At 33.7% G+C, this 57,671-nt stretch carries 51 protein-coding genes (1 of these 51 only partly in view); 28 read left to right on the forward strand and 23 right to left on the reverse strand.

The genetic code is table 11. The annotated features are described in order from the left end of the window. Positions 1 to 321 precede the first annotated feature (321 nt). The 5 genes from DMB68_RS06845 to DMB68_RS06865 all read left to right on the forward strand — a co-directional run bounded on the left by DMB68_RS06845 (position 322) and on the right by DMB68_RS06865 (position 4,112). Positions 322 to 903, forward strand: a complete 582-nt coding sequence (locus tag DMB68_RS06845) for a Crp/Fnr family transcriptional regulator (protein ID WP_110346383.1) — start codon at positions 322 to 324, stop codon at positions 901 to 903. A 139-nt stretch (positions 904 to 1,042) separates the two neighbouring features. Next, positions 1,043 to 1,882, forward strand: coding sequence for an MBL fold metallo-hydrolase (locus DMB68_RS06850; RefSeq protein ID WP_196783688.1), 840 nt, complete (start codon positions 1,043 to 1,045; stop codon positions 1,880 to 1,882). Positions 1,883 to 1,947: 65 nt separating this feature from the next. Next, a complete protein-coding gene (locus DMB68_RS06855) occupies positions 1,948 to 2,337 on the forward strand; it encodes a nuclear transport factor 2 family protein (protein ID WP_110346384.1) in 390 nt (129 codons plus the stop codon). 45 nt (positions 2,338 to 2,382) lie between these two features. Then, complete coding sequence (locus tag DMB68_RS06860; RefSeq protein ID WP_110345868.1) at positions 2,383 to 2,964, forward strand: Crp/Fnr family transcriptional regulator; 582 nt, start codon at positions 2,383 to 2,385, stop codon at positions 2,962 to 2,964. A gap of 140 nt (positions 2,965 to 3,104) precedes the next feature. Further along, the gene (locus tag DMB68_RS06865) at positions 3,105 to 4,112 is read left to right on the forward strand and encodes a zinc-dependent alcohol dehydrogenase family protein (RefSeq protein ID WP_110345869.1); all 1,008 of its coding nucleotides are present in this window, start codon (positions 3,105 to 3,107) and stop codon (positions 4,110 to 4,112) included. A 401-nt stretch (positions 4,113 to 4,513) separates the two neighbouring features. Here DMB68_RS06865 and DMB68_RS06870 read toward each other — a convergent pair whose 3' ends face one another. From DMB68_RS06870 to DMB68_RS06905, 8 genes are all read right to left on the reverse strand, one after another. Beyond that, complete coding sequence (locus tag DMB68_RS06870) at positions 4,514 to 5,425, reverse strand: helix-turn-helix domain-containing protein (RefSeq protein WP_110345870.1); 912 nt, start codon at positions 5,423 to 5,425, stop codon at positions 4,514 to 4,516. Positions 5,426 to 5,520: 95 nt separating this feature from the next. Then, on the reverse strand, positions 5,521 to 5,958 hold the full coding sequence (locus DMB68_RS06875) for an ester cyclase (RefSeq protein ID WP_110345871.1): 438 nt from the start codon (positions 5,956 to 5,958) through the stop codon (positions 5,521 to 5,523). 67 nt (positions 5,959 to 6,025) lie between these two features. Beyond that, complete coding sequence (locus DMB68_RS06880) at positions 6,026 to 6,790, reverse strand: SDR family NAD(P)-dependent oxidoreductase (protein ID WP_110345872.1); 765 nt, start codon at positions 6,788 to 6,790, stop codon at positions 6,026 to 6,028. 384 nt (positions 6,791 to 7,174) lie between these two features. After that, a complete protein-coding gene (locus DMB68_RS06885; protein WP_110345873.1) occupies positions 7,175 to 10,225 on the reverse strand; it encodes an efflux RND transporter permease subunit in 3,051 nt (1,016 codons plus the stop codon). An 8-nt stretch (positions 10,226 to 10,233) separates the two neighbouring features. After that, a complete protein-coding gene (locus DMB68_RS06890) occupies positions 10,234 to 11,319 on the reverse strand; it encodes an efflux RND transporter periplasmic adaptor subunit (RefSeq protein ID WP_110345874.1) in 1,086 nt (361 codons plus the stop codon). Between the two features lie 11 nt (positions 11,320 to 11,330). After that, positions 11,331 to 12,662, reverse strand: a complete 1,332-nt coding sequence (locus tag DMB68_RS06895) for a TolC family protein (RefSeq protein ID WP_110345875.1) — start codon at positions 12,660 to 12,662, stop codon at positions 11,331 to 11,333. Positions 12,663 to 12,718: 56 nt separating this feature from the next. Continuing rightward, positions 12,719 to 13,336, reverse strand: a complete 618-nt coding sequence (locus DMB68_RS06900) for a TetR/AcrR family transcriptional regulator (RefSeq protein WP_110345876.1) — start codon at positions 13,334 to 13,336, stop codon at positions 12,719 to 12,721. Positions 13,337 to 13,427: 91 nt separating this feature from the next. Then, a complete protein-coding gene (locus DMB68_RS06905) occupies positions 13,428 to 14,195 on the reverse strand; it encodes an SDR family oxidoreductase (protein WP_110346385.1) in 768 nt (255 codons plus the stop codon). Positions 14,196 to 14,297: 102 nt separating this feature from the next. On the opposite strand from DMB68_RS06905, the gene DMB68_RS06910 reads away from it, so the two are divergent. Both DMB68_RS06910 and DMB68_RS06920 read left to right on the forward strand, forming a co-directional pair. After that, a complete protein-coding gene (locus DMB68_RS06910; RefSeq protein WP_110345877.1) occupies positions 14,298 to 14,711 on the forward strand; it encodes a winged helix-turn-helix transcriptional regulator in 414 nt (137 codons plus the stop codon). Between the two features lie 1,291 nt (positions 14,712 to 16,002). Further along, positions 16,003 to 17,313, forward strand: a complete 1,311-nt coding sequence (locus DMB68_RS06920) for a S41 family peptidase (protein ID WP_231131594.1) — start codon at positions 16,003 to 16,005, stop codon at positions 17,311 to 17,313. 152 nt (positions 17,314 to 17,465) lie between these two features. On the opposite strand, the gene DMB68_RS06925 is transcribed toward DMB68_RS06920, so the two are convergent. From DMB68_RS06925 to DMB68_RS06955, 7 genes are all read right to left on the reverse strand, one after another. Beyond that, positions 17,466 to 17,759, reverse strand: a complete 294-nt coding sequence (locus DMB68_RS06925; RefSeq protein WP_110345880.1) for a hypothetical protein — start codon at positions 17,757 to 17,759, stop codon at positions 17,466 to 17,468. A 35-nt stretch (positions 17,760 to 17,794) separates the two neighbouring features. After that, positions 17,795 to 19,108, reverse strand: a complete 1,314-nt coding sequence (locus tag DMB68_RS06930) for a S41 family peptidase (RefSeq protein WP_231131596.1) — start codon at positions 19,106 to 19,108, stop codon at positions 17,795 to 17,797. Positions 19,109 to 19,278: 170 nt separating this feature from the next. Next, a complete protein-coding gene (locus DMB68_RS06935; protein WP_110345882.1) occupies positions 19,279 to 20,022 on the reverse strand; it encodes a hypothetical protein in 744 nt (247 codons plus the stop codon). Positions 20,023 to 20,279: 257 nt separating this feature from the next. Beyond that, positions 20,280 to 21,299, reverse strand: coding sequence for a T9SS type A sorting domain-containing protein (locus DMB68_RS06940; RefSeq protein WP_110345883.1), 1,020 nt, complete (start codon positions 21,297 to 21,299; stop codon positions 20,280 to 20,282). 73 nt (positions 21,300 to 21,372) lie between these two features. Next, the gene (locus DMB68_RS06945) at positions 21,373 to 22,716 is read right to left on the reverse strand and encodes a hypothetical protein (protein WP_110345884.1); all 1,344 of its coding nucleotides are present in this window, start codon (positions 22,714 to 22,716) and stop codon (positions 21,373 to 21,375) included. Positions 22,717 to 23,128: 412 nt separating this feature from the next. Next, complete coding sequence (locus DMB68_RS06950) at positions 23,129 to 26,410, reverse strand: TonB-dependent receptor domain-containing protein (protein WP_124019400.1); 3,282 nt, start codon at positions 26,408 to 26,410, stop codon at positions 23,129 to 23,131. Positions 26,411 to 26,460: 50 nt separating this feature from the next. Further along, the gene (locus tag DMB68_RS06955; RefSeq protein WP_110345885.1) at positions 26,461 to 27,492 is read right to left on the reverse strand and encodes a FecR family protein; all 1,032 of its coding nucleotides are present in this window, start codon (positions 27,490 to 27,492) and stop codon (positions 26,461 to 26,463) included. Between the two features lie 262 nt (positions 27,493 to 27,754). Between DMB68_RS06955 and DMB68_RS06960 the strand changes: the two genes are divergently transcribed. After that, positions 27,755 to 28,387 carry an RNA polymerase sigma factor gene (locus tag DMB68_RS06960; protein WP_110345886.1) on the forward strand — a complete coding sequence of 211 codons (633 nt, stop codon included), beginning with the start codon at positions 27,755 to 27,757 and terminating at the stop codon, positions 28,385 to 28,387. Positions 28,388 to 28,946: 559 nt separating this feature from the next. Here the strand turns inward: DMB68_RS06960 and DMB68_RS06965 are convergent. Beyond that, complete coding sequence (locus DMB68_RS06965) at positions 28,947 to 29,225, reverse strand: winged helix-turn-helix transcriptional regulator (protein ID WP_231131597.1); 279 nt, start codon at positions 29,223 to 29,225, stop codon at positions 28,947 to 28,949. Positions 29,226 to 29,321: 96 nt separating this feature from the next. Between DMB68_RS06965 and DMB68_RS23620 the strand changes: the two genes are divergently transcribed. The 9 genes from DMB68_RS23620 (at position 29,322) to DMB68_RS07010 (ending at position 36,155) form a co-directional block, all read left to right on the forward strand. Continuing rightward, complete coding sequence (locus DMB68_RS23620) at positions 29,322 to 29,453, forward strand: nuclear transport factor 2 family protein (protein WP_231131599.1); 132 nt, start codon at positions 29,322 to 29,324, stop codon at positions 29,451 to 29,453. Position 29,454: 1 nt separating this feature from the next. Then, positions 29,455 to 29,763, forward strand: a complete 309-nt coding sequence (locus DMB68_RS06970) for a nuclear transport factor 2 family protein (RefSeq protein WP_196783689.1) — start codon at positions 29,455 to 29,457, stop codon at positions 29,761 to 29,763. A gap of 16 nt (positions 29,764 to 29,779) precedes the next feature. After that, complete coding sequence (locus DMB68_RS06975; protein ID WP_110345887.1) at positions 29,780 to 30,157, forward strand: DoxX family protein; 378 nt, start codon at positions 29,780 to 29,782, stop codon at positions 30,155 to 30,157. 495 nt (positions 30,158 to 30,652) lie between these two features. Next, positions 30,653 to 31,087, forward strand: a complete 435-nt coding sequence (locus DMB68_RS06980) for a thioredoxin family protein (protein ID WP_110345888.1) — start codon at positions 30,653 to 30,655, stop codon at positions 31,085 to 31,087. Positions 31,088 to 31,127: 40 nt separating this feature from the next. Further along, the gene (locus DMB68_RS06985; RefSeq protein ID WP_110345889.1) at positions 31,128 to 32,021 is read left to right on the forward strand and encodes an FAD:protein FMN transferase; all 894 of its coding nucleotides are present in this window, start codon (positions 31,128 to 31,130) and stop codon (positions 32,019 to 32,021) included. Beyond that, entirely contained in the window at positions 32,018 to 32,251 is a 234-nt protein-coding gene (locus tag DMB68_RS06990; protein WP_110345890.1) for a DUF4266 domain-containing protein, read from the forward strand. The genes DMB68_RS06985 and DMB68_RS06990 overlap by 4 nt, the downstream gene beginning before the upstream one ends. Positions 32,252 to 32,269: 18 nt before the next feature. Beyond that, positions 32,270 to 33,454, forward strand: coding sequence for a DUF3570 domain-containing protein (locus DMB68_RS06995; RefSeq protein ID WP_110345891.1), 1,185 nt, complete (start codon positions 32,270 to 32,272; stop codon positions 33,452 to 33,454). Positions 33,455 to 34,436: 982 nt separating this feature from the next. Continuing rightward, entirely contained in the window at positions 34,437 to 34,814 is a 378-nt protein-coding gene (locus DMB68_RS07005) for a hypothetical protein (RefSeq protein WP_110345893.1), read from the forward strand. 75 nt (positions 34,815 to 34,889) lie between these two features. After that, positions 34,890 to 36,155, forward strand: coding sequence for a hypothetical protein (locus DMB68_RS07010; RefSeq protein ID WP_110345894.1), 1,266 nt, complete (start codon positions 34,890 to 34,892; stop codon positions 36,153 to 36,155). A 207-nt stretch (positions 36,156 to 36,362) separates the two neighbouring features. On the opposite strand, the gene DMB68_RS07015 is transcribed toward DMB68_RS07010, so the two are convergent. From DMB68_RS07015 to DMB68_RS07030, 4 genes are all read right to left on the reverse strand, one after another. Then, entirely contained in the window at positions 36,363 to 37,439 is a 1,077-nt protein-coding gene (locus DMB68_RS07015; RefSeq protein WP_110345895.1) for a Ppx/GppA phosphatase family protein, read from the reverse strand. Positions 37,440 to 37,524: 85 nt separating this feature from the next. Further along, entirely contained in the window at positions 37,525 to 38,799 is a 1,275-nt protein-coding gene (locus DMB68_RS07020) for an MFS transporter (protein ID WP_110345896.1), read from the reverse strand. An 88-nt stretch (positions 38,800 to 38,887) separates the two neighbouring features. Further along, positions 38,888 to 39,871 (reverse strand): BstXI family restriction endonuclease, encoded by a 984-nt coding sequence (locus DMB68_RS07025; protein ID WP_110345897.1) that lies wholly within the window; start codon positions 39,869 to 39,871, stop codon positions 38,888 to 38,890. A 538-nt stretch (positions 39,872 to 40,409) separates the two neighbouring features. Continuing rightward, complete coding sequence (locus tag DMB68_RS07030; protein ID WP_110345898.1) at positions 40,410 to 41,156, reverse strand: hypothetical protein; 747 nt, start codon at positions 41,154 to 41,156, stop codon at positions 40,410 to 40,412. Positions 41,157 to 41,714: 558 nt separating this feature from the next. On the opposite strand from DMB68_RS07030, the gene DMB68_RS07035 reads away from it, so the two are divergent. The 8 genes from DMB68_RS07035 to hmpA all read left to right on the forward strand — a co-directional run bounded on the left by DMB68_RS07035 (position 41,715) and on the right by hmpA (position 48,113). Beyond that, positions 41,715 to 42,305: a Crp/Fnr family transcriptional regulator gene (locus DMB68_RS07035; protein WP_110345899.1), complete on the forward strand. Its 591-nt coding sequence runs from the start codon at positions 41,715 to 41,717 to the stop codon at positions 42,303 to 42,305. 76 nt (positions 42,306 to 42,381) lie between these two features. Further along, a complete protein-coding gene (locus tag DMB68_RS07040) occupies positions 42,382 to 42,969 on the forward strand; it encodes an NAD(P)H-dependent oxidoreductase (RefSeq protein ID WP_110345900.1) in 588 nt (195 codons plus the stop codon). A 24-nt stretch (positions 42,970 to 42,993) separates the two neighbouring features. Then, complete coding sequence (locus DMB68_RS07045) at positions 42,994 to 43,215, forward strand: 2TM domain-containing protein (RefSeq protein ID WP_110345901.1); 222 nt, start codon at positions 42,994 to 42,996, stop codon at positions 43,213 to 43,215. Between the two features lie 5 nt (positions 43,216 to 43,220). Next, on the forward strand, positions 43,221 to 43,943 hold the full coding sequence (locus tag DMB68_RS07050; protein WP_110345902.1) for a putative quinol monooxygenase: 723 nt from the start codon (positions 43,221 to 43,223) through the stop codon (positions 43,941 to 43,943). Between the two features lie 43 nt (positions 43,944 to 43,986). After that, positions 43,987 to 44,808, forward strand: a complete 822-nt coding sequence (locus tag DMB68_RS07055; RefSeq protein ID WP_110345903.1) for a DJ-1/PfpI/YhbO family deglycase/protease — start codon at positions 43,987 to 43,989, stop codon at positions 44,806 to 44,808. 137 nt (positions 44,809 to 44,945) lie between these two features. Beyond that, positions 44,946 to 45,989 (forward strand): adenylate/guanylate cyclase domain-containing protein, encoded by a 1,044-nt coding sequence (locus tag DMB68_RS07060; protein WP_110345904.1) that lies wholly within the window; start codon positions 44,946 to 44,948, stop codon positions 45,987 to 45,989. A 20-nt stretch (positions 45,990 to 46,009) separates the two neighbouring features. Next, positions 46,010 to 46,642 (forward strand): NAD(P)H-binding protein, encoded by a 633-nt coding sequence (locus tag DMB68_RS07065; RefSeq protein WP_110345905.1) that lies wholly within the window; start codon positions 46,010 to 46,012, stop codon positions 46,640 to 46,642. Between the two features lie 259 nt (positions 46,643 to 46,901). After that, positions 46,902 to 48,113 carry an NO-inducible flavohemoprotein gene (gene hmpA, locus DMB68_RS07070; RefSeq protein WP_110345906.1) on the forward strand — a complete coding sequence of 404 codons (1,212 nt, stop codon included), beginning with the start codon at positions 46,902 to 46,904 and terminating at the stop codon, positions 48,111 to 48,113. 330 nt (positions 48,114 to 48,443) lie between these two features. On the opposite strand, the gene DMB68_RS07080 is transcribed toward hmpA, so the two are convergent. Beyond that, a complete protein-coding gene (locus DMB68_RS07080) occupies positions 48,444 to 49,061 on the reverse strand; it encodes a hypothetical protein (protein ID WP_110345908.1) in 618 nt (205 codons plus the stop codon). 285 nt (positions 49,062 to 49,346) lie between these two features. Between DMB68_RS07080 and DMB68_RS07085 the strand changes: the two genes are divergently transcribed. Next, positions 49,347 to 50,330, forward strand: a complete 984-nt coding sequence (locus DMB68_RS07085; RefSeq protein ID WP_110345909.1) for an SDR family NAD(P)-dependent oxidoreductase — start codon at positions 49,347 to 49,349, stop codon at positions 50,328 to 50,330. A gap of 176 nt (positions 50,331 to 50,506) precedes the next feature. Here the strand turns inward: DMB68_RS07085 and DMB68_RS07090 are convergent, their stop codons facing one another. Then, positions 50,507 to 51,019, reverse strand: a complete 513-nt coding sequence (locus tag DMB68_RS07090) for a PRC-barrel domain-containing protein (protein WP_110345910.1) — start codon at positions 51,017 to 51,019, stop codon at positions 50,507 to 50,509. A 24-nt stretch (positions 51,020 to 51,043) separates the two neighbouring features. Beyond that, positions 51,044 to 51,208, reverse strand: a complete 165-nt coding sequence (locus DMB68_RS23350) for a hypothetical protein (RefSeq protein ID WP_165830106.1) — start codon at positions 51,206 to 51,208, stop codon at positions 51,044 to 51,046. Between the two features lie 499 nt (positions 51,209 to 51,707). Here DMB68_RS23350 and DMB68_RS07095 point away from each other — a divergent pair, with 499 nt between their 5' ends. Then, on the forward strand, positions 51,708 to 55,373 hold the full coding sequence (locus tag DMB68_RS07095) for a hybrid sensor histidine kinase/response regulator transcription factor (protein ID WP_110345911.1): 3,666 nt from the start codon (positions 51,708 to 51,710) through the stop codon (positions 55,371 to 55,373). A gap of 254 nt (positions 55,374 to 55,627) precedes the next feature. After that, on the forward strand, positions 55,628 to 57,671 hold the 5' portion of the coding sequence (locus tag DMB68_RS07100) for a glycoside hydrolase family 2 protein (protein WP_110345912.1). The gene runs 947 nt beyond the window's last position; the window shows 2,044 of its 2,991 coding nt (coding positions 1–2,044); the start codon lies at positions 55,628 to 55,630; its stop codon lies beyond the right edge, outside the window.

Consider the following 57,671-nt stretch of genomic DNA (forward strand, 5'->3'; position numbering starts at 1 on the left):
GCGCATAGCGGGAAAAGCTCCTAAAAAACAATATGATATACAATTGACAATAACGGGCACTCCAATTGGATTCCGGCAATTCCTGATACTTTCTTAATCTGATCAATTAAAAAAACCTCCACAGCTGCTTGATTTTAAAAGTTATAAATTAAATTGAGATAAGCAGCTCGATTTTAAACCATTACAATGTTCTAAATTTTATTCTAATTCTGCCAAAAACCCAATATTTGCAGGCAGGTAAATCTGCATAAAAGCATGATGCTGTTTTTTGAAAATATTTAATTAATTTTAATTCTTTAATTAATGACCTGCATATTGCAAATGACAGTACTTTTAAAACAAAATATCGCTAAACATATTTCTCTTTCAGCAAATGAAACCCAACAGTTTTGCGCTTTGTTTGAACAAAAGTTAATTCCAAAAAAGAGCTTTTTACTCAGAGAAGGCGAGATTTGTAAATTTGAAGGCTTTGTCACCAAAGGGCTGTTTCGTGTCTATCATATTGACAAAAATGGTTTTGAGCAGATACTCTATTTTGCAATTGAAAATTGGTGGATTACCGATATTGACAGTTTTACGGCCGAGACCCCTTCACAACTTTTCATAGAAGCGCTTGAAGACAGCGAAGTGCTTCTAATTTCTAAAAAGGATAAAGAGTTTGCTTATGCTAATTTACCTCAAATTGAAAAACTATTTCGGGTTATGACCCAAAAAACGCACGTTGCCCTTCAACGAAGAATGATTGATAATTTGAGTAAAACGGCTGAATCCCGTTATATAGAATTTACAGAAAAATACCCACAGCTTCTCCAGCGCCTTTCTAACATCCAAATAGGTGCCTATTTGGGAATTACCAATGTTTTTCTAAGTAATATTCGAAAGAAAATTGCTGTAAAAAAATAAGATTTCCCTTTATTTATTAAACTAGTTTAATGTTTTGATATCGCATATCGTTTCATCTTTGCAGTGTTAATCTAAAACAGCACAAGAAATGAAACACACTATCTCGACAGTATTTATAACAATTTTAATTTTATTTAATATGGAATCACAAGCACAGAGTTTCAAAACAATTGAAACTAAAGATTTTAAATTTCAAATTTACAACGCATCAGAAAACAGCTTTGGCGTAGCATCTGTAATCGTATTGGGAAAAACAGATGCGGTTTTGATTGACGCCCAATTTACTTTGGGGGATGCCGAAAAAGTTGCGCAGGAAATTAAAGCAGGCGGAAAAAAATTAACCACAATTTATATTTCCCACGCAGATCCTGATTACTATTTTGGATTGGAGATTTTTAAAAAATATTTCCCGGATGTAGTGGCGTATGCCTCACCTGCTTCTGTAGAAGCAATTAAGGCTACGGCTCAAAAAAAATTAGACGTCTGGGGTGAACGATTGGGTAAAGCCATTACTTCAAATGTTGTTTTGCCGCAGGTTTTAAAAGGAAACAGTATTGAACTGGAAGATCAGAAATTAGAAATCATTGGTTTGGAAGAATTTCCGAACAAGACTTTTGTATGGATTCCTTCTATCAAAGCAGTTGTGGGCGGAATCAATGTTTTTGGAACTAGTTTCCATCTTTGGATGGCGGATGCACAAACTCCGGAAGCCCGTAAAAACTGGATTGACGTTTTAGATAAAATCTCGGCATTGAAACCTGAAATTGTAATTCCGGCTCATGCTAATTCCAATTCTCCATTTGATATTGCTGCTGTAAATCATACCAAAAGTTACATTCAATTCTACGAAGAAGCTTTGAAAACCAATAAAACATCAGAAGCCTTAATTAAAGCTTTGAAAACAAAATATCCAACACTTACTTTTGAAACTGCCTTGCAGATCGGTGCAAAAGTAAATACTGGAGAAATGAAATGGTAAAATATACTCTTTACAGTCTGACAGCACTTTTTATATTGTCAGGCTGTTCTTTAAATGAAAAGACAATGACAAATCTTGAAATAATTAAAAGCACCTACGAAGGAAAAACTTCGGAGGAAAATGGTAAAAATCTCGCTAAATATGCTGCCGAAGATATTTCGTGGACAGAAGCTAAAGGCTTTCCGTATGCAGGAACCTACATTGGATTAGAAAATATAACCAAAAACGTTTTCAGCCGATTAGCAAGCGAATGGATAGATTATAAATTTACTCCTGAAGATTACCTTGCCAGCAATGATAAAGTCGTCGCTTACGGAACTTACACAGGAACTTATAAAATTACAGGCAGACCATTCACCGCGAGAGTAGCACATGTTTGGAAATTGAAGGATAGTAAAATTATCAGTTTTGAACAATTTGTAGATAGTCAGACTGTAAATGATGCTTTGAAATAAAGTGTTTTTTTATACCTTGCATTGTTTTAATGAATCATAAGACCAATGCACGCAAAATTAATAGCCTATATCAGCCAATATGCAAACTTACCGCTTACAAGTGAAGAGCAAGCCTTAATTGTTGCGACTTTTCAACCCAAAAAGCTAAGAAAAAAGCAATATTTTTTGCAGGAAGGGGATGTATGTAAATATGCTGGTTTTATTGTAAAAGGGGCTATGCGCCAATACAGTGTTGATGATAAAGGTGCAGAACATATCGTACATCTTTTTATTGAAAATTATTGGGCAAACGATCGCGAGAGTTCAACAATGCTTACACCTTCTTTTTATAATATTGATGCTTGGGAAGACACCGAACTTCTTATTATTACAAGAGCTGAAATGCTGGATTTGATGAACAAAATACCTGCAATGGCACAGATGATACGTTTAATGGATGAAAGAAATGCTATTGCCAGCCAACGCAGATTAAGTTCTACCATCAGCAACACGGCTGAAAAACGCTATGAAGAATTTGCAGCTCATCATCAACAGTTTATTCAGCGGTTTCCACAACATCTTATCGCTTCTTATTTGGGGATTACTAAAGAAACATTGAGCCGAATTAGAAACCAAGGAACGAAATAAACTCTATTTTAAGTTTTAAATTATAGAAACCGTTGACAAATGTCAACGGTTTTTTTTATCATATCTCATTGTTGTAAGGCTTGTCTTTGATGCAACTTTGCCTTATCAAAATCAATTAAAAAATTATAAAAAATAAAACAATGAGTGATTTATCAAAAATGTCTAAAACAGTAGTTTTTCACCAAGCTGGAACTCCAGAAGTATTGAAAGTTGAACAGGTAGAAGTGTCTTATCCTGAAGCTCACGAAGTAAGAATTCAGGTTAAATCAATTGGAATTAACAGAGCAGATGCGATGTACCGTCAGGGAATGTATATCGAAAATCCTATATTTCCAGCTCAATTGGGCTATGAAGCCGCAGGAATTATTGAAGCAGTTGGTGCCGAAGTTTCGCATTTGGCAGTTGGTGATTTAGTGAATGTTGTTCCGGGTTTTTCTTTACACAACTATGCTTCTTATGGCGAATATATTAATATGCCAGCCTATGCAGTACATAAATATCAGTCGAATTTATCTTTTGATGAAGCAGCATCTGTTTGGACAAGTTATTTAACAGTGTATGGTATGGTGGTACATTCGGGACAATTAAAAGCGGGACAATTTGTCGTAATTAATGCTGCTTCGAGCAGTGCAGGATTGGCAGCCATTCAAATGACTAATTATGCTGGAGGAATTGCAATTGCTTTAACTACTTCGTCAAAGAAAAAGGAAGCTTTATTAAAAGCGGGTGCAGCTCACGTAATCGTAACAGCTGAACAAGATATAGCAGCTGAAGTTTTAAAAATCACAGAAAATGTAGGTGCGCATTTAATTTTAGATCCTGTTGTCGGTGCTAAATTCAGTAACCTTTTAAGTTCTGTTGCAGAAAATGGAAAAGTATTTGTTTATGGCGCATTGAGTCACGAATCTGCCAGTTTTCCAGCATTTGATGTTTTGATGAAAACCCCAACTATTAGAGGTTATTCAGCTATTGAAGTAATGGGTAATATGGAAATTTTAATACAAGCCATAACTTTTATTGACAAAGGGTTAGCCGAAGAAAAATTGAAACCTGTTATCGATAAAGTTTTTAATATTAATGACATCGTTGCTTCTCATAACTATTTGGAATCCAACCAGCAATTTGGAAAAATTGTAGTGAATATATAGAAAATTAAACATGGAGCGGATTTCTTTTCTGCCACAAAAAACTAAGACGGTTTTAATAAAAAAGAGTTACGATTTTGTTTTTTTGATGCGTCATTTTCATTCGATCGCCAAAGGGAAATCAAATTCAAATTCACAAAACCAATGAAGACAGATACTAGATATAGATACCAATCTCTTTAAATCTCCCATAAAATGGATCGGTATTTGTCCATTTGAGATCACCACAGCCAAAAGGCCCAATTGAAGACAATTGGCGCCATTTATTGTTTTACTCTATAAATACGCTAACTTTGAATCATTTTTCTTTTATTTTCATTTTTAGCTTCCGATTCTTCTTTAATACTGCTTTGTTTTTTTTAATTTAAATAGAGAATTTTAAAAACACTTAAAATATAAAAGGATTAATTAAACTTAGCTCTGAACTGTAAAGGTGTTTCATTTGTTTTGTTTTTGAACAATTTACTAAAGCTCTGAAGGTGTTCGAATCCCAGCTCATAGGCAATTTCACTAATTGACAAACTAGTAGTAGAAAGTTTTTCTTTCGCTTTTTCTATGAGTTTATTGTGAATATGCTGCTGCGTATTCTGACCAGTATGAAGCTTCAGTAAATTGCTTAAATAATCTGAAGAAACATTCATATTATCAGCAACAGTCTGGACAGAAAGAAGATTTATTTCGTCACGGTTTTTATCATGAAAATAATTATTCAAAAATTCTTCAACTTTTGATAGTATTTGATGACTGCTGATTTTTCTGGTAAGAAATTGGCGATTGTAATATCTGTCGCAATATTTGAGCAGCAATTCTATCTGCGCAATTATTAAATCCTGCGTAAATCTATCAATATTGATGTGGTATTCTTCTCTTATATTTTCAAAAATATTTAAAATGATATTTTCCTCTTTTTCAGAAAGAAATAGTGCTTCATTAATTGAATAATCAAAAAACGTGTAGCTTTTTATGTTTTTCGCTAATGCTGAATTCCATAAAAAGTCCGGGTGAATTTGCAATAAATACCCTGCGCCTTTATGTAATGAATCAGGATCCTGCTCCAGCCGCAAAACCTGCCCAGGTGCTATAAATGACATTATACCTTCGTCAAAATCGTAAACCTGCTGGCCATAATAAAGCTTGGCTCCAATATCCCGTTTTAAAGCAATAGAATAAAAATCCATCACAATGTTGACCGTATTTTGATCATCTGGAAATTTTACCTGTGCATAATCGACCAGGCTTATTAAGGGATGTTCGGGCTTTGGAAGACCTCTAAACCTATGATAATCTGTGATGCTTTTTATTCTAATTACTTCCATAGATACAAATTTACATTTTTTTGACACTCTCAATTCAGATGAATTTTTTTAAAAGTATATTCAAAAATTATTATACGAATATGCTATTTGATTTTTTATTCTTCTTTGCTCTGCATCAAAAGACCAAACCAGTCTTCTAAATGCCAGGTATGGGTAAGTTTGCCATTTTTCAAATAATGAAATTCATGCAGTGCTATTGTTACTTTCTTATTCGTTGGAGGAATTCCCATGATTTCCTTTACATGCGTAAATTGCATTGAGGCTCTTACAGCTGCACGCTCGTGGCTTCCAAATATCTCATGAATTACAATTTCTATATCAGGACATAATTCGAACAAAAATTTCATAATTGCCTGCAGTCCTCTTGGGTTATCTTCTTGTTGTGGTGCGAGTGGAATATCTTTCCAGTCGGGAATGCAAATTTCATCCAGTACTTCTGGCTTTTTAAGTTTCCATGCTGCATAAAACCTTTCAATGGTATCTATTTCCTGTTTCGTCAGAGCTTTTACAACTCCATTATCTTCTTTTTCCATTTTATATTCTTCTAATTGTATGTAAAATTCAGCTTATCAACTATACGTTAACTATTTTTAAGCTTGATTATAAATTTGAACCTCCTGAAATTTCTATACGCTGCGCATTGATCCACCCGCCGGCATCGCTGCATAAAAAGGCTACCACTCCCCCAATATCCTCGGGTAGTCCAACTCTTCCAAGAGCCGTTTGCGAGGCCAGGTATTGGTTCATTTCTAAATTGTCACGTACCGCACCGCCCATAATATCTGTTTCGATAGCACCGGGAGCAATAACATTTACTCTTATGTTTCTTGCACCAAGTTCTTTTGCCTGATATTTTGTCAATGTCTCCATTGCTCCTTTTAGTGCTGCATAAGCTGCAAATCCCGGCGTGGCAAAACGGGTTAATCCTGAAGAAACATTTACAATTCCTCCGTAAGATCTTAATAATGGCAATAATTTTTGAGTAAGGAAAAATGGACCTTTAAGATGTACATTTTCCATTTCTGTAAATTGAGTTTCAGTGATAGCATCAAAATTTGCATAGTGAATAAAACCTGCATTATTGATCAGATAATCAATACCATCTAAGTTGAAATAATTAGTTAATTGGTCTTTAAGATTTTTTTCAAACAAATTAAAACTGGAAAAATCTGAGACGTCTAATTTTATAGCGACAGCCTTTTGTCCGAGATCATGAATTTGTTTTACAACATTTTCTGCTGTTTCCTTTTGAGTGTTATAGGTTAAAACTATATCCAATCCGTTTTTAGCAAGATTGATCGCCATATCTTTTCCAAGACCGCGGCTTCCTCCTGTTACTAATGCAATTTTACTTTGCGATGACATAATGATTATTTTAGTGTTATTATGTTGCAAATTTGCGCAGATACAGGAAAGAAAATTTAGCCAAAACCATAATTTAAGTAGCCAAAACTGGTAAAATGGAATTACCGACAACTTTAGTGGCAAGAACGACATTCAAATATGGTAAGCCAATTTCCTCAAATCATCCATAAAAAATGTTGAAATTTGTCCCATCCGGCGCCAATTGAAGACAATTGGCACCATTTTTTTTATATTCTTCACTATAACCAATAAATTTGACTCGTTTTTCTTTTATTTTTTGGTAATCCCACTCTGAAAAAATGTCTGGTTACACCTATTTAATTTGTAAAAAAGCCAGCAGTCAAAAACAAACTGCCGGCTTTAAAAATAATCTTTTCTCTCTTCTTACATCTTTTCGATACTAGGAGGAATCAATTTATACATCACCGGCGTTACAATTCGTGATAATATTGTAGAGCTGATTAAACCGCCAATTAAGACAATGGCCAATGGTGCGATCAAAGGATTTGAGTTTAATGCAATCGGAATTAAACCACAAATTGCAGTAATTGAAGTCAGCACTACAGGCAGAAAACGCGTTTCCCCTGCAATTGTAATAGCTTCATCGATCGAATGTCCTTCCTGTCTCAGCTGATTGGTAAAATCTACCAGCAGCAAAGAGTTCTTTACCTGAATTCCCGAGAGACCAATAAAACCAATTATAGCAACCAAAGACATCGGACTTCCATTGAGAAGCAATAATAGCACGCCGCCTAAAATCCCCAGCGGAATAATAGATAATACAATAATAATTCCTTTGAAAGTCTTAAACTGCAGCAGTAAAACCGCCACAAACAAAAAAGTGCTTAAAATGATTACGGCCAGAAAGTTACCGCCCAGCGCATCACCTTCGGATTCTTTTTCACCTGATAATTTATAGTAATATCCTTTTGGCATTTTCAATTGATCCAGTTTTGGAACTATGTGTGTCAATAAATCATTGGCATAATACCCTTTTGCCGATAAAGCGGTTACTTTTGAAAAGCGTGATTTATTAAAATGATTAATTGCAGTTGGAGAAGTTTCAAACGAAATTTCAGCAATCTGGTTTAGTGCAATCGGGGTTCCCTGAAGGTTATTTACGTACAGGTTTTTCAAAGCATCTAGGTTCGAAAATTTATCTCGGGGCAATGTCAGTGTAACATTTCTGGCATCTCCTCTGTCATCTATATAATCGCCGACCGTTAATCCAGCTACCGAAAGACGGATTACCTTATCCACATCGCTTGTCAGTACTCCCAGTGTTCTGGCTTTTTCTTTATTGATTTTAACTTTAAGATCTGTTTTATAAGTATTCAGCTCATTGTTGATATACACGGTTCCTTCCTGATTTCTAAGAATAGTCTCTACCTGCGAAGAAAGCTTACGTAACACTTCCTGATCTTCACCAAATAATCTTACGACAATATTAGCTTCTAATGGTGTTCCCTGTTCAAAATCTTTTACCTCCACTTTTGCGTAAGGCATCATTTTAAATTTATTTCGAAGTTCTTCAATCAAAGCTGTTTTCTCTGATGGTTTAGCTTCATCTTCGAGCTGGACAAAAATCTGCGCAAAATCGGGTTTTCTGTCCTGGGGATGCACATTGTAATAAATCTGCGGATTTCCCTTACCAACGTTCGAAGTGTAATACACAATTTCCTTATGATTTTTAAGCTCTGCTTCTACAATTTTGGTCACACGGTCACTTTCTGAAATATTGGCCTGAAGGGGCATTTTTATATTGATCAGAAACATCGGTTTTTCTGAAGTTGGAAATAATTTAAAACCCGTTACTTTAAACAATCCAAAAGCAGTGATACTTAAAACTATAGAAATAGCAATAGTTGTTCTAGGATATTTTAATGCTTTGGGCATAATATCACGATACGCTCTGGTCAGGAATTTTTGCAGATACTGAAGAAAAATATTTCCTCCCGCATGATCGTGCGTTTTTAAAAATCGGCTTCCCAAAAACGGCACCAAAGTCAAAGCGACAATCATCGATGCCAGTACACTGGTAATAACTGCCATTGGAAGACTTCTGATAAATTCTCCCGAAACATCCGGCAGGAAAGCCAGCGGTAAAAATGCAATTATAAGTGTTGCAGTACAGCCTACAACGGCAATTCCGATTTGTTTGGTGCCTTTAAGGACTGCATCCATTTTAGAATGTCCTTCCCGCAGCCATCGCTCTATGTTTTCGACTACCACAATACTGTCATCCACCAACAATCCTAAAGCTACCACAAGACCAACAATACTTAACTGATTTAAAGAAAAGCCAAAAGCATTCATTGCAATTAATCCCAATGCGAGGGATAACGGAATGGAAATCATCACAATTCCCGAAGCTCTTAAACCTAATGGAAGTAATGTCACAATTACCAAAACAATTGCCAGCGTAAAATCAAAACCTAAATGTCCCAGACGCTGCGATACCATATTCGCCTGATCGAAGTTTTTTACTAATTTGATGTTTGAGGGTAATTCTTTAGAAAATTCATCTACAATTGGCAGGAATTCTTTCTGCACATCTGTAATGTTTACATTGTCTTTCATACCAGCTGTAACCAGTACACATCGGTGTCCGTTGATACGGGTAATATGATCGACAACCTGCGACTTGTAGCCTACTTCGGCTACATCTTTCATATAGATTATTTTACCGTTAGCATTGTAAATTACTGTATTGGATACATCATCCGCATTTTTAAATTTACCGCTGGTTTTTACATTAAATACTTTACTGCCTAAATCAATGCTTCCTCCCGGAATATCGGCCGCTTCACTCTGCAGGCTTGCCATGACTACATTTAACGGAATTTTTAATTGGGCCAACTTTTCAAGCTGTAAATCAATACGAATTTCCTGCTCGGGAATTCCAGCATATTTTACATCTTTCAGATTGGTAATTTTCTCAATCTTAGATTTAAGCTTATCCGCTTCATCACGCAGTTTTTTGTCTGATGCATTTTCTGAAACCAATGCTACCTGAAGGATTTTCACATCAGAAGATGCAATTTTTTCGGTTTTTATCTGATAAATATCTTTTGGAAGTTCGCTGTTTTTAAGCGCATTCATTTCCGTGGAAATCTCCTGATATTTATTGTCAACATCTACTCCGTATTTAAATTTTACCTGAAAAGCAGCAACACCGTCTTCTACCGTGGTTAGTATTTTTTCGATGTTTTCGAGTCCGTAAATTTTATTCTCGATTGGTTTTACAACCTGCTCCTCCATATCCTTCGGACTTGTCCCGGGATAAATGACTGTAATTAAATATTGCGGCGGATGCGTTGAAGGATCTTCTGCTCTCGGCATGGTAAACAGCGTAAGATACCCTACCACAGCAACCAGCAGAAATATAATCAGCGTAAACTGATAATTTTTAACAGCAAAGTTTGTTATTTTCATAATACTGATTATTTAATGATCTTGATAGTTGATTGTTCGTTGAGATAAGCACTGTTGGAGATCACAATCTGATCTGTTTTCTGAAGACCTTCTTTTATGAATACTTTATTGTTCTCAAATTTATTAATGGTCACGGGCTGGCGTTTTACTTTGTTGTTTTCCACGATAAAAACAAACGCTTTGTTTCCGTCAGCTTCAATGAGTGAATTGTACGGAATGATGATGAAATCTTCTGATTGTTCTGCCTTTATTTCGGCTTTTCCAAACATTCCCACCGCTGGTTTGCTTTTTTTAAGGCTCAGTTTTAATTCGACTTGAAAGGAGCCCAATGCCGCATCTGCCGCCTGAGATTTTCTAAAAATAAAGGCATCGAATTTTTCATCAGGATAACCGTCAAGCGTCACAGTGGCTTTCTGCCCTACTTTTACCGCGGCCCATTCTTTGTCTGTCAATCCTACTTTTAGCAGATAATTATTGTTTTGGCTGGTTTCATTTATAGCCAGAATTGGCGATCCTGCGCCAACTACTTCTCCTTCGTTTGCTATTTTTTTCGAAACAAAACCATCTGCAGCAGCATAAATTTTAGAATAACGTGCATTAAAAGCCACTGCATCTTTCTGCTTTTTAGCAATGTCAAGACCCGTTTTGGTATTCTGAAGCTGTTCTAATGTATACACACTGTCTTTGTACAAATTGCTTGCTCGTTTATAATCACGCTCGTATTTTTTTAGATTTAAATCTGTTTGGTTCAATCCGGCATTTATCTCTGTTTCGTCTAATGATGCCAAAAGCTGCCCTTTCTTAAAAAACCGACCTTCTTCCACATAAATACGATTGATGATCCCTCCTATTTTAAATCCGTAATTTGCCTGATTTTCTGTTGTTACTAAACCTGATGCGCTTATGGTATTGTTAAGAGCAAAAGATTCGACCGGAGCTGTTTTAATCGGGATGACATCTGCGCTTTCAAAGGGCGAATTTTCCTTTTTTTCTTCTTTACAAGCGTAAAAAAGTGTTAAAGCAAGCAATATAATCAACCCTTTTTTGGAGGCTGCGATATGTTTTTTTAGATATTTGTGAATCGTTAATTTCATGTTTTTTGTTTTTAGTTAAAAGTAAAAGTGGCGTTGGCTCTTTCTAATTCTGCAAAAGCAATCCAGGAGTTATAAAGCGAAATATTAGTGTTAAGCTGCGCATTTACCCATTGGTTCTGTGCATCCAGCAGTTCTATATATATTGCCTGACCTTCCTTGTATAATTTGGTAATGTCGTCATTGTATTTTTTGGCCGACTGTTTTTGATTTTTATCAGCATTGAATTGCTCTAAAGCCGATTTTAGATTGTTCTGTGAAACCTGAAACTGAAGCAGTAACTGGTGTTTTACATTATCAGTTTGTGAAATGATTTTTTTACTGTCTTCTTCAACTTGTTTCAGCTTCCATTTGTTTTTGTTGCCCGAAAAGATATTCCACTCCAGCCCCACTCCGGCAAAATAGTAGCGTGAGTTTTTATCTGCTTCAAAATCAAAATCCTGAGCTCCGAAATCGGCAAAACCACTTACTTTTGGCAGCCAATACGAGTTGGTTAGTTTGCTTACATTTTCGTTTATTTCTTTTGCCTGAGTGAGCTTTTGCAACTCTTCCCTATTTTGAGTATTTTCTGCCATAGCTCCGATAGGCGGAACTTCATTTTCCTCTATTTCTATAGTAGTATCAAGTTTTTGATTCAATAAAAAATTAAAATATGATCTGGCATTATTACTGGTTTGCCGGGCGGTTTCTAAATTGGCCTGAATGCGAATTACCTCATTATCACTTCGTAAAACGGCAGTGCGGTTTATTTTTTCATTTTTAAATAAAGCCTGATTTACCCTTTGGTTTTCTTTTACCAAAGCCAGGGCATCTTCATAAATCTTAATACCTTCAACCGACTGCAGGTATTTGTAATAGGCAATTTTAATTTCCTTTACTAACTCTCTTTGGTAGATTTCGAGTTCTATTTTTTGAAGCGTCGTCTGCTGGTTTTTTATTCTTTTATTATAAATAATTTCAAAATTCAGCAATGGCATCGTGGTATGAATTTTAGCATCATAAAAATTATCCGGATTTATCAAGACCGACTGATTTTCTAACATTGGAAAAGCGTTAGAATTGGTAATCTGATTTAAAGTTCTGTACACCGGATTCAGCATATCTCCAATCGGAATATCGATTGTCCTTCCGCCATCTGCTTTGGTGTAACTTCCGTTTAAGGAAACTGTTGGATAAAATAAAGCTCGTGCTTCTTTTAAGGCATACATACTTTTATTGATGTCAAAATTATGCTGCCTGATTACTTCGTTATTTTTTAAGCCAGTCTGTATATAACTTTCCAGCTTGTTCTGTGCATACCCTAAATATCCTAGACAGAGTATTGCAAAAGTTAGTTTAATTTTCATTTATTGTACGTTGTTTATTATTTGAACGTTGTTCATTTTTTTGGGCAAAAAAATTTTTAAAGCTTTTCTATCATTTTTAAATATTCATTGTATCCGTCATACAAAATGGTATCGGGATTCGTAAAATTTACATTTTTAATTCTCTGGTGAATTTCCAGACAGCACATACCATGTACCAAACTCCAAACCATAAATGCCAACGGCTCTACACTATGGCCTTTAAAATAACCTTTGTTAATACATTCTTCAATAGTTTTTTTAACTAATCCAAATGCTGTACATCCTTCGTCCCAATCTTCATTCTCGGAGTCTTTCAGGAATTCTATTGGAGCTTTTAGATTAAACATCAAATCGTACATTTCAGAATTTTCGATGGCAAACTTGATATAGGTAAATCCCATTTTCTTTAATCTTTCCTTCGGATCTTCTATAGTATATAACTCCATAAAATAGCTATCTAATTCCTGAAAACCTATTGTATGGAGATCATGGAGAATATCATTTTTATCTTTAAAATAAACATAAACAGTGCCTACACTGTAGTTAATTTCTTCAGCAATGTTTCTTATGGTAGTCTGTTCAATTCCTTTTTCAACAAAAAGCTTTTTAGCACCTTTTAATATCAGGGCTTTTAAAGCTTCTTTTTCTTTTGCTTTTCTATCAATTGTACTCATACTTATTTTTATTCAAGGCTCGCTGCAGACAAAGATATAAAATAAAATGAACGTCGTTCATTTTTTATTCAATTAAATATTTTTATACCAATTAAGATTGCAATCTGGCCGTAATGCCTTTATGATTCAATAACTTGTAAGCTAACTTTGGTAAAAATCTATTTAACAGATAAATCGCTTTTGTATCGCCAACACGAATAGTGTAAGTATTGTTTTTTAATCCTTTTATCAAAGCATCAATTAGCACATCTGGTGTTATCGATTTACCTTCCATTCCCTCAGACATATTTGTTTTTACCAACGGAGGCAATAATTCAAATATTTTTATTCTGCTTCCAATTATCTGTAAATGATCTCGTAATGCTTCTGTATAAAAACGTACCGCAGCTTTTGATGCTGAATAAGTCGGTACAAGATTAGACGGCGTGTAACTCAATATCGATGATGTATTGATAATAGCTGCTTCTTGTCTGTTTTTAAGCATATCCAGAAAAAGATCATTTAAGAGAATAACTCCTAAGTAGTTAGTATTAATTTCCATGGCAGCTTTTTCAAAATGTTTTGAATTACTGAAACCTAAATTATCCTGGCCATTCATAATTCCGGCATTGTTATAAAGTATATCGATACCACCCATTTCATTAATTTGATTGTACAAAGCAACCGCAGCTTCCCGGCTGGACGCATCACTTTTAATGGTGGTAATGGATGGATGCATTTTTTTTGCAAGATCTAATTTTTTCTGATCTCTTCCTGTAATAATTACTTTAGCGCCTTCTGTAATGAATTGTTTTGCAGCCTCTAATCCGATTCCGGCAGATCCACCTGTAATCAAAATTGTCTTACCTTTTAATTCCATAATTTTTCTTTTTAGTTTATTATCTCTATATTTGCTTGCGAAATGCAAGTGCAAATATAAATATATTTACTTGCAAAAAGCAAGTTATTTTAAATTTATTTTATGAAAACTCAAAAAAAGAGATCAGACTGCCCGGTAAGTTTTTCACTTGAAGCCTTTGGTGACAAGTGGTCGCTGTTGATTGTAAGAGATTTAATGCTTAAAAAAAAATGCACCTATGGCGAATTGGCAAAATCCGATGAGAAGATCGCAACTAACATTTTGGCTGCCCGGCTGCTTTCATTAGAAGAGAACGGAATTATTAAGAAACTGGAGCATCCCGACAGTAAAGCCAAAGTATTATATCAATTGACACAGAAAGGAATGGATTTAATTCCAATAATTGTTGAAATTAATCTTTGGGCAGAAAAGTATACCGACATTCCTGAAAAAAGAAAAGAATTGCTGGCACAAATGAATGCTGATAAAGAAGGATTTATTAAAAATGCTTTTAAAGAACTTGAATCAAATCTATAGTATAGATTACATAGCTACTACTTTTTTTGCCACGATAAATTTGGGCTGGAATGTGCATGACAAAACACGCCCCTGCAGGTGTAGAACTGCCTCCAATTTTGTCACACAAGCTAAGGCGGTTTTAATAAAAGAGGTTAGCGATTTGTTTTTTGAAGATACATTTCCTTCAATCCCCAATAGAACATCCAAACCAAATTTATAAAACCAATGAAAGACATACACTACATATAGTAAGCCAATCTCTTCAAATCATCCAAAAAAGATGTTGTAATTTGTCCAGTCGAGGTCACTTTACGTGACAAAAGATAAAAATCATCTTTTGTTCCGTTTTTTTTTACACTTAATTAATTGTTAAACAAGCAAATAGACTCAATAATTTTGTTCATTTAGCAGTTTGTATTTTATTTTCTTGGATAATGAAATTTTAGGGATAAATTAAACCAATTAGACTTCTTTTATCCGATGAATCTCTGTCAGCATACCTACTCGGCAGCACTAAAAACCAACACATAAAGTTAAGATGACCAGAGAACTTCTGATATCAAACTTCTGGATCCATTGATCATAACCCCTGAATTCTACTATTCTTTCGCAGACGATAGCGCTTTTTAAGTGCCTTGTCTTTTATTCTAAAATTTGTTTTAAATACATTAAGGCCAGACCAGATGAAAAATGATACTATTTTATTTTGAAATACACAAAAAACGAAATAAGGACTTAAGATCGAAAATAATAAAAAAAATGATTCGTAACATACAAAAAAAATAAAAATGGCTTAAACTTAAATTATGAAGGTTAAATTAAATAGCATTTATTTATTAAAAAAAATAATTTAATAGTATTTACTAATACATATATTTAAATTCAAGTAGAAGAATTGTAGTAATTAAATAACTTATTTTAATATATAAGCAAAGAAATTAAACTAAGTGCAACTATTTTTTAAATCAGATATTTTTTGTTTTCTCCAACTCCAAATTTAAATTGTGATTTGCAATTAAAAGAACTTGTAATCTATAAAAATCTTAGATATTTTTTCACTATATTTGAGATGCATTGTTTTTTCACAAATTCAATATTCTGAAATTCAATACATTAAATAACACCTAATCTTAAAAAGCAGAATACAAACGTTTTCTTCAGATGTTGAAGAACAATCAATTTTCCTGACTTTTTTTCCCTATTAAAGTATAAACTTGAATTAAAATAAATAGTGCTGTCGGTTGTATAATTTTTTAGTTTGATGTGAATGAAAAAATGTTTATTTCTATCCAGAATACTTTTATGTAGTATGGTTCTTCTCTTTAACTCCTGTCAAAATGATGATAGCCCTGTATCATATGATAAAGAAAATAATCAGTACACAAATATGTGGATTAATGAACAAATGAGAAAATACTATTATTGGAATGAAGACTTGCCTGTTTTTACAAATTTATCGACAGATCCGAAAGATTATTTAGGAAAATTATTAAACACAGATGATCATTTTTCTTACAGCATAAATCCTGCTGACTCTGAAAGATCTCCCAAAAGTATCAGAAGTGCATACGGATTTGATATTTCGTTTTTGGAGTACAACGGACAGGCTTTTGGCGTTGTTTTATTTGTACTAACCGATTCACCAGCCGAAAAAAGCGGACTGAAAAGAGGGCAGTTTATAAAAAGTATTAACGGCACTACAATACATTATCAGAATTTCGAAAATTTATATCTCGATTTAGCTTCTTCAGGCAGCGTACAATTAGAATTAACAGAATATTCTTCAGCAACGGGTTTTTCAGAAGTAAAAAATATTGGACTAATACGTAGTTTTACTTTTTCTCACCCTGTAAAACATGAGGTTATCGTTTATAACAACCAAAAGGTGGGATACATAGAAATCTCTCATTTTGATGCTGGACTTGCAGCCACTTTTCTTCAGATTTTCAAAGAATTTCAGGAGCAGTCTGTCTCCAAAGTTATAGTTGATTTAAGGCATAACGGCGGTGGTGATGTCTCATCGGCTACAGCCTTAAGTGTAATTTTGGCACCAAATATCAAATCAGATGATGTATTTATTAAATTAAGAGGAAATAAAAACGGCGGTTTGGTAAATCAAACGTTTAAGGAAGCTTTAGAAATGAATGAATCGCAGGTAAGTTTTGAATCATTAAGAAATGCTCATCCTTCGATTCAGGAATTGTATGTTTTGTGCGGTAATCATACAGCATCAGCCTCCGAAATAATCCTGAATAATTTAAAGCCCTTTATGAATGTAATTTCGATTGGTGAAAAAACAACAGGAAAGGACGCTGCAGGATTTGCCATTGAAGATAACAGGCTGGCAGATAAAAAAGGCTGGGTTTTGTGTCCTGTAATTTACAAATTATTTAATGCCAACAATGAAGGTAATTATGCATTAGGCATAAGTCCTACTGTTGAATTAAATGAATTACAGGAAATCGAGATTTTTCCTTTGGGTGATGTACGTGAAACTTTACTGAATCAGGCTTTGAGTGGAGAAAAAAACTTCAGGCAAAAAAAGCATTCAACGGTTAAAAAGTTACTGTTGAATAAGAATTGTATTGATGCAGATCCCTTTTTGCAGATTCATTTATAATTTGTTATATCAAGTGAAATAATAATCCATTTTGTAATTAAGTATTATACAAGAGAAAAGCATACCACTTGAACTCAATTTAAAATAAAAAATATAAAGCCTTTAGTATTCTAAAGGCTTTATATTTTTTATTCGCTTTGCTAATGTCTTATTTATTTTGCTTCTTTAGCAGGATTTTTTTTTATTTCCGAATTCATCTTGCGAATACTTTTATACAGAACGCTCTGCACTGATTTTCTCTTCTTTTCATACCCTTTTATACACGTTTCAAGCTCGGAAAGCAGATACTTGAAGTGTTGGTAATTGTCTCTCAGCTCCTCCATCCCTTCACGGGTTTTGATTTCTTCATCAATGGTGATTTTATCTTTAATTACAGAGGATAATTCCTCAAACCTGCGAAAGGCCTCCAGCATATTCTTATGCTCTTTTGCATCAATTCCCTGCACTCTATTTTGCGTTTTTTAATAATTAAAAAAATCGTCTAATACCCTATTTTCTTAATTATCAGTGGTTCAGACACTACGTTAGACTGTTGTTTTTGAAGAGTTTGTATGGTCTTGCTGTTCATACTGCGCCCATTTCCGGAAATAGAACCTAAGGCTCGTTTCAACAATATTTCATTTGTATTTCCTAAAGGGAATATTTCTAATACCTGAAACTCCTCTAGCATAATTGTTGGCTGTATCCCGGTAGCATAGTTGCCTTCCCCATTAGCATTAAATAGTTTATAGATTGCAGGGTATAAAACCCATCTCGCCTGTGCACCAACAATTCTGTCGTCCTCAATCGGGAAATTGGCAACATCTTTACCCAAGGTTTTTTCTCCAATGGTTATCACTTCCATAAACGGTTTTAGGTTGTTGATTATTATTTCAGAAGCCGATGCAGTATGTTTGCCGCACAAAATATAAACTCTCTGAATTTGTGGATGGGCAGCCCTAAGTGCCTCAAAGCTGACTTTGGATTCATTCATTTCCAGTGATTCTTTAAAGGTCTGGTTCACTTCTCCGCCGTTGGAATTTCCCTTAAACCGGATGAACTGATTAGCAGATTGTATGTTGGGAGCTAAAAGTATGCTAAGTGCTGTAGCCGATGAAACATCGCCACCGCCATTATACCTTAAATCAACGACAACTTCGTTAATAGACTGATTCTTAAATTCCTGAAACGCATTTAGTAGCGACTGCGAGAGACCAACATTAAAATGCGGTATTTCAATATAGCCCACTTTATGATTCTGGTAGTGAATCACCTGGCTGAGGACAGGCTGCAAAAAAGTAAACCCCTGACTAATAGTAATCTGTTTAGGAGCTGTAAACTCTGATTTTTCAGAATAGGAAACTACCTGTAACGTAACATCCTTAGTAGCTAACAAATTTTGATAAAGGTTATTATAATTTCTCTGGCTTAAAGCCGTTCCGCCAATAGCGGTTATTAACTGTCCACGCTCAAGCCCATTTCTCTCTGCTGGTGAATTCGAAAGTACATACATCACTACACCATATACCTGTCCTTCGTGTTCAATAAAAGAAAGATCAAAGCCAAATGAATTCTGGAGGCTTTGAGGAAATGTTTCCGCTGAAGAAGTGTGGATCGCATAGGAAAAACGATCATTCTTATTTACTAAAGATTCAAAATACTCCTTCGGGGGGAACGATAAATTGCCCTTGCCAGGCATCCTTTCGTTCCAATAATAATAGCGTTTCATTTGTGTGTAAATCCAATCGTTTACATACTCATTTGTACCTTCTTCATAGGTTACAGGAATATCGTCATTGGCTTGGCAGGCAAACAAAATACTTGCAAACAGGAGAATTAAAATTGACTTCTTCATCCTTTATTTTGGGTTTAAAAATAACTTTTCAAATTAATGTCGGATTTTACAGCAGTTGGAGCATCTTTTAGGAGACGGGTTAAACGTATGAGGTTTTTAAAAAATTCATAGATTTATCTGAAAATCAATTATTACAGGTAATCTGCAATATCGATATCTCCTTTTACCACTACTGTTCCGTTCTCTTGTTTTTCCTGCAGCACAATCATATTGACGCCATAGGTTTGAATGATTTGTACTTTTATGGGGCTTGTGCCGGTATAAGGTTCTGTAGTACCCGGTTTGTAAAGCTCTAAAAATACGGGTGCTGTATTGCTGAAAAAATTGTAAATCTTGAATTCAGAAAAATCATTTTTCCCAATGTTTTCAAATGTGGCAAGTACCACTCCGTTTTCTCTTTTTAGCACTCCTTTTACACTTTCAAGTTGAGTACCTGAAAATTCTCCTAAATTGGCAAAAAGAAACTTAAAGCCCACTTTACCTAAATTTATAGTAGGTTTTACGGCATAGACTTCGAGAAAAATATCAGGTAAATTGAAAAAATAGAAATTCTCATAGTCTACAATATTGTCATAATTAATTTCATAGGTCGCGATTTGAGAGCCCGTTTCGTGGTTGTAAATAGCTAAGGGATTTTTTTCGCCTTTATCCAGCACAAAGTTGAGGGTTGTTTCGATATTTTGGGTATAGAAACTATTGTCATTAATGATTACTGGCTTACCATTTAACCTGATTTCTACTGCATCGGGAGTAGAAAAACCTTTTATATTAACCTTTACAGGTTTTTGCGCTACGTCAAATTCATTGGTAAGTTCACTTTCGCAGGATGTTGTGACTACTAACAAGGCGAGTAGTAAAGCTCTTGCTTTTTTCATATGTAGATATTTATTGTTTTTTATAGGTCATATGTAATTCGCATATCTTCATTGGTGTTTATCTCATCGGTTAATATTTTATTTTGGTATTCGATGATTTTCAATTGCGACCAATTTTAGGTCATGCTCATTTCATAAGTATTTTGTTTTTATTCTTAATTTCTTTCGAAATGTTTTAGTTTCCCGAAGCTAAACGAACAGCAGCGGGAATTTTTTGAAGTTTTCTATTTCGCCGGTACCAAACGAATATTTATTATTTATTTTTTGATGAACTTCAACTTTTCTACCACCGTACCGTTTGTTATATGCACAATATAAGTTCCGGATGCCAAAACCGATACCTCTATCTGGTCTTTATAGGCTGTAGCCAATACTTCTTGCCCTGCCATATTATATACTTTAACAAAAGTTGTGGTTGGTTCAAAAACAGGGTTTAATTGTAACTGCAAAGTAGAAACTACAGGATTTTGAACTAGCTGGGTAACAATTTTAGGTGCGTTTACATCCTCAAGACCTAAAAGCGCTGATGCAAAAACCTGTATCTCATCTATTTGGAAGGTAGCAGATGAATTGGTATCCTTAAATGGATTACTAGAGATTGCCGCTGGGTTGTTTACAACAGTATTGTTCTGCCAGAATCCGATATAGATTTTCTGTCCTGCATACTGGGAAAGGTCTGCCGTTGCCTGAGCGAATAATGTGTTGCCTGCCGCAATATAATCAGCATTGGTAATTTTAAGTATTTTAGGAATAACACTTATATTACCATTAGCATAAGCTGCTGTAATATCGGTACGTAGCGCTTTAAAATCGGTTACATCAGGAACAGGTTTTAAGGGTGTACTTACATAAACAAAAACACTTTTGTCAGTATTATTAGCTGTAGAAGTAGTATTATAAGTACTTACTCTGCCTATCATAGCTGCCAAAATAATGTCTCCAGACGCTGCTGTTAAATCAATTTCAGGAGAAATGACCCAGTCTTCTATATCGTTGTTATAATCGGCCTTTAAATTTGCAGGACCGCCAACAACATTCGGTATATAGCGACTGTATCTTAAAACGTTATCGGGCGATACTTCCTCATACATATTTGGAGTTGCGGCTTTACGAACGACGTGTTTTCCTATAGTCCAGGTATTATTGTTATTGTTTCCGTCATAAAATGTCCACCCGGCTCTTTCTTCTGGAGTGTCAAAGGTGGTTTCCCATACTATAAATTGGGCGTTACTAACACCAAATATTAATAAAGCTGTAAAGAGTAATAAATTTTTCATACTTGTAAAATATAAAAGAAAACAGGCGGTATTTTGCAGCCGCCCGTTTTCAGGTTAAAATTTAAACGGTAAATTAAAACGAATAATTAGTCCAGGTTCCATTAAAATCCCCACAGTTTCTTGGAGAAACATTCCATGATCCTTCATTAAAGAATGGCTGAGTCATTCCCCAAACAGCTGCAGGGTTTGATGTAGAAGTGGCTGTTACACCAGAGATGCTAAGTGCTGCTGTAGTGCTGCCTATTCTTGAAGCTGTAGCATACGTAAAGCCGTGAGCACTTACACTTGTGAAGTTAAGGTGTGCTGAATTCACAGCAGCACCACCCACTGTTTCATTCAAAATCCCTACTGGATAACCCGTAACTGCCGCATCGTTTAAAGTTAATCTACCATTTCTTCTTACGTGAATGGCATTTTCATACAAAGCACCATTTGTACTGCTTTTAGCTCCTACAATAGTTAAATTACTAATTACCGGATGTGTAAAAGGTGTAGCTCCTGATCCAGATGCATTGTTGTCCAACTCAATCCCGTTTGAATCTGGGCTTGTACCACTTAAACTGTGAGTTGAGCTGTAATTCGCTAATGCTAAGGCACAGGTAATAGTACCAACATAACCGTTGTCAAAATCGAAATTGTCATCATCTGATGCATACGAAACTAAATTGGTAGCATTTACTGTACCACCAAACCATTCGAATGAATCATCTTTACCGAAAGATACCTGAACGTGATCTATGGTAGTACCAGAACCAACTCCTCCCAGTGTTAATCCGTTGATTTCATTGCCATTACCAGTAATAGGATCTGTAGGCAATACTCTTCCTGCAAACTCGATGCGTACATAAGTTAATGATCCTGAGTTATCAGTATTATTGGTTGTAGTAGTAGAACCATAGTAATATTGAGAAGGATTAGATTGATCTGTAAGCCCTTCGATAACATTGGAATCTGTCCCTGTATTCACCTGTGCTTTCCCTAAAAGGATAACCCCTCCGAAATCTCCAGGACTAGCTGTAGTATCATCATCACAATCCAAAAGATTGTAGCTGGTAAATACTACAGGAGCCGTAGCAGTTCCGTTGGCATTTAGTTTACCTCCTTTTTGTATCACCAATATACCAGTAGGTGCAGTGCCGTTAGGTACGCCTCCTTTGATGTAGGTTCCTGCCTCAATAGTAAGAGTTACACCGTTTAGTACATTTACAATTCCATCAATTTCCCAGATTTTATCTGCGGTCCAGGTTGTAGAAGCAGTAATGTTTCCGGAAACTGTTTGCACGGGTTTAGAACAAGCGGCTGAATACTCAGCAGAAGCTGATTGAATACCAAACGAATCCGCAGCTGATCCAGCTTCATTCTCACTACAGGCTGTAAGCGATAGTGCTACAAGAGCCACAAAAAATAAATTTCTCATAATATTAATTGTTTAGAATTATTAATCCGGTTGTTTTGTTTTTAATCCGGATCGTTTTACTGTTTAAAGGATACTCGCCTCTGTATCCCCGTTACCTGGTTATGCTTTTTCACTTTGCATTGCCAGAGGCAGGACTCTGCAAAGCGTCTCTTCCTTCTTCCCTTGCCAGCCTGAGCGATTCTGGAAAGGTTCCGTTTTTTCTACTGTACCCTTGGGATTACCGATGGTGCACTCACCGATAATTTTTTGGATTACAGCCCGTCAGGATGCGGAAAAACCTGTACAATGGCGCATTATATTAATTCTGAATTTTCATTGTTATTCACTTTTCTACTGATATTTACCCAAAATAAGTACTGTCTTTGTATGCATCTGAAACAGTTTCAGCGTAACAAGGTTAAATATGATCCTTCTAAAAACTATAATTTATATTTAAACTAAAAGTTGTTCCTCTATAAGCCCTGAACATTAGTTCATCTGTATCTTTATCGTATTTTTTTGATGTTCCCGGTGATAGTACATATCGATCTCTCGGCGCCAGATTATTACCTTCAGTACCCTCCCATCTAGGATTGACGGTCATATAGCTCAGGTAATTATTATAAGTTTCTATTGGTATATTAAACAGGTTTTTTATATTAAATTTTACCTGAAAGTTTTTATCTTTCAGGAAACGATAACTCAATTGTGCATCGGTAGTACTGTATGGCCGCTGAATTTCTTCATCCATATAATCATGACCCACTGTAATATATTGGTCACCTTTGGCATTCTGAACAATATTAAGCCCAAGGCGTTCCCCATCATAAGCAAATCCTATATTGTATGCCCAAGGCGTTTGCCCATACAAGGGTCTATTGGCCTTATAGGTTGGGGCATCTGCCTGCCCATAATTCCCAAATCGGTCTATGTATCCTGTAACTTTGGTATCGTTAAAGGTAAAGTTGGCACTCACAAAAAACTTATCCAAAAAAGGGTTTTGTCCTATAAAACCAAAGCTTTTTCGTATTTCGGCTTCAAAACCAGTTAAAATGGCCTGTTTGGAATTTACAACATATAACTCCAGGCCTCCTTCAGGAGATCTATAACCCAGACGTTCAATAGGGTTTATAAATTTCTTATGGTAAACTCCAAAAGAGAGTATCTCACCGAGTCCCGGAAACCATTCCCACTTAAAATCATAATTATTCACAATACTAGATAGTACGCCGCTGGCATTAATTATTCTTGCCGAAGCAATGGGATCATAAAAGGGAATAGCGGTGCGTTCCTGAAACGATGGTCTAATCACGGCTCGGCTATATGCCAATCTCATATTCATTTTGGTATTGGGACTATAAGTAAAATTTACCGAAGGCAAAAACTCCCACAGTTTGTCGTCTAACTGCTTCTCATCAAAGCCATCCTCTACAGGATTCTCCCGTTGCGTTTGCAGCAGTTCGTATTTGTAGTATTCTGCCCTTGCTCCCCATAACAGCCTCCATTGGGTGTTTATACGCTGATCAAACATCATGAAAGGAGCGTGCTGGCTAATTTTACCGTGGTATTTTCCGCCATAAAAACTCTTTACAGACCAGCCTACTTGTCCTGGCTCATAATGGGTACCATCGAGCAGATCGGCTAACGAATAAAACTGTAAAATATTTCTTTCACTAACAGGAATATTGGGACGGTTTTCATCTACTATCAGGCTTGCAGCAGTCTGTTGATTCGTATTCTCTCTCAAAGCACCAAAATATCCTGCCTTAATGGTATTTTTAAAATGCTCTTTATTGAGTTGAAAGGCGATATTTGCCCCGAAATTATAATCCTCTGAATCGTTGTCGATATTTTGTCTGACAATCGGTGTACTTGGATTATAGATCCTGTAATATGCATACATTTCGTTTCCAGAAATTCCGTAATATTTTATATTGGATGTGAAATCTTTCATATCATATTCAACTGCTGTACGTGCTGCAAACCAATTTAAATCTGTCGTATTTCCCAGTTTATGATTTCCTTCCAGTTTATTCTGTAACAATTGCTGATACACAGGGTAGTTGTATTGCGTGGTTCTGGGTAAAGCAATCGATTCGAGACTCGTTCCTTCCGGTAATACTCCAGTATAAAAATAATAGTATGAATCATCTGAAGCGAAATCGCTTTGTTCATTCCAACCCGTTATCTCTGTAAGGCTAATATCTGCTGTATGGGTATAGGAATTACGGAAAGAAAACCTGTTTGTTCCCAACTGTAGCCCAAAATTCAGCATTCCTGCTACTGTTGAACTAGTTGTATAACTAGCTCCTTTGTTTTTGTAATCAAAAAAACGTGTTGGAGTAATATCATCTGTTCGAATGGCATTATACATCCAGTTCGAACGCGCAGTATGGTCTATATCTAAAATGGTTTGTTCGTATTTAGAACTTACTGCTCCGGCAAAGCCCCATTTGTTACCATTTTTTAACTCGAATTTTTTACCAAAAGCCAGTTGAAAACTCGAACCAGGGTCACCTGTAGTTTTGTATGTGGTAAAATTATCATTAGTAAACCGTTTGGATTGCTCAAAGAAATTCCCAGTATTAAAATCTGAATATTCAAGTCCTTGCGGAAAATCCCTTGTACCATCATCATATCCAAAATAATCGTTTTTGCCTTGTTGTCGGGAAAGGAATGGCTTAAAAGTAGCTATGTTATTATAAGAAGACCCCCAATTGAAAGAGAAAAAATCTTTGTTCGGAATATCTTTTGTTTTTACTTCTATATAACCACCAGCAAAACTGGCATTCATATCGGGTGTAGCTGTTTTGCTTACCACTACGCTTTCTACCATTGCCGTTGGAATTATATCGAAAGAGAATTGGTTGTTGTAATCCGTACTCGGCAATATTATTCCGTCCATCACCGCCGTATTCCATCGCTCTCCCAGGGAGCGTACCACCACAAATTTGTCCGCTATTGTTGTTACTCCCGTAATACGTTTAAGTGAAGCTGCCACATCACTATCAGGTGTTTTTGCTATTTGCTCAGCAGAAATACCATCGCTCATTTGAGCCGCTTTTTGTTGCTGTCTAAATAATCCATCTGTAGAAGCAGCTGTCTTTTTGTAAGTGCTGGTTACTACTACTTCACTTAAAGATTGGTCAGCGTTGTCTTTTAAAGCAATGTTTAAAGAGGTCGTGTTATTTTCGGTTACGACCAGATTGGTAATTCGTTGTGTTTGAAACGAAATATACCTTGCTTCCAGGGTATATGTGCCAGATTGTAATGAAAATGAATAAGTACCATCATTACCAGATATAGTTGTTAGGTTTGTTACTCCTGTTATTTGTATACTTGCGCCGGGAAGCGGTACGCCCTGACTGTCTGTAACAGTTCCTTTAATGCTTCCCGGCTGCTGCTTTTTTACAGGGGCTCCCTTTTTGACAATAATATAGGAACTCCCACTCTTTTTAAAGGTGAAGTTTGTTGAGGATAGAGTAGACTGTAAAATTTGTTCCCATGTTTGATTTTTTGCTTTGTAGGCAGGGATATTCACTCCTTTTACCACATTCAAATCAAAAAGGATATTTATTTTGCTTTCTTGTGTCATTTTTGTAAGTCGCTTGTCTAATGTTTCAGCAGGAAATTCTTTATTTAAGGTTTGTGCCTGTAAAGTGCTAATTGTAAAAATTTGTAGTAGTATAACCACTATAAGGTAACGTTTGTGCATTGTGTGTTTGTTGATTTTTGGTAATTTTACGTTTTTATGTTTTCGAAATTTTAATAGATAATTACTTTGCCTGATTGGCTGAGATCATACTTAACGTTATACAATAAGCTAATACCTTCCATAACTTCTTTCAGACTAACATCACTGGGGTAAGAGCAACTGAGTAATTTTCCGTCGAGTTTATTGTTTTTAATTTCAACTGATACATTGAAATGTTGTTTTAATCGCAGTTTGAACTCTTTAGCATTGGCACCGTTCATTACCAGTCGGTTTTCCATCCAGGATGCGGCATCTTCCCAGTTGACTTCACTTTTTACAGTACTTCCAGTTGTCTTGTTAAATGTAATTTGCTGGTTTTTAGTGAATACGCCTAACAAATTGCTTTGATGCATCACTTGTACTTTTCCATCTCGTACTGATACAGAACTTTCTTCTAATTCTTTATAGGCTTTGATATTGAACGAAGTTCCTAATACGGTAGTTTGTAAACCTATACTATGAATGATAAAAGGTTTTTCAGGATTTTTTGCCACTTCAAAAAAGGCTTCCCCTTCTTCAAGCCATATTTCCCTTTTCTCTTTATTAAAAGAAGCCGTTGCAATTCCAATACGGGTATCATTATTCAGATACACTACTGAACCGTCCGGTAATGTCATCTGTTTTTTTTCGCCGGCACCAGATTCAAAATAGTCCATTGCAATTTGAACAGGCCGCTTAGAACTCTGGCTTGTTTGGTTATTATAAAAATAAAATCCAGTTCCTAAAGCTATTAAGACTACAGCAGCAGCATATTTGGCATAATTTTGTAATTGTATCACTTTTGATTTTCTGACAATCATTGGCTTTTCCTGAGTCAACTCAAAACCAAATTCAGCTGACAACCTTTGCCATACTGTTTCACACCCTTTTTGAATCTCTTCGACTGTCACTTTATAAGTTGTACTCCCTGCTTCGGAGTTCCAGTTTTCTATTGCCTTTTTTTCCTTTTCGGTAGCCTTGCCATTAAAATAGCGGGCAAATAATTCTACAACCCATAGCTTTGCAGATTGATTGTCTTCGAAATATTTTTTATCTTTTTTCATAAATTTTACTAATTCCCGGTAAACAGTAATCGCTTCTATGTATGACCGTATTGAAAAGGTCTTTTTTCTTAAAAAAAAGCATTAAGTATTTATTATGAGTTTGTTATCAAAACATTACTCCTTTCATTACTAGATCATTACGCATTGTCAGCTAGTTTGTATTAACTATTTTTATTCAAATTTTGAGTATTAAAAAAAAATAATAATTCGATAACCCTAGCTTATAATTTAAAAAATACATTTGTAATAAACTTCATTTATTATGGAAAAGTCTGACAAAGAGCTTTTGGAAGCCATTGCTGATAGGGATGAAAAAGCTTTTAATGAATTTTATAAAAGATATTCTTTCTTGTTACACAAATTTGCTTTAAATCGGATTGGAAGTACCGATGCCTCTAATGATGTAGGACAAGATTTTTGGTCTAATGTCTGGCTGAAGCCTCAAAACATAAGAACAAATGATGCGGGTTCAGCCAAGAATTTCCTTCTTTCCTTTTATACTTATCGTATTTTAGATTATCTGCGAAACCCTAACCAAAAAGAAAAGGCAGTGGATTCAGAGAGACAAATTAACAATATTGAATATACACTAGCCTACACCCATATCCTGGAGGAAATAGAAGAAAAAGAAATCCACACACTAATTGATGAAATTTTGGAAAGCCTGCCTAAGTTGACCCGTGAAATATTTGTATATCGTTGGGAGGAACAGCATTCTATTAAGGAAACAGCTTCCTACTTTGATGTTGATGAAAAAACGGTTTATAATCGAACTTATGTTGCTCTTACAGCTGTCCGTTCTAAAGTAAAAGATATGTTATCTGATGAAGTTATCATTGCAGATTCTAAAACGTTATTGAACCTGCTTCTTTTGCTGAGTTTATTTAGAGACTGAATTTTTTTAAGTAGACCAAAACAGAAGTATATCATCCTGAAGCTATTTTAATAAAAATCAGTTCAATTGACTTTATAACTATGCAAATAATAAATGGAGAAATATTAGACTACATTTTTTAATATAAATCAAAAAAGCCCAGCTATATAAAATATATCTGTTTGGCTTTGTATCTTTTGCAGGACAAAATTCATTTTTTTTACTGGAGAATTTGAAATCATTTGTGGACTGTTTTGAAATATAAAAGCTCAAAATATATTTGAAATGGTTCTGTCGCATCTGCCATGTAAAGCCGAAAAAAATCAGCAACCCGAAAATTATGCAGCCAATTTACAAAATGATTTAAACATACAAACTTCCCATTTAATTTTAATGTGGAAATTTGTTAGCATCTAATGTGGACGCTTAAATAACAGCTGGGAGTTCAATTAAATTCTCTTTCTTTTTCGTTGCATTTATTAGGTTTAACTTACATTTCGTATTTTTTCTCTATGTTGTATACCCCATTTTGTCATGGCTCCTACAACTTCTTCTAAAGTTTGGCTGTAAGGAAGAAGTTCTATTCGATACTTACGGGATATCCAACTGCTACTTTTTTAATTATAAAACCGTTTTGCTCTAATTCTTTAAGCTCACTCGAAAGAACCCTTGCAGAAATACCAGTAACCTGTCTTTGAATTTCTGTAAATCTTTTATTTCCTCTCTCCATTGCAATTATAATCATCAATTTCCATTTTCCTCCAATTGCATACAATGCATCAGAAACTGCCATAAGTACAGTATTGCACTCTTCAGTAAATTCCTTGTTTTCTATCTTCTTTTCTTCTGTTTTCGACATAACTATCATTTTACAACTTACTAACCTTTTAGTAACTACTAACAAATTGTAATCAAATGTACTGTAATTTTGCTTAATAATTTTTTAAAAAAAATCATGACATTAGAAAATTTAAGAGTAAAAGAAGAATTAAGAAGCCTAATAGATGACTACGCTATTTTAGGTGACGAGAAAAAAATCTCACAGGTAATGGATTTATTTACTCCAGATGTTACCTATAAAGTTTAATATGAATGGTAATTTAGTTTCCTCGGTTTCGCAAAGAGAAAACATGGAAAAAGAATTTAATCAGCATGCCGGTCATGTAAAAACTTACTTTACATTGAATGGACAGCATAAAGTAGAAATCGATGGAGATATTGCTACAGGCATTTCTTTCTCTCAATTAAAAATGATTAGAGAAATCGAAGGAAAAGATATTCTTTCAGACTACAGCGTTAAATATGAGGATCAATATATAAATCATAATGGAAAATGGCTGATAAAGAATCGTATAGGTCATTTTATTATTATAGAAGTTAGACAACTTAATAATTAATCTCATTACGTAATCAATGAAAACAAAAAAATATCTTACAATCTCTCTTCTGATATTGACTACTGCTGTGTTAGTTTTAAGCGGTCTTATGAAAGCCATTCAGCTCCCTTGGTCTGTTAACGGGCTTGTGAAATTCAATCTGCCTAATGCAGCGACAATACTTGGTTTGATGGAAATGACTTTTGCTGTATTATTTGTATTCCCCAATACCATGCGCATGGGTTTTATCCTGCTTTCGTGCTATTTTGCCGGAGCAATGGCAACAGAATTATCACATGATGGTTCAATGCTCAATCCGGCCGTACCATTGTCTCTTATTTGGATAACAGCATTTCTTCGTGACAAATATTTGTTTACAGGATCTCCGGAACCAGATATAGAAATCAAAAAATAATGACAATAAAGTATTGAATAAAAAAACTATAAAAGAAAATGATTTTAGGAGGTTATTATTTTAACAAGTGTATTAATGTTTAGAAGGCAATTTTTATATTAATCCTCAACAAGACATCCAAAACAAATTGATAAAGCCAAGGGAAGACAGGCACTACATATGGTAAGCCAATCTTCAAATCCTCCATAAAATGTATAGAAATTTGTCCAGTCTAGGTCACTTAAGGAGACAATTAATTAACAGTTGTCTCTTTTTTTATACACAATTATGCAGATTTTTCAAGCCTTTACGAACTAACATTTTATGGTTCGATTTTTACAAGGAATTCTTAGTCTGTTTGAGGCAAACAGCCTTAAAGTTGTTTTATTTGAGATTTATGTTCGAAGTCCCATTAAGGATTTTGTCTAATAATAATTAATCTAATCTTAAGCAAGTAAAAAAAATAAGATCAGCAAATATTCGTTATTTCGTATACATCTAAAACAAATCCGGAAGATGAAACTAATTTCATTGTTTCTATTATTAGCAGTGCTTCCTATAAATTGGGAACCTGACTTCAATAATGCAAAAAAAATTGCAAAAGAAAAACACGAATTAATCCTCTTGAACTTCTCCGGTTCTGACTGGTGTGGGCCTTGTATCTTGACGCGAAGAGACTATCTCGAGAGTCAAACATTCACTGCTATGGCAAATGAAAATTTAGTACTGGTCAATGCTGATTTTCCGAGAAAAAAGAAAAATATTGGAACTCCTGAGCAAGTAAAACGAAACGAGGATTTAGCCGAAATTTATAATAAAGAAGGAAGTTTTCCTCTTACCCTTCTTCTGGATTCGGATGGCAAAGTTATCAAAACCTGGCATGGGAAACCAGAAACTACTCCCGACGAATGGACAGCCGAAATAAAAGCGATCTGTGAGAGCCGAAAATAACATATCTGAAAACCAAAAATATTCACAATCCCTAAAACTCATGGGAAACAACTTTACCATTACAGTTGTAACCCAGAACGAGAACACAGGAAATGAGAATATCAACCTCGCTATTGAAGAAATCAGACGAATTGAAAAATTGTTGACTACTTATAAAAATAACAGCCAGACCAATCTGATTAATGAAAATGCTGGAATTAAGCCTGTCAAAGTAGATCTGGAAGTTTTTAATCTTATCGAAAGATCTATCGGGATTTCGAGAATTACGCAAGGAGCATTTGATATTTCTTACGGAAGTATCGATAAGAGCCTTTGGAATTTTGATAAAAAAATGACAAGTCTTCCTGACACACTCACAGCAAAAAAGATGGTCCACCTTATTGATTATAGAAATATAATCCTGGACAAAGAAAATGCAACTGTATTGTTGAAAAAAAAAGGAATGCGAATTGGTTTTGGTGGTATCGGAAAAGGATATGCAGCCGAAATGGCAAAACAAGTACTACTTAAAAATAATGTTCAGAGCGGTATTATTAATGCCAGTGGAGATCTTTCGGCTTGGGGATTACAGCCCAACGGTAAAAAATGGACCATTGGCGTGGCAGATCCTGATTCGCCAAATGCAGCATTCTCTTATATGGAAATCTCAAATAAGGCTGTGGCAACATCGGGTAATTATGAAAAGTTCGTAACCATTAACGGCAAAAAATATTCGCATACTATTGACCCAAAAACAGGATTGCCAATAACCGGAATAAAAAGCGTGACCATCATTGCTTCAAATGCAGAATTTGCAGATGCAATGGCAACACCAATTGCTGTTATGGGCATTAAAGCCGGCTTGTTTTTAATAAATCAAATACCGGATTTATATTGTATTATCATCGACGACGACAATAAAATTTACACTTCTAAAAACATTAACCTGAAATGAAAAAGCCAAAGCAAAAAAATCTCGTGTTCCTATGCAGTATTGCTTTTACAGGCATTCTACTTACCTCATGCACTTCTGTTAAGGAATACCAAAAAGGAAAAATCAATGATTCTGAAATGGTTCTTTCTAATAGAAAAATCGAAAAAACCGAGCTCAGTTTTCAATCCTACCGCGAAGGAGCTTCCGGGGCTAATTCAGGAAAAAGCGGCGGTGGCTGCGGTTGTAACTAATTTTTACACAATCAAAAAATGAAAAGAATATTCATTACAGGGCTTGCTTTACTGGCAATGTTTCAGACAAGAGCGCAAAATGTCCCTACTGATTCTACCAGTTATAAAAGTAAAAAATTAAATTTGGAAGAGGTAAATCTGGTGTCCAGTTATTATAAACAGGATGGAAATAATTCTGCGGTTACCGGAGGAATTGGTTCTGAACATTTAACAGATATTGCAAATACCATAGATGTTAAACTGGTAAAATACGGTGAAACTGGAATCAGACATACTTTTGATATTGAAGCTGGTATTGATCATTATACTTCGGCATCATCAGATATGATTGATTTGAGTGCAAACTCATCAGCTTCATCTTCAGACAATCGATTCTACCCTTCATTAACTTATTTGAGAGAAAATGAAGAAAAAGGAAGAACCCTTGGAATTGGAGTTTCATCATCGACCGAATTTGATTACCAGTCTTTTGGGGGAAATATCAGCTTTTCACAAAAAACAAAAGACAGAAATGGTGAATTTACAGCCAAATTCCAGACATTCATAGATCAATTGAAACTAATTATGCCAGTCGAGCTCAGACCACCAGGCCAGGAAGGCAACGATAGCGCAAACCGTAATACTTTTGCAGGAACTTTGAGTTATTCTCAGGTTATAAATAAAAATCTACAGATCATGCTTGTAGGAGATGTTATTAGTCAAAAGGGCTATTTAAGCCTTCCTTTTCACAGAGTTTATTTTGAAGATGGTTCTGTTCATCAGGAAAAAATGCCTGATACCAGACTTAAAATTCCACTGGGAATCAGAGCAAGTTATTTTTTTGGAGACAATATAATTATTCGCACCTATTACAGATATTATAACGATGACTGGAGTCTTAAAGCACATACTGCCGACCTTGAAATTCCGGTTAAATTAACACAGGCATTTTCAGTGAGTCCATTTTACAGGTATTATACCCAGACAGGAACGAAATATTTTAAACCACACGGAGAACATACTGCCGCTGATGAATATTACACCAGTAATTATGATTTATCAAAATTTGACAGTAGTTTCTTTGGAATGGGAATGAAATTCACTCCGCTTAATGGAATCTTTGGTCTTAAGCACTGGAATACCTTAGAGATTCGTTACGGACATTATACAAGAACCACCAACATGACTTCTGATATTATTAGTATCAATATTAAGTACAAATAAAATTTTATATCAAAAAACATTCATGACAAAATTATATATTTAGTAAATAACTGATTTTAAAAATTTAACCTCTACGATACGTACAAACCACTTCAGATTAAAAATTTAAAATAATTACCTTACAAATCAACTTGAAAATAAGCCAATTTCTTCAAATCATCCATAAAAGATGTTGAAATTTGTCCTGTTCCTGTCACTACCGTCAAATGGCGTCAATTGAAGACAATTGGCGCCATTTTTATATTATTGAAATAATTTATATAGTAGAAGTAATCCCAAAAAACTCAATAATTTTAGTTTTATGGCAAAATCGTGGCACACTGCTTTTTGCATAAGTGGCAACCCAACAATGGTAAGGACACCAAATTCAGGGTCGGATATATTAAAGATCATAGTACCGACAACATTTCTTATCTATAAACCTTTGTTAATTGAGTGATACTTTCCTTAATATGATAATTATAAGCTCGATACAGGTAATTTTAAACTCTTGTTTTCCTGCAAAGTTGACAAATATATTTTTGTTTTTCCATATTTTATTATGTTTATAATTCCACCTGCACTTTAAATGGATTATAAAAATAACCATCAATTGGGTAAGAAATAGACCCAAAACACATAAATATCACATTATAAGAAGATTAAATAAATAAAGCTAATAAAAACACAAACTATAATACCATTATATGGCAAAATAAAAAAAACATAAAAATCTCACTTACAGAATTTTACAACTCACAAGCAAGCGCTTTAAGTATCTGTAAAAATCACCACTTAATGGTTGCAAAATAGCAAAACACAAGACACTAAATATCAACAACTTAAAACAATAAACTGTAAAAAAAAAATATTCTTTAAAAAAAAAGAACAAAAACAAAAAAAATAAATTTATAAAAGAAATAATACAAAATATATTTAAAAATATATTTGTAAAGTAAACAATGTAGTTAAACAATTAAAAACAATTTAATACCTAAGAGCTATGTCAGACTTTTTAAAACAATTTGGAGAAGATCTTGAAAAAAATGTACCTGGTTTTATCGCAGTTTCAATTGCAGAAATTCAAAGTGGAATGTCATACTATTCGCTTTCTGCAGTTTCCGATTTTGATCCTGAATTAGCATCTGCATTCAACCTTGAGGTTGTCAAAGCAAAAATGAATGCTGTCAGTGCTTTAGGATTAAAAAACCAGGTTGTATCGGATATCATGATTACTTTAACATCTCAGATTCATATTATTGATGTTTCTGATAATAACTTGTATATGATTTACCTTGCAGTTGATTCAACTAAAGCTAACTTAGGAATGACCAAATCAATTCTTAATAAGTATAAAAAAGAAATTGCTTCAAAACTATGATTGCTTTGAAATTGTAAAATGGCTGACTTTTAATGGTTAGCCTTTTTTTTTAAATAAATTTTAAAAAAAGAAGTTATGAAAAAGGAATTACTGTTACTCGTATTTTTTACTTTCACGATACTGGTTAAAGCACAGAATACCAAAGGTATTAGTGGTGATACCAATTGGTTGAACAGATGGACAAATTTCAATCCCAAAACTACCAGTTATAACGATGGCTCCATAATAATAAATGGTATGATTACTTCGGACACGGAATTAAAAAAAGAAACTGTTTATGTGTTAGTTGGTACAGTTTATGTCGCTCCAAATGTAACTCTGACAATTCAGGCAGGCACACTGATAAGATGTGATACTCATGTTTTGACCCAACTGGTAATTACAAAAGGCGCCAAAATCATAGCAGAGGGTACAGAAACTGACCCGATTGTTTTCACATCAAATAAAAGCTCTGGAGACAGAAACCCTGGGGACTGGGGAGGCATTATTATTTTAGGAGATGCACCGATAAACAAAACCGGAGGAATTGGTTTTTTAGAATTTGATCTTGATACACAAAAATCACTTTATGGCGGAGAAAACAATGACAGCGATTCTGGCATTTTAAAATATGTCCGAATTGAATTTTCAGGTAAAAGAACAAGTGCAAATAAACCTATTAATGGATTATCATTAGCTGGCGTTGGGAGTAAAACGAAATTAGAATATATACAGGTTACTTCATCTGATGAAGATTCCTTTCAGTTCTACGGAGGATACGTAAATACCAGTCATCTGGTATCCTTTAGGTCAGCAGATGATGACTTTGATTTTACTCAGGGTGTTCAATGTAATATCTCTAACGCTATTGCAATTAGAAGCCCGTTTTTATCGGATAGCTACGGGTCCCGATGTTTTGAAGTGGAGACTGTCGACACAAGAAAAGGAGAGGTTTTAAGCAGTAAAAAAGAAATGACCCGTATAAATGCTACCAATATCACAATGATGCATACTGAAGACATTGGCCCTGAAATTGAAAGTCTTAAACACGAAGCAATATTAATTCAGGAAAACGCCTTTTTAACATTAACTAATTCAGTAATATCAGGATTTAGTCACCTTATTATATTTGCAGATGGAGTTCCAATTTCTAATGAATATTTAGATCAGATAGTTTTAAAAGATTTACTCATAAATGACACCAAAATTATTGGAATAACTAAAAATAAAGATTTCAATTTCCTTATCAGTAATTGGTATCAAAGTAATCAATTTGGTATAGATTTTATAAAAGTTAAAAATGATTTGCTATTTGCCAGCACATCGATGAAAAGAAAACCGGATTTTAGGATTAAAAACTAAACTGTCCAATTATTTGGATTTGAAAGAATTTTGATTTTATGTTATCAAAAGAATCGTTTAGATTATCCTCTAATCATATCAAAAAAAACAGTAATCTGAACGATTACTGTTTTTTATTTTTAAGATAATCCTAAATTATTATCTACAATACTTTTTACTAATTTGGATGATTCTTTTATCTATCTATTATTTAAAAATAAGTTGATTTTAATGGATGTTTTTTGCTCTTTTTGCAGAATCAGCAATATAGGAAAGCAACCATGCCATTTGTCCCTGCTTTGTGAAATAGATTTTTTTAGATTTTGCATCGGGTATTTTTTCTAATAAAGTCAGTAATAGTGAATTTGTTGCAATTAGGTGCTTTTGGGAATAGGTTTTCAATACTTTCTCAACATCCTTATTTTGTGATGCTAACGCTTCAAATTTTGCATAATCAGTCTTTATCATTGTATCGTAAGCCTGAACATCCTTAATCTCAAATGGACTAAAATTAGCTACTGCACCGTTTCCTTTATAAAGTGTGTAAAATGCCCAAACTGATCCTCCGGACATGTATATTTTTTCTTTGCTAAAAATTTGCGGGCTTTGCAGATATAATAAATCTATTTTTTCTCTTAATTCAGGCATCTCTTTAGACAATAATTCATTAAATTCAGTAATCGAATCGGCTTTGCCTTTTTTGTTTATTCCCTCTGTAAAAGTTACAGTTCCTAAATCTAATGTTATGGGATAAAATTTCAAAATATCTTCATCATCTAATTCCATCACATATCCTCCCTTAGTATTTCCTCCGCCTATATCAAGAATTAAAGAATCTGAATATTCTTTTGGCGGAATACATCCTTTTAACAATAGCTTCGCTTCTGTTTCAGAGGAAATTATTGTTACATTAACGTTGGTAAATACATATAATCTTTGAAGTAATATATCTATATTTTTTGCCATTCCAACCCCAGAGGATACTACAATAAAAATATTTTTTTCTTCAATTTTGTATTCCTTAAGTAATTTGGTGTAATTTTTCACCACCACATTAAAAGTGGTGTCAATATCATTTGCAGCTAATTTACCATCAAGGGCTATCCCCTTTGCAATAGCAACATTTTCTGTCCAAAAATTTACTACTTCGTATTTTCCTTTTTTAATGTTTTGGACGTTTATTACCGACATTTTTACTCCCTTGCTTCCTATCTCAATTCCGGCATAAAGCTCTTGTGAAATTAAACTCGGAGAAATTAAAAAAATAAAAATAATTATGGCTTTTAGTGCTATATATTTTTTCATCTTATATATTTTTTTTGATCGCTATGAGTATTTCATTTTTATTCTGGCATTAAATAAATCAAATTCTTTTGTACCAAAGAAAATATCATTTTTTGCTTTTATCAACAAAAATAGATTGGACGATTTTTATTTTAGTTTCAATTTTTTCTTTTTCAACTATTTTTACCAACCAATAACAAAGCGAAATTGCCAATAAGCCTATTAAACTCATAAATATGAAGTCTGCCCTGTAACTTGCATAGGCAACAATTTCTAAACCTGTCTTAGCGCTTAGAACATGTGCAAGACTGAAGCTCATTGTAAAAACTGACATGTATCTTCCCTCCTGCTTATTATGTGATCTGGTCATTGCAAATGAATTTGAAAAAGGAAAAGTTAACATTACCCCAAGTGTCATAAAAAACATCATTAAGTACAATATTCCATACCAATTGTCATTCAATAACAATAGAACATAACTAAGTACCATAAATGATAAACCAACCATGATAACATTCAGCTTATTCATTTTCTTTTTTTCTACATAATTAACTATAGGTAATTCAAACAGCAATGTTAGTATACCGCTAAAACTTAAAAGTAAACCACTGCTTACTTCTGATAAATTAAACTGTTCTTTGTGATACAGGGTTAGTGTAGTAAATACCTGAAAATACATAATGCCTGTTATAAGCGAAACGAACATATGGGTTAGAAAAGTTTTATCTTTTAATATTGCATATTTATCTACTCCAATGTTATTTGTTTTGAGTTTAAAAGGAAGCTTTCTTTCTTTCACTAAAAGAACAAAAACTAAAACTGCCAGAATACATGTTGCTGCATCTACATAAAAGAGATATTTATAACCTATTAATATAATTATAACACCACCTAAAGGAGGGCCAAATAAAAAGCCCAGGCTTGTTGCTGCCCTCACCAAAGCCAACGCCCTTGTTTTGTTTTCTTTTCGGGTATATGTATTTAAAGACACCAACATTGCCGGTCTGAACATATCTGCAATAGTTGTTAATAGCAGAATTGAAATACAAAATCCTTCAAATGATGTTGTATATTGTAGCATAAAGAAGATTAGTCCGCTCCCAAAAAGACTGACTATCATTACTTTATAAAATCCAATTTTATCAGATAACACTCCACTTAACCAGGTACCAATAAAAGAACCAACACCAAAACAAACCATAACCCAACCAATCTGATTATATTCAAAATGCAAATTCTCTCTCATGTATTTTGAGAGAAATGGAATAACCATTGTTCCTGTTCTGTTTATGAAGGTTATTAATGTTAAAATCCAAATTTCTTTTGGAAAACCACTATAATTTTCTAAGTAATTTTTTCTTAAGACGCTAATTATTTCCATTTTTTGATGTTTTATATTTTTAATACACTTTTAAATAAATCAAAAAGACTACTTTTTAAATCGCTATTCGGGTTTATATTTTATAAAATTAATTGGATGAATCCTTGTTGAAAATAATAGTATTTACCACTACTTCTTTCATCCATTTAATGGTTTCGATTACTCCCGTTTCTTTACAAATCATATTGCAGTTTTGATGCCCCCAAGCCAAATTATAAGGAGAATGATTGAATTCTCCGATTTTAAGCTGATTAATATAAAAAAGGTTTATCGGATCAATATCTTTATAGGCATCTGATTTCTCGTCAGATTCAAAGAAGTTAAGAAGAAAAGCTTCTGCGCTTATTTTTTTTAAACAAAGGGGACAAATTGTATTTTTAGCATTATCAATAATTCGAGTCTTGTAAAGTCGATCAGTATTAGATAATTTTTGATTATTACAAGTGTTGCTTATAACTGTCATTCGATTTTCAATCTCATTTTCAGTCATTCCGGCACTAAGTGCTACTTCTTTGGAATTATAACAAAGCCAAAATAAATATTCTAATTGTAAATGACAGGATTTTATCGTTAAAAGAGAGGCATATTCAGCAACTCTGATTCCGGCACCTTTACATTTGCTTGTATTAAACCCAAGAATAATCTTTTCTTCGTTTTTGAAAGGTGACGATAATATTCTTGCAACAAAATGACCGTCTATAGGAGATGCTCTTTTTTCGGCTACAGTAAGCTTATTTTTGTAAGGATTGAATTCATTCCATTGTGCCCATGTCTCATAAAACAAGATGGCATTGACGCCAAGTTTTAACTTATTGGTTTTCATCACAATTGGCGTTTCAGGATTTGTGTAATAATCTTCAGGACTAATTATAACGATAAAACCACTTTCAAACCTATTCGAAGCGAAAACGGAAATATCAAACAGATTAATTGATTCAAATGGTATTAAAACAGTACCATTTCTGTTTGCTCTGTTTTGAAAAATCACATCATCATTCGCGCTTCTGGTTTGTCCGGTTTTGTAAATTTTACTTTGCAGTAAACGAGGTAGTTTGGGTAGTCGTTTTGCCATATTTCATTGTAGGTTGATTATTTATTATAAACGCAGATATAAAAAATACAATAACAAAAACTATTGTAAAAAATAAATCCATAATCTGATGGTTTAGCAATTTTAATACAGTAAGATTAAATCATAGGCATGTGAATTTGTTAAATTGAGTAATGATATCAAATTGAGGAACTAAAAAACAATTATAAATATCCTAAGTTTTTTTTTACAATAATAAACAATTATTATTGTAATTGTGGAACTTTTTTTTCAAAATTAAATTACTATTTATTTTTCCCACGAACAACTTATCTAAACAAATAAGATATATTTTAAATTATAACCAAAATAAAACAACAATAATTATTAAAAATTAATTTTTACATATACAAATAACTTTTCATTAACAAATACCTAAATTATTAAATATTCTAATTAATTAAACATTTGTTAAAATAAAATAGTTAATTCATATCAAAAAGATGCCGTATTTTGCTTTTAAAAAGAATTCTGAAATATTGTGAAATTTAATATTGAAAAACGAATCAATAAACCGCTATCATTGACATATATAGATATTGTTTATCTTATCATACTTTGAATTATTGCACCATTTGTCAAATCGGATAATATATGAAGTGTTGTTTATTTGTTCTTTAACATCAAACAAAGCACTTACAGCATTTTCATAGGTTAAGTATTTTCCAATACATGTTCTGTAGGAATTTTGACGATACCAAATGTCAACATTTTTAAATCCTTTATTTAGAGATTTTGCCTGTTCAAATTTTGCACCTTTTAAATTTGCATCTCCACCTGCCACAATTGTCCAGTAAAAAGTGTCATCGGTTTTTATTATTGTATCGGTTTTTATTTGTTGCTTTTTTAGTTGTTTTAGTTGCTCAAAAGTATTTTCAACTTTTAGTTTGTCGGCAATAAATCTTTTCCTTCTAAAACTTAGAATTTTAGCAGAATCCAGTGAGAGTAAGCCATTATCCTGAAACACAAGCAGCATATCAGAGAACTCTTCATAATTTTTTGCTTCTGTTGCCTTTAATAAAAGAGTTGACTGAAATTTTTTATCTTCCAATTCTGTAATAGCTTTATTGTCATAATACTTTAAAACAATTCCAGTGATCAAAGTTATAAGTCCTCCTACAATTGAAATGACCACAGGAGTGAAAATTGTTTTACTTCTTTGTTCCTGAATTTTCAAATCAAGTTCCTTTTTTTTGAGTTCAAGTTCTTCAATTTGAACTTGGTGTTCTAACTCAAATCGCTTAATATCAAGTTCATCTTTTGTCATTTTATTAGTTTATTAGTTGTTAAAAAACAATTTCATTTTACAAAGTTCAGGGTTAACAGTATCACCCAGGCCTTGCCCATAATTTGCTCATACACAAAATAAACATTCAACAATCTATTCAATTTTAGAATGTTTGCTACATTTTATACCTTCTCAAAAATAACTAAGGTAGTTTTCACATCAATAAGGGTTTATACCTGTTTTTCCATACATAATAAAAATTAATATTAAAGATGATAATTAAAGAGAAAAATATTTATTTTCAAACACAAATCATAATGTTTTAATGAACTAAACCAAGCCACACTATCAAATAAAAAGTCCAAAATCAGGCATATTCGCACAGTATTTGTTGCCTGCAAACGGTAACCAATTTGATATATATTACGGCCTAATGGCATCAGTCAAATACAATATCAAACCTAAAATATAACTATACCAATTAACGCAAAGCAATCAGCATAGTCATAAAAAAATATATTTTCAACATACAATTCTTAAATACGTACGAATTAAAAAAATATATTTTTTAATTTTAGTTATCAGAAGGCAGCTAATATGGAATCAAACAATAAGATTTTTTTAGAGTCGGTTAAGAAACTTTGTCCTCAGGTAAGTGATGATGAACTTTCTCAGTTTGCTTCAAAATTAAGTTTTGAAGAGCTCAATAAAAAAGACTTTTTTCTTCAGTGTGAAAAAGTCCAAAAATCAATAGGTTTTATCGCAGAAGGTCTGGTTCGTTCTTCTTTTACAGACAAAAACGGAAATGAAATCACAGTTGGTTTTTATGCTGAAGGTGATTATGCTACACATTATGCTTCTTTTTTGGTACAACAGCCCAGTAAATATTCTATTCAGTGTCTTGAACCTACTACGATGGTTTGTCTTTCTTATGCTGATTTGCAATGGATATATAAAAACTTGCCGGGCTTTGAAAAATATGGACGATTAGTTGCCGAAGAAATTCTAAAACGTCAACAGGCTCGTATTGAAAGTTTTATATTTCAAACTGCCGAAGAGCGTTATCTTGATTTTATTAAAAGTCATTCAGATCTATTTAACCGAATATCCGTTTCACAACTCTGTAGTTTTTTAGGCATCGAAAGACAATCATTAACCAGAATTCGCCAGAAACTAGCTCATAAATAAAATTTTGACACATTTGTGTCAGGAACAGCCTTCCTTTATTTAAAATCTTTGCAGTGTAAAATTAAAACATATTGCAATGAAAACGAATATCTTATTACTACTAGGACATCCTTCTGAAAATTCTTTTTGTAATGCATTGTTAGACGCTTACAGAAAAGGAGTTGAAACTACAGGAGCAAACTGCAAAACATTATACATCTCTAAACTGGATTTTAATGTAAATCTTGCCGACGGATATAAAACAGAACAAACTTTACCTCTCGAAGAAGATTTAATTCATTCTCAGGAATTGATCTCATGGGCAGACCATATCGTTTTGGCTTATCCTAATTGGTGGGGATTCATGCCCGCTATCACTAAAGGATTTATAGACAGAATCTTTATGCCTGGTTTTGCATTCAGACATCATTCTGGAAAAATTTTCCCTGAAAAACTTTTAAAAGGAAAAAGTTTAAGACTGCTCATCACTATGGATACTCCAAAATGGTGGTTTTATCTGATCTATCGTGCCTCTCAATATCAAATCCTTAAAGACATTATATTCGGTTACGTAGGATTTGACCCAATCCGCTTTTCAACATTTGGCTGCATGAGAAAATCAACTGAAAAACTAAGAAATAAATGGTTGAAAAAAACAGAAGAATTAGGAAAACAACTTAAATAATTATCAATTAATAAAATCAACATTATGAAAAATTTAGCAAATGATTACACAGTTAATCACAATCCGGCAAAAGGTTTTAGAATTCACTTATTAGTATTTGTATTCACTATTCCGGCAATTTGGATAATATGGTTCTTTACAGACAGAACTTATCCCTGGCCAGCATGGCAGACTACGGTGTGGGCAATAGGTTTACTTTTTCATTATTTGGGAATTTTTGTATTCAAAAAAACAAATAAAAATTAAAAGTTATGACAACAAGAAATTTAATAGGTTTTGCAGCTTTGATTCTATTCACGAGCTCATTGGCGACATCTCAAAATAAAACACCTGTTTCCAGGATTACATGTTACGAAGTCAAAAAAGAGGATCAGGAGAATTTCAAAAAAGCCATAAGTAATTATGTTTTAAAATCTCTTTCAGATGAAAATAACATTATGTCTGAAGCTTATTTTGAACAGGAAAATCAAAATGTAATCTGGTTATTCGAACGTTGGAAAAATCAAACCGCGTTCGAAAAACTCAGAAAGAATCCATTATCAAAAATGATAAAAGCTTTAGCAAAAACGTCATTGATAAGGCCTGAAAAAGTAATTGATATCAACGATTTAGAACCTCTTTCTAAAGAACAATGGCGTAAAACCAGTAAGAAAAAAGAGCATCAGTTAACGATTATGCTTTTTATAGATGCAAAGGCCGGAACCGAAGAAAGTTTCAAAACGATTTATCATAAAGCGATGCCGGAATTTAGAAGTGAATCCGGAGTAGTTACCTATCAATTATCACAGTTTGTTGATGATAAAACACAGTTTGTGACTTTTGAAAAATTCAGAAGTAACGATGCTTTTCAATATCATCTCCATTTTCCGCCCATTCAGCCCGTGCTTGATTACTTAAATACAAGTATAAAAAAGCCACCGTTTCAAGATGCAATCCACAACTTAATCGAATTTTCGCCGCTTTTTCGTGAATGAAAAAATTAGTAAAAATAATTAGTATCAATTAAAAATTTTAAAAATGAAAACAATTAAAATTATTGCTGCAGGTATTATTACATTATTTACCACAGCAAACGTAGAAAGTCAAACAATAGTAAAAACAAAAGAAATGAATGTAAATTATGCCAATGAACTGGACATTGTAAATCAATTATCAACTCAGTCTGCAGTTGTTAATATGCCGGTAACAAAATTATTGAAAGCTCCCGGAAACGAAGCATTAAAAGCTTTTTTCTTTACTCCGGTAAAAAACAAATCACTTCTAAAAGGAAAAAAAATAGCCGTTTTGGTTGCAGATGGTTTTGAAGAAATCGAATTAACAGGTCCTGTTTGGTATTTTAGAGAATTAGGTGCAGAGGTAGAAATCGTTGCTCCAAAATTCAATCCTGCACCGGAAAGATACGGACTCGTTTTTCCTGAAATGGCTAATACACATGTTATGGCAATTCAGTATTTACAGCCAGTGGGCTGGTTAAAATTTGATCATACTGCAGATCAGATCAAAGTAAGCGATTATGATGCAGTATTTATTCCCGGTGGCGCCTGGAATCCGGATAATCTTCGTTATGATAAAGATGTCATCAAATTTATTCAGGATTTTAACAAAGCAGGAAAATTGATTGCCGCCATTTGCCATGCTCCCGTTGTTTTGGCTTCTGCCGATATTTTGAAAGGAAGAAAATTAACCGGATACTGGAACATTCAGGTGGACTTAAAAAACGCCGGCGGAACAGTACTAGAACAATCTGTTGTAACAGACAGAAACATCATCACCAGCAGACACCCCATTGATGTTGCAGATTTTTCTAAAGCGGTAGAAAACTGGTTAATTAAAAAGTAATTGGTTAATTGTTAAAGATTTGATAGTGGAAGAAATAACTTTTTCCACTATCAAAATCATCAAAAAAATAATATTCTGTATATCTTTTGATTAGCTTTGAAGTTATTAAACAGCTATAGAGTAATCAATTTTGAAATATGGAATTGCCGAAAGTACATTTTTATAAAAAATATGATTTGATCTTTAAAGCCATTGTTGCCGGTGGATTACTGGGTTTACTTTATAGCGCAGTTAGCAATGCTGGTTCTTATTACAATCATTTGAAGTTACTGCCGGGAACATTAATCGGAATTTCGATTGGTTTTGTGGTGATTGCTTTTGAGAAGTCATTTATAAGATTAAATAACTATTCTTTTATAAAATCTACACTTTTAAAAGCATTTATTTACAGTTTTTGTATAATACTCTTTTTGATTTTGTTTGTAGTTATTTTTACAGAATTACTCGGACATATTTCATATCAGGAAGCTATTTTCAAATATTTTAAAAACCGCTTGTTTGAAGATTTTATATTTTCGCTTTTAGCATCCATTTTTTTGATTTTGTTTTTAGAAGTAAGCAGCTTGTTGAGCAGCAGATTTTTTTATAATTATTTTACGGGCAAATATCACCAGCCTGTTCAGGAAGAAAGAATTTTTATGTTTGTCGATGTCAAATCCTCCACAGCTATGGCAGAACAACTTGGCGATATTCGGTACAGCAGATTATTACAGGATTTATTTAATGATTTTACTGATGCCATTTTGGCTTCAAAAGCAGAAGTTTACCAGTACGCCGGAGATGAAATCATTCTTACCTGGAAAACGTCAACAGGATTAAAAGGCGAGCGATGTCTGTATTGCTTCTATTTGCTGAAAGAATGTATAAAACGTCGGGAAGAATATTATTTAGAAAATTACAATATAGTCCCCAAATTTAAAGCCGGAATGCACATTGGAAAAGCTGTAACAACCTTGGTTGGAAAAGTAAAAAAAGAAATTGTTTTTCATGGCGATCTTCTCAATACAACTTCGAGAATTCAATGCAAATGCAATGATTTTAACCATGATTTTGTTATTTCAGAAGAAATGAAAAATGCATTATCCCGGGATCTGCCTGTGATTTATATACATCAGGGAGAAATACTTTTAAGAGGAAAAGCAAATGCAATGAAATTATATACCGTTGATTTTAATTTTTGAACAACATTTAAAAAAACATTATGAAAGCACTAGTTATTGGAGCGACAGGTTCAACCGGAGAATTTCTGGTTGAAGAGCTTTTAAAAGATGCAGCTTACACCAATGTTATCATTTTTGTGAGAAGGGCAACTGGAAAGCAGAATCCTAAGTTAACAGAACACATTATAGACTTTTCTGCTATTGATAATTACAAAGATCTGATAGTTGGAGATGTTCTCTTTTCCTGTTTAGGAACAACGCTAAAAGCAGCCGGCTCAAAAGAAAATCAGCTTAAAATAGATTTTGATATTCCTGCAGCATTTGCCAGATTAGCCAAAGAGAACGGAATATCTTCGTTTGTACTTTTATCTTCTTATAATGCTTCGGCACAAAGCAACGTTTTTTATTCACAATTAAAAGGAAGATTAGAAGATAAGATTGAAGCGCTTCATTTTGAACAATATATTATTTTCAGACCCGGACTTCTTTTGCGCGAAGGTACAGATCGTCTGGGCGAAAAGATTATGGTAAAAGTTTTAAATGCATTAAACTCCATTGGTATCATGAGAAAATTTAAACCGTTGCCAACTTCACTTCTGGCAGAAAAATTAGCAAAAGCGCCAAAAACAGCCGCTAAAGGAATATCCATTTTTAGTTTAGAAGAAATATTTTAATTATGTGATGCAATGTCGATTTCACTAAGTTGGTAAATATTTTTTGTATCAAAAACCTCCCACAAGGATTTTGAAAATAATTGTAATCAGTACTTCATTCTGCATTATTTTGAAATTAATAAATATCGTTATTTCTATATTTTATGATTTCAATCATAAATTCAGGCTTCATAAGTGCTTTAAATTTGTAAATGCAGAAAACAAAGCGCTTTACAATACTGCATTCCAAATATTTAATACATGCTAAAAAAAGTAAATAATGAATAATTATCAAAAACAACTTATATCAGCCACAGTTCCAATTTTACGAGAAAGCGGTGAAGACCTTACCGATTATTTTTATGCACGAATGTTCAAACATCATCCTGAACTTAGAAATATGTTCAATATGGGGAACCAGGCAAACGGAAGACAAAAGTCAGCACTGGCCAACGCAGTATTGGCTTATGCCGAAAATATTGAAAATCCCAGTGTATTAATTGGCGTTCTTAAAGGAATAGGTTCTAAACACACCAGCCTGAACATCCAGCCCGAACAATATAAAATAGTAGGCACACACCTTATAGCATCGATAAAAGAAGTCATAGGCGAACCGGCAACAGATGAAATTCTTGAAGCATGGACTGTTGCTTTTTTTCAGCTTGCTGACATCATGATCAATGTAGAAAAAGGTTTATATGCTGAAAATTTATCAAAAGAAGGTGGCTGGAACGGATGGAGAAACTTTATTATAAAAAGAATAGAACAGGAATCTGCAGAAATTAAATCTTTTTATCTGTATCCGCAGGACGGGAAAGAAATTGCTAATTTTCATCCCGGACAATTTATAAGTGTTCAGGTTTTTATAGAAGAATTAAACCTGTTGCAACCGAGACAGTATAGCTTATCCACTTCTTATAATTCTGAATATTACAGAATATCTGTAAAAAAAGAAAACGGTATGAATTCTAATCCATCAGGAATGGTATCTAATGCAATGCATTTAAAATCAGAAGGAGATATAATTTCAATTTCTGCTCCGGCAGGTCTTTTTCATTTAGAAAAAGATTCTAAAAATCCGTTAGTATTGATAAGCGGAGGTGTTGGCTTTACCCCTATGCTGAGTATGCTGGAAACCAACATGAATGCTTTGCAAAACAAAAAAACAGTCTGGATCCATGGTTGTAGAAATGAGTCCGTACATGCATTTAAAAATCAGATTGAGGAGTTAAAACAAAATACAGAATGGCTGGAGACTCATACTTTTTATGATACATCTGAGGATGAAAAAAATCTTCCGGAAAACATATCTTTAGGACGCGTTGATCTACAAAAGTGCAGTGATTCGATTCTTATCGAAGGTGCTAAATTTTACATCTGTGGTCCTGAAATCTTTATAAAAAACCAATATGAAAGTCTGCTGAATCTAAACGTAAGTCGGGAAAATATTTTCTATGAAGAATTTGGTCCCCAACTAATTAATTTAAACTAAAACATTAGTAGTGAAAATATACCTTCGGGACTTTCTGTCAAAAGTGTTAAAAAATCTGATCACCACACTGTTCATAACACTCACATTAGCCTGTATTAATTGTAGTGACCAATCCGGATTTTTATTATTTTGGATGCGTTCCTGGGCAGTTGCAAGCTTAATTTCAATTTTTTTTACCTTTTTTATTTTTCCAAATAAAATGTAAATATAAAACTCTTCAATATTTATGAACATGCCCCAAAAAGTTAGATCTATTTGGGGCATTTTTTATGTTAACATATCTTTTATCAATAATAAAAATATATACAACAATATTTACACAGATTAAAATTAACCTAGGAAATGTTCTAATCTTCTTTTTAAAATATCCTCATTAATATGACCAAAATGCTGTCCTAAAATAGTATACTCATCATCAAAAATAATAAATGATGGTGTACCGCGTAACTGATTTAACGTAAAGGTTTCTGCAATTAATGGCATCTCCACATAATGTGATTTTATTTTTGCTACTAAGATTTCTTTTTCTGTTTTTGAAAAATTTGGAAAATTTGGAAGAGCATTACAAATTAATTCAATCTTATCTGAATTTATTAAGTGCTCAGAAGTTGTAATTCTGTCGAAAGCTACCGGAAATTTTATTTTTTCAGAATAGTTAGAAAGCTCATAATTTATAATATAATAATTTTTTGTTGCTCCGACTAATTTACCGTCGCCCAATAACAATTTTAAGTTTACTTCATTATTATATTCAAAATCTTCAAAAGCAGTTGCTACGCCTATAAAACCAACATCATTATGAAACGATTGATAAAGGTTATTAATTAAGGGAATACCATATATAAAACAACCGGGACAATTAACCTGAAATACAAATGCAATATTAACTTTATTTAATATAAATTCTCCTTGAACTAACTCCTGAATATTGAGATGAAATTTTGACATAAGTAAAATTGATTGATAAATTTGACATATAAGCTTGTAATACTAATTATAGGCCAAAGATAGCTGGAATTACTAACTAGTTTATGGTCCAGTTTTTACAGTAATTCATAAGTTCTTGCTTATCTATTCATAATCCTGTAAGAATGAAGAGTGATCATATAACATATAGTTTTATATTAAGCTTAAATTGCAAATTCAAACTTTTAAAAGTTATGAAATACTGAGGATTAAGATATTATAAGAGATTTTTACGGATTATATAAAAATATTATAATAACCAATAAAATGGAAGATATTAAAAAACACAGCAGTGGCCTTAAAGGAAAGACTGTTGTTATAACAGGAGCAAGCAGCGGTGTTGGCCGGGCTGCAGCAGAAGCTTTTGCGCTTGAAGGATGTAATATAATTGCCGTGGCAAGAGGTCAAAAAGGTATTAATGAAATACTTGAATATTGTCGCGTATTAAATGTTTTGGCTGTTGGTATATCTGCAGATGTTTCAATCGCTGAAGATGTTGAGAAAGTGACAGCAGAAGCCTTGGCTATTAATGGAAAAATCGATATCTGGGTAAATAATGCCGGAGTGATGGCCAGTGGAAAATTTGAAGAAATTCCATTGGAAATTCACCATCAGGTAATTAAAACCAATTTATTTGGATACCTGCACGGGGCTTACAATGCCTTGAAAATTTTTAAAAACCAAAATGAAGGCATTTTAATTAATAATGTATCTATCGGAGGGTTCATGCCTGCACCATATAGTGCTGTATACTCTGCTACCAAATACGGAATTAGAGGTATGATGGAGTGCCTGCAAGGCGAAATATCGAATCGAAAGCATATTCATATTTGCAATTTATATCCGCAATTACAAAATTCTACAGGTAATTTGCACTCTGCCAAGTATTCTGGTTTTGATATGAAAATTCCATTTATTGCTTCTGATCCGCATGATACTGCAAGTAAAATGGTGGAATTGGCAAAACATCCGCAAAAAGACTTGTTTCCCGATTTAAGAGCTGCAGCACTCACGAATACTTACCGATTATTCCCAAAACTTGTAATAAATACAGCATCTGCAGCCCTTCGAATGAAAATGAAACTTAATCATGATAAGAAAGATGATTCTGGTAATGTTCTGGAAAACTCTAAAGCTCCTTTACGTGTTTATGGAAATCCCCCATCAAAAAAAGCAAATAATCTACGTTTAGCGTTATTTGCCGGATTGGGTTTTGGTACCGCCTTGCTGCTAATGAGAAAGAGATCGTAATCGTTAATTGATTTCAGATATCTTTTTTTTGCATAAATTAATACAGACTTGATCTCTATTTATGTATGAATAGTTTCATTTTATATCAAAAAAGATCAAACATTCTTAGAAACGTTTGATCTTTTTATATATGCTTATAATTGCTTTTGTTGTATAAATCGCCTCCATAAGCAGCATTAATGGCTATCAAATTCTCTGCGATTGTAAAAAGAATCATCATCGCTTTCAGATTCAAAACGGGACTGATCCTCAGGATAGTAAGATTTCATTACTCTTCGTTCATAATTTCTGTCAAAATTATCATGCTGATTATATCTGTTTGTTTTTCTAAACGTATTATATCCTATACTATTAGCCATGACAATTTTCGTATCTTTATTTATGCTGACAGATCCAATAGGTATGATGATATGACTGTCTCCATCCTTATAAATAAATTCCCTTCCATTGTCTCCTGCTATAGCATCATGCACCTCATTTTTGCTGTCCTCTATTAACGCTTTATCCACGTTAACATCAAGATAAACAACACGCTTCATATCTTTATTAACCCAGAGATTGTCTATTTTTCCTATAGTCCGGTTGTCTGCATCTACTATTTTCCATCCTCTCACATCAGAGTAATTCGAAGCAATTTTATAACCAGAAAGTTCGTCTAATCTGTATAAATTTCTATCTTTATTTTCCATACATCCTATTTTTAATATTATAAATTATTTAATGGTGTCTGCACTTGTAGTGTTTTCGATTGTTGACGTGTTTTCTACTCGTGTTTCATTATCTTTTAAAAAGACAAAGTAAATAATTGCTGCAAGTAACAGAACTACTATAACCCACGGCCATAAAGGCTTCTTTTTCTCAATTTTAATTTCTGCCATAACTTTTTTTTATAATTAACATTTTAAAGTATATTAAAGGTACAAACGAGAGTGAACTAAGAAGTATTAAATTTCAGCCAGAATTTATACAATTTCCAGTAGCTTATAAATTTAAAATGGAGTGACTTATGAATAAAAGAAGCGTTCTGTTTTTTTTCAAACAGGAACATAATTATTTCTGAATGCTAAAATTTAGAAATTTGGATTAATGTAAAAATGAGTTTTTGTAATTCTGGTGTAAAGACTTTTCTAACTTTGACACGATCAATTTTGTCGTTAAAATAAACCTTCCTTTGAATATTTGAGAACACAAAATTAAATTAAAGATATTCATGAATTAAAGACGCTGTAATTGGTATATTTGGAAAATTGATTCACCTGTGGAATAATGTTTATGCCAGAATTTGAATTACATGATAGTTTATAAGGTCCGTTATAAAATTCAAATAATAAATTTATCCAACAAGTTAACCAACAGTAAAAGGCCGGATTAAATAATATGCAAACAGAAAGTCGTAAAAATAATTATAGTTTTTTTTTAATTATCTACTTTGTGTGTTTAACGGGTTTAAATGCACAAAATCTTTTTTTTGAAAAAATTACCGGAAGAGAAGTAAATCCCGTAACTCAAATACACGGTATTGCAAAAGATTCTGTAGGTTATATCTGGATCGGAAGCTGGAATGGAGCTTACAGATACGACGGCAAAACATTTGACTTTTATTATCACAATCCAAACGATAATACATCGCTCCCTAACAATCGGATACGAAATATTATTTCTGATAAAAAAACAGGGCTTTGGTTTTTAACCTTTGACAATAAATATGTAAAATTCAATTACAAACTAAATTCTTTTAAAATTGTCAATTTTGCTAATGTTCCTAAATCTGTCGTCAAAGATCTTGGCAGCAATTCTAATGCTCTAAACAGAAATAAAATTGTAGACGGAAAAAGATATTTTTTATCCTCTCACCTCTTCACCTCACATGATCTGAGCTTAGCAAAAGAGATTCAGTATACAGCCAATATCAACCACCCTGGAAGTTTACTGGATGATTATATAACTGATTTTTTTATTGATAATCAGAATATTATTTGGCTCGGAACCAGAGGCGGAGATATTTATAAAGCCAATCCGAACCGCAATCCTTTTGAACTGCATTACAGTTTTAGAAAAGGAAGCGGCAATACCAAATTGGCAACTGTCAGAGCGGTAACAAAATCCGAAGAAAAAGTTTGGCTTGGTACTGATGAAGGGATTCTGATTTACAAAAATAATGAACAGGATTCTAACGATCCTTTTTATAAATCCAACAGCAGTATTAAGAATGTACGCAGTTTACTGAGAGACAATAAAGGCCGAATCTGGATTGGAGGAATCACCGGACTTGAATGCTATGACCCTAAAACGAACCGGTGCAAAGCCGTAATCAATAAAGAATTGGCTCCCAAATTAGAAACATGGTCTATATTTTCTTTGGAATCTATTGGTTCTGATTACTTGTGGGTTGGTCTTTATAACGGAATAGCACGTATTAACTTAGTCGATGACAGCATCCGGTTTTTTAATTTGTCAAAAGAGATCAATGAACACAGCGTAATGGATATTTTGTCTGTCAGTAATAATGAACTCTGGCTGGCAACAGAAGGTAATGGTATTGTACGTGTAAAATTAGATTCTAAAAGCATGGTATCTAATGCAGTTCCGCTAAATTCATTCCGGAAAAATCTCAATTATAAAACTTCAGATAATATCATATTTGCATTACATAAAGACAAACGCGGAAATATCTGGGCAGGAACCAGCGAAGGATTAAACAAAATTTCCACCTCTGTCAGTACTATGCGGATTGAAAAAATCCAGCTTCTTTCTGAAATTCCAAATTCATACATATCTTCTATAACGGATGACAGTCAGGGAAATCTTTGGATTGCACACAAACAGGGAATTTCAATGATTGATGTTGCTTCGAATAAAGTTTCAAATTACCAGAAAGAAGACCGGTTTGGCTTATGGACCTTTTCAGAAAGAGCTGTCTATAAAGATCCTTTAGAAAAGAAAATATATTTTGGCGATAAAAACGGATATGTAGCTTTTAATCCCAATGAAATTAAAACGGCAGAAGCGAATAATAAACTTGTTTTTAAATCTTTGTATTTAGTCAATGAAAAGGTGATTCCGATGAAGCTCATTAATGGAAAAAAAGTGCTTTCAAAGGACCTTTCGCAAACCAAAGAAATTCAACTCGATTATGAAAACCGAAGTTTTACAATAGAATTTGCTTCCCTGAATTACAACAGAACCAATAAAGAAATCTTCGAATATAAGCTCGAAGGCTATGACGATAAATGGATAAAAACCAGTTCCGGTAAAGTAATTTACAACAAAATACCACCGGGAAACTATATTTTTAAAGTCCGAATAATTTCCCCGAATGATACAAAATCCCCAATCCACACTTTAGAAGTAAACATTAGTGCGCCATGGTATGATACACTTCTTGCTAAGATGCTGCTTGTAGTACTCATAATTGGTTTTGTTTATTGGTTTTTTAAAGAGATTTTGTACAGAGACCGCCTAAAAAACGAAATCAAACTGGCAAGGCTGAATACAGAAAAGCAGGAAGAATTGAATAGGGAGAAATTAGAGTTCTTTACCAATATTTCCCATGATTTAAAAACGCCGCTAACACTGATTGCCGATCCAATAAAACAGCTGGAAAATAAAAATTTATCAGTAAATGAGAAGACACTTTATTTTTCAATAATCAACAGAAATTTAAACTATCTGACAAGGTTAATCCAGCAGATTTTAGATTTCAGAAAATCAGAAATTGGAAGATTAAAATTAAATTCCAGCACACAGAATTTTAATATATTCATCGAAGAATGTTACGACACTTTTAAATATATAGCAGACAAACGCAATATCGATTTTACGCTTGAAATAGAAAAAGAACCTCTGAATTGTTATTTAGATTTCGAAAAAACAGATCAGATTCTGATCAATATAATATCCAATGCCTTAAAATATACACCCGATGGAGGTACTGTTTTGCTTTCAGCGTATTTGAACGGTACAAGAAGTGCATTGGAAATCACTGTTCAGGATAATGGTATTGGTATAGACGCAAAAGAATTAGAAAAAATATTTGAACCTTTTAATAATTCAGGCCCCAATCCTTTTCACGGATATTCTTCAGGAATTGGTCTATCATTAACAAAGAGTCTTGTTGAATTTTTAGATGGAACAATTTCCATTAAAAGCACTGTAGGACAAGGAACAACTGTTATTATTTCATTGCCTTTTAACGCTTCATCAGATACGTCTATTAACCGAAGTAAAGAAATACTAATTGAACCTTTAGAAGACAAATCGCCTGATAATTTAACGATTATACAAGATGAAACCAATAAACTAACAGTGCTTCTAGTTGAGGACAATCCTGATGTTCAGGCTTATTTGAATAATGAACTATCAAATGAGTATATCATAATTCAGGAATACAATGGAAAAAAAGGCCTTGAAACAGCTATACAGACCATTCCTGATATCATTATTTCAGACGTAATGATGCCGGAAATGGAGGGAACTGAACTATGTAAAGAACTCAAAATGAACGAAAACACCTGTCACATCCCAATCATCTTATTAACGGCAAAAGGATCTGATGAAAATCAGATTGAGGGGTATGAATTAGGTGCCGAAGCTTATGTGATGAAGCCTTTCAGCGTCGAAGTCTTAAAAGCTCAGATTAAAAGCGTTCTGGACAACAGACTCATTCTCCAAAATAAATTAGCTCACATCAATAGTATCAGTCAGCTTCAGGTGGAATCACCGAACCTAGACAAGGTTTTCCTTGCGAAAACTGTTGAAATAATCAGCTCACATATCGAAGAAACCGATTTTAGTGCTGAAATACTGGCAAATGAATTAAAAATCAGCCAGAGACAATTATACAGAAAAATAAAGGCCGTTAGCGGTTCTACTGTTCACGAATTTATTACAAAAGTCAGAATGGATCATGCTGAAAATCTTCTGAAAAATTCGGATCTCAGTATTTCGCAGATTGCCTATAAAGTTGGTTTTTCAGAAGCTTCTAATTTTTCAAGAACATTTTCGAAACATTTTGGCTGCAGCCCTTCGCAATATGGCAAATAACAATAGCCATTTTACATTTTACATTTTACATTTTACATTTTACATTTTACATTTTACATTTCACATTAAACACTTAAATTTCAGATTAATACATCCAAAAAACACTTTCTTATCATAACCTGACATGGCAGAATATGATATGTATTGGCAATCTTTGATAGCAGAAAAACAGCGTATAAAACTAAATTTGCTAAAGCTTCTTACAGGTTTTTAGCAGAAGCTTTGAAAGATTACTAACTTATTAAGAGTCTAAAATGAATAGAACGTTCTTTTACCCTGTTTTAACTGTATTGCTTCTGCTTGCAAACTTTGCATTTGCCCAAAAACAAAACCCCGACGGAATTAAATACAATTTCAACTATGACTGGAGGCTTTTTACAGGCGATGATGATCAGGCGAAAAATACAAGTTATAATGATAAAAACTGGACGAAAGTAAATCTTCCTTACGCCTGGAATCAATCAGAAGCATTTAAAGTAGATATTACACGATTACCTACAGGCATAGCTTGGTATCGAAAAACATTCCAGCTTCCGGCAAAATCTAAAAATCAAAAAGTCTTTATCGAATTTGAAGGTGTAAGACAAATGGGGGAAATTTATGTAAACGGAACGTTTGTTGGCAGACATGAAAATGGCGCTATGGCTTTTGGTTTTGATATTACTTCATTAATAAAGCCTTTCCCTCAGGAAAATGTAATTGCTGTTAAAACCGATAATGACTGGAAATACAAGGAGAAAGCGACAGACTCGGGATTTCAGTGGAACGATAAAAATTTCAATGCCAATTATGGTGGAATCCCTAAGAATGTTTATCTGCATATAAAATCAAATGTGTATCAAACCTTGCCCCTATTTTCTGGTTTAGGCACCTCCGGAACTTACGTTTATGCATCTGATTTTGATATTGCAAAAAAGAGAGCATTAATCAATGTTTCTTCACAAGTTAAAAATGAACAGACATCAGCTGTTAATGCACAACTAAAAATCAGTGTTGCTGATATGGACGGAAAAGTGGTTGCTACTTTTTTAGGTGAAACTGCTACTATAGAACCAAATGAAATAAAAGATCTAAAAGCTTCCAAAGCTTTGAACGATCTGAATTTCTGGAGCTGGGGATACGGTTATTTATACAATGTTAAAAGTGAATTGGTTGTAAACAATAAAGTTGTAGATCAAACCACGATTCGCACCGGATTCCGCAAAACCAAATTCGAAAAAGGAATGATCTGGTTAAACGATCGTGTTATTATGATGCACGGTTACGCACAGCGAACCAGTAACGAATGGCCATCATTGGGAATGTCAGTGCCAGCCTGGATGAGCGATTACAGCAACAGCCAGATGATAGAAAGCAATGGTAATCTGGTACGCTGGATGCATATTACGCCATGGAAACAGGATGTAGAATCCTGCGACAGAGTTGGTCTGATTCAGGCGATGCCAGCAGGAGACTCTGAAAAAGATGTTACAGGCAGAAGATGGGAACAACGTACGGAGTTAATGCGTGATGCCATTATTTACAACAGAAATAATCCGAGTATTTTGTTCTACGAATGCGGAAATGAAAGCATTTCTGAAGAACACATGGCAGAAATGAAGGCCATTAGAGATAAATACGACCCTAATGGAGGACGTGCAATAGGAAGCAGGGAAATGCTTGACAGCAAAACTGCTGAATATGGCGGAGAAATGCTGTACATCAACAAAAGTGCAAGACTTCCTTTTTGGGCTACAGAATACAGTCGTGACGAAGGTCTTCGCAAATATTGGGATGAGTTTACCCCCCCTTTTCATAAAGAAGGAACAGGTGGTACCAGTCATACCAATGTCAATGGATCGAAAGTAGCAGATGCTAGTTCCTATAATCACAATCAGGATGCTCATGCCATAGAAAACGTAACACGATGGTATGATTATTATCGTGAGCGCCCCGGGACTGGTACAAGAGTAAGCTCAGGCGGTGTTAATATTATTTTTTCAGACAGTAATACTCATTTCAGAGGGGCTGAAAATTACAGAAGAAGTGGTGAAGTTGATCCAATGAGACTTCCAAAAGATGGTTTTTATGCGCATAAAGTAATGTGGGATGGATGGGTAGATATCGAAAATCCTAGTGCTCATATTATCGGTCACTGGAATTACGACAGTTCTGTTACTAAAAAAATTTCTGTTGTATCCTCTGCTGATGCAGTTGAATTGTTTGTCAACAACAAAAGCTTAGGAAAAGGCATTCAGTCTTATCAGTTTTTATTCACCTTTGAAAATGTAAAGTTTGAACCGGGAACTATTCGTGCTG

It is taken from the genome of Flavobacterium hydrophilum, from assembly GCF_003202405.1.
GTDB lineage: Bacteria > Bacteroidota > Bacteroidia > Flavobacteriales > Flavobacteriaceae > Flavobacterium > Flavobacterium hydrophilum.

Excerpts from the sequence above, each read along its gene's own strand:
- DMB68_RS06890 (WP_110345874.1), bottom strand. The coding sequence starts at position 11,319 with ATGAAATTAACGATTCACAAATATCTAAAAAAACATATCGCAGCCTCC.
- DMB68_RS06970 (WP_196783689.1), top strand. The coding sequence starts at position 29,455 with ATGAATGGTAATTTAGTTTCCTCGGTTTCGCAAAGAGAAAACATGGAA.
- DMB68_RS06905 (WP_110346385.1), bottom strand. The coding sequence starts at position 14,195 with ATGGAATTAAAAGGTAAGACAATTTTGATTACAGGTGGATCTGCCGGA.
- DMB68_RS07020 (WP_110345896.1), bottom strand. The coding sequence starts at position 38,799 with ATGGAAATAATTAGCGTCTTAAGAAAAAATTACTTAGAAAATTATAGT.
- DMB68_RS23620 (WP_231131599.1), top strand. The coding sequence starts at position 29,322 with ATGACATTAGAAAATTTAAGAGTAAAAGAAGAATTAAGAAGCCTAATA.
- DMB68_RS06870 (WP_110345870.1), bottom strand. The coding sequence starts at position 5,425 with ATGGAAGTAATTAGAATAAAAAGCATCACAGATTATCATAGGTTTAGA.
- DMB68_RS06940 (WP_110345883.1), bottom strand. The coding sequence starts at position 21,299 with ATGAAAAATTTATTACTCTTTACAGCTTTATTAATATTTGGTGTTAGT.
- DMB68_RS07015 (WP_110345895.1), bottom strand. The coding sequence starts at position 37,439 with ATGAAAAAATATATAGCACTAAAAGCCATAATTATTTTTATTTTTTTA.
- DMB68_RS07005 (WP_110345893.1), top strand. The coding sequence starts at position 34,437 with ATGTCAGACTTTTTAAAACAATTTGGAGAAGATCTTGAAAAAAATGTA.
- DMB68_RS07060 (WP_110345904.1), top strand. The coding sequence starts at position 44,946 with ATGGAATTGCCGAAAGTACATTTTTATAAAAAATATGATTTGATCTTT.
- DMB68_RS06845 (WP_110346383.1), top strand. The coding sequence starts at position 322 with ATGACAGTACTTTTAAAACAAAATATCGCTAAACATATTTCTCTTTCA.
- DMB68_RS06885 (WP_110345873.1), bottom strand. The coding sequence starts at position 10,225 with ATGAAAATAACAAACTTTGCTGTTAAAAATTATCAGTTTACGCTGATT.
- hmpA (WP_110345906.1), top strand. The coding sequence starts at position 46,902 with ATGAATAATTATCAAAAACAACTTATATCAGCCACAGTTCCAATTTTA.
- DMB68_RS07095 (WP_110345911.1), top strand. The coding sequence starts at position 51,708 with ATGCAAACAGAAAGTCGTAAAAATAATTATAGTTTTTTTTTAATTATC.
- DMB68_RS06960 (WP_110345886.1), top strand. The coding sequence starts at position 27,755 with ATGGAAAAGTCTGACAAAGAGCTTTTGGAAGCCATTGCTGATAGGGAT.
- DMB68_RS07085 (WP_110345909.1), top strand. The coding sequence starts at position 49,347 with ATGGAAGATATTAAAAAACACAGCAGTGGCCTTAAAGGAAAGACTGTT.
- DMB68_RS06880 (WP_110345872.1), bottom strand. The coding sequence starts at position 6,790 with ATGTCATCGCAAAGTAAAATTGCATTAGTAACAGGAGGAAGCCGCGGT.
- DMB68_RS07080 (WP_110345908.1), bottom strand. The coding sequence starts at position 49,061 with ATGTCAAAATTTCATCTCAATATTCAGGAGTTAGTTCAAGGAGAATTT.
- DMB68_RS07045 (WP_110345901.1), top strand. The coding sequence starts at position 42,994 with ATGAAAAATTTAGCAAATGATTACACAGTTAATCACAATCCGGCAAAA.
- DMB68_RS07010 (WP_110345894.1), top strand. The coding sequence starts at position 34,890 with ATGAAAAAGGAATTACTGTTACTCGTATTTTTTACTTTCACGATACTG.
- DMB68_RS06980 (WP_110345888.1), top strand. The coding sequence starts at position 30,653 with ATGAAACTAATTTCATTGTTTCTATTATTAGCAGTGCTTCCTATAAAT.
- DMB68_RS06995 (WP_110345891.1), top strand. The coding sequence starts at position 32,270 with ATGAAAAGAATATTCATTACAGGGCTTGCTTTACTGGCAATGTTTCAG.
- DMB68_RS07090 (WP_110345910.1), bottom strand. The coding sequence starts at position 51,019 with ATGGAAAATAAAGATAGAAATTTATACAGATTAGACGAACTTTCTGGT.
- DMB68_RS06965 (WP_231131597.1), bottom strand. The coding sequence starts at position 29,225 with ATGTCGAAAACAGAAGAAAAGAAGATAGAAAACAAGGAATTTACTGAA.
- DMB68_RS06935 (WP_110345882.1), bottom strand. The coding sequence starts at position 20,022 with ATGAAAAAAGCAAGAGCTTTACTACTCGCCTTGTTAGTAGTCACAACA.
- DMB68_RS06855 (WP_110346384.1), top strand. The coding sequence starts at position 1,948 with ATGACAAATCTTGAAATAATTAAAAGCACCTACGAAGGAAAAACTTCG.
- DMB68_RS06900 (WP_110345876.1), bottom strand. The coding sequence starts at position 13,336 with ATGAGTACAATTGATAGAAAAGCAAAAGAAAAAGAAGCTTTAAAAGCC.
- DMB68_RS06990 (WP_110345890.1), top strand. The coding sequence starts at position 32,018 with ATGAAAAAGCCAAAGCAAAAAAATCTCGTGTTCCTATGCAGTATTGCT.
- DMB68_RS06945 (WP_110345884.1), bottom strand. The coding sequence starts at position 22,716 with ATGAGAAATTTATTTTTTGTGGCTCTTGTAGCACTATCGCTTACAGCC.
- DMB68_RS07025 (WP_110345897.1), bottom strand. The coding sequence starts at position 39,871 with ATGGCAAAACGACTACCCAAACTACCTCGTTTACTGCAAAGTAAAATT.
- DMB68_RS07050 (WP_110345902.1), top strand. The coding sequence starts at position 43,221 with ATGACAACAAGAAATTTAATAGGTTTTGCAGCTTTGATTCTATTCACG.
- DMB68_RS07035 (WP_110345899.1), top strand. The coding sequence starts at position 41,715 with ATGGAATCAAACAATAAGATTTTTTTAGAGTCGGTTAAGAAACTTTGT.
- DMB68_RS06865 (WP_110345869.1), top strand. The coding sequence starts at position 3,105 with ATGAGTGATTTATCAAAAATGTCTAAAACAGTAGTTTTTCACCAAGCT.
- DMB68_RS07055 (WP_110345903.1), top strand. The coding sequence starts at position 43,987 with ATGAAAACAATTAAAATTATTGCTGCAGGTATTATTACATTATTTACC.
- DMB68_RS06975 (WP_110345887.1), top strand. The coding sequence starts at position 29,780 with ATGAAAACAAAAAAATATCTTACAATCTCTCTTCTGATATTGACTACT.
- DMB68_RS23350 (WP_165830106.1), bottom strand. The coding sequence starts at position 51,208 with ATGGCAGAAATTAAAATTGAGAAAAAGAAGCCTTTATGGCCGTGGGTT.
- DMB68_RS06875 (WP_110345871.1), bottom strand. The coding sequence starts at position 5,958 with ATGGAAAAAGAAGATAATGGAGTTGTAAAAGCTCTGACGAAACAGGAA.
- DMB68_RS06910 (WP_110345877.1), top strand. The coding sequence starts at position 14,298 with ATGAAAACTCAAAAAAAGAGATCAGACTGCCCGGTAAGTTTTTCACTT.
- DMB68_RS06950 (WP_124019400.1), bottom strand. The coding sequence starts at position 26,410 with ATGCACAAACGTTACCTTATAGTGGTTATACTACTACAAATTTTTACA.
- DMB68_RS07040 (WP_110345900.1), top strand. The coding sequence starts at position 42,382 with ATGAAAACGAATATCTTATTACTACTAGGACATCCTTCTGAAAATTCT.
- DMB68_RS07065 (WP_110345905.1), top strand. The coding sequence starts at position 46,010 with ATGAAAGCACTAGTTATTGGAGCGACAGGTTCAACCGGAGAATTTCTG.
- DMB68_RS06895 (WP_110345875.1), bottom strand. The coding sequence starts at position 12,662 with ATGAAAATTAAACTAACTTTTGCAATACTCTGTCTAGGATATTTAGGG.
- DMB68_RS06920 (WP_231131594.1), top strand. The coding sequence starts at position 16,003 with ATGGTTCTTCTCTTTAACTCCTGTCAAAATGATGATAGCCCTGTATCA.
- DMB68_RS06860 (WP_110345868.1), top strand. The coding sequence starts at position 2,383 with ATGCACGCAAAATTAATAGCCTATATCAGCCAATATGCAAACTTACCG.
- DMB68_RS06985 (WP_110345889.1), top strand. The coding sequence starts at position 31,128 with ATGGGAAACAACTTTACCATTACAGTTGTAACCCAGAACGAGAACACA.
- DMB68_RS06850 (WP_196783688.1), top strand. The coding sequence starts at position 1,043 with ATGGAATCACAAGCACAGAGTTTCAAAACAATTGAAACTAAAGATTTT.
- DMB68_RS06955 (WP_110345885.1), bottom strand. The coding sequence starts at position 27,492 with ATGAAAAAAGATAAAAAATATTTCGAAGACAATCAATCTGCAAAGCTA.
- DMB68_RS07030 (WP_110345898.1), bottom strand. The coding sequence starts at position 41,156 with ATGACAAAAGATGAACTTGATATTAAGCGATTTGAGTTAGAACACCAA.